The organism is Gottfriedia sp. NPDC056225, assembly GCF_042267765.1.
Classification (GTDB): Bacteria; Bacillota; Bacilli; order Bacillales; family Bacillaceae_G; genus Gottfriedia.
This window is the reverse complement of record NZ_JBHJTJ010000036.1, coordinates 1-49,916: the sequence shown is the minus strand read 5'-3', so window position 1 is coordinate 49,916 and position 49,916 is coordinate 1. Positions and strand designations below refer to the sequence as shown.

The window sequence follows — 49,916 nt, the reverse complement described above, 5'->3', positions numbered from 1 at the left end:
AAATGCCTTAAATATCCATATTTATTTTAATTGTGGATAAACTTTTATTAAACTCATACACTTCATAAGTTCAATCAGGGTATTTTTAATTAGTTAATTGAATGTAAACATTTTTGAACTTCGTGCTACAAAATGTGACAACTAATAGACAGAGTTTTAATTTTAATAGGATAAATAATTTTAATGGGTAAAATATAAAGGATTGTTAGAAAAATGATAAGAAAGGATGGATAGGATGGAAAATTCAAAAGACAATTCCCCAAAAACGAGCAGTAATTGTCCAAACTGTAATACAATGAATGATGGCGAATATTCAAATACTAGCAAGGTAATTCAAGATCATTATGAATATGAGTGCCCAAATTGTGGAAAACCAGATCTTTTTTATAATAAAAAATAAATTAAAACGACTCTTATGAGTCGTTTTTCCTTAATAAACATGAAAAAAGACCTATAAATCGGGTTTATTTTCATTTATGATCGATGTGATAATATGTAGTGAATCCCATTCTCCGTTTGAAAATTTTATAATTGGGTATTTTTTTGGAAATAGCTTATTTCGGATAACTTCAGCTGAATTCCCTTCTTTTTGTAAAGTTAATACTTTATGTTTAATAGATAATAAATAGTCTAGTTTTCGTTCAAGCGCTACGCGACCATCTTCTACAAAGCCTGCATGGTTGCAAAATACATCTTGAAAATCATATGATAATACTCTCTCTAATGAGTGAATAATTGAAGGAATACTTTCTTCTGCTAATACGACTTTTGTCCTGTCACTTACAAATAAATCTCCCGTAAATAATTGACCTGTTTCCTGATTTAATAAAGCTTTATGATCTAATGCATGACCAGGTGTATCAATTACTTTCCATGTTGCATTTCTGGATGCAAAAGTTTCAGGCATAGCCTTAGCACGAAACGGCTTTCTTCTCCCCCAAAAGAGTTGCCTATATAAAGGATAATCTGCCCTACGCGCGCAATAATCAATTGTTTTTTCATTTATATAAATTGGCAGTTTCTTTGTTTTTTCAATATAAGCGGCACAACCTGAATGATCTTCATGAGAATGAGTTATCATTACTTGATCAAAATCTGCTTCGTCAATAAAAGATTCGAAATATCTATGTAAGGACTGCGATCCCGTATCAATTAATACACCATCCACTAAATAACTGTAAACATTTAATGAAACACTTAGAAATTTAACTTCTCCATTCAAGTATGAGACGCCATTTTTCTCTCCTAAGTATGATTTTTTCGTTAAATACATCAGCTTTCATCTCCTAACTATTAAACCAAAAATCATTTTCAACTAGTTATTTATAGTAGCAATTGATAATAAGTATAAAATCCCGATCTCAGTTTACTTCAATATGTTTTATTTTTATAATATTCTGCATTTTTACTTTATCATAAAAATGAATGAATAACCACTCATTCTTTTATTTAAAACTGCCAAATTCTCAAATAAAAAAGCCGCATAAACGATTTTTCATCTTATTGAACTAACACTTCAGGTTAGTGGCATAAGTACATTTTTAATTTATTAATTGAATGAAACCAAATCAGGGCTTAGTGCTATAAAATGTGGTAAGCAATTTCGTGTATTTCTTATTCAATTAACCTTCTAAATTAGTAAAACAAAAAATCAACAATCTCCTTTAACAGCTATCATTTAAATACTAATTCAGAATCTAAACAAATAAAAAAGCAGGAGAGCAAGATCAATACCTGCTTCTCCAGCTTTTATAATTAGTACTAAATCACTTTGGTTGCATACGAATTGCACCATCTAGGCGGATTACTTCACCGTTTAACATTGGATTTTCAACAATGCTTTTCGCTAAATGTGCGTATTCTGATGGCTTACCTAGACGTGATGGGAATGGAACCATGTTTCCTAATGATTCTCTAGCTTTTTCTGGTAATACATCAAACATTGGTGTTTCAAATATACCAGGAGCGATGCTCATTACTCTGATGCCATATCTTGATAAATCCCTAGCAATTGGTAATGTCATACCAGCTACAGCGCTCTTTGATGCACCGTAAGCTGCTTGCCCCATTTGACCATCAAATGCTGCAACTGAAGCAGTGTTAATAATAACACCTCTTTCACCAAATTCATTTGGTTCGTTATTAATCATTTGTTCAGCTGCTAAACGAATAACGTTAAATGTACCAACTAGGTTTACATTTATGATTTTTTGGAATGATTCTAATGAATGAATTCCGTCTCTTTTAATTACTTTTTCAGCTAATACAATACCTGCACAGTTTACTACTGTATTAATTGAACCATATTTAGTCAAAACATTCTTAAGTGAGTTTTTTACGCTCTCTTCTGAAGATACGTCCGTTTTTTCAAAACAAACATTGTCTTCACCTAATTCAGCTATTAAGCTAGTAGCTCTCTCTTCATTTAAGTCGAAAATAGCAGCTTTCCCACCATTTTCTACGATCATTCTAACTGTTCCTGCACCTAAACCTGATGCTCCACCTGTAACGATTGCGATACTTTCACGAATGTTCATTATAAAATCCCCCAATGTTTTGTTAAAATTAATTTAATCTCTCGATAATTGTTGCATTTGCCATACCATGACCTTCACAAATCGCTTGTAATCCATAGCGGCCGCCTGTTTTTTCTAAGGCGTTACACATTGTAACCATAACTCTTGCACCACTAGCACCAAGTGGGTGACCTAATGCGATCGCTCCACCAAAAATATTTAATTTTTCAAATGGTACCCCTAGTTCTTTTTGCCATGCTAAAGGTACAGTTGCAAATGCCTCATTTATTTCAAACAAATCGATTTGATCAATTGTTAAACCACATTTTTGCAGAACTTTTTGTGTAGCTTGAATGGGCCCTGTAAGCATTAATTTAGGGTCTGACCCGACCACAGTTCTCCCTATAATTCTAAACTTTGGCTTAAATCCTAATTGATGAGCTTTTTCTTTACTCATTAAAAGTAGTCCTGCAGCACCGTCACTAATTTGACTTGCATTTCCAGCAGTAACCGAACCAGTTTCGATAAATACTGGTTTTAAAGTTGTTAATTTTTCAATTGATGAGTTTTCTCTTGGTCCTTCATCCTTTGTCACTTTAACAAGTTCACCATCTTGATTATGCACAGAAACCGCAACAATTTCGTCTTCAAAGTAGCCTTGCTTCATCGCTTTTAATGCTTTTTGATGGCTATTATAAGCAAATTCATCTTGCTCTTGTCGAGAGATGTTCCACTTTTCATTAATTCGTTCTGCAGAGATTCCTTGATTAAAGTCACCAAACATACTTGTTAACTTCTCATTCCACTTTGATCCTTTTAAATTTGAAAACATTGGTACTCTTGTCATGCTTTCCACTCCTGCTGCAATGACAATGTCCATATCTCCACTTAAAATTGCTTGCGATGCAAAATGAACAGATTGTTGACTTGAACCACATTGACGGTCTATGGTTACACCGGGCACTTCAATTGGTAGACCCGCTAATAAAGCTGCAATTCTACCAACATCACCTGCCTGTTCTCCAACTTGCGTAACACAGCCCATAATCACATCATCTATTTCTTTCGGATCAAATTCATTTCGACTTACTAATTCCTTTAGTACAATCGCAGCTAAGTCATCAGGTCTTGTTTCGCTAAAGCTGCCACCTCTTTTACCAATAGGTGTTCTTAAAGCATCCACAATAACTACTTCTCTCATAAATATGATCCTCCAATTTTAAGTTAGGATTAATTCAAATCTAATTGTTTCGCAATAATTGTCTTCATGATTTCATTTGTACCTGCATAAATTGACATGATTTGAATATCTCTGAAACGTCTAGCAATTTCGTATTCTTCCATATATCCATATCCACCATGTAATTGAAGACACTCAGAAGCCACTTTTTTACCTAAATCAGTAATCCACCATTTTGCCATCGAAACTTGTTTAACAACATTTATGCCTTCCATATGCTTATAAATTAAATCTTCAATGAAAGTGCGACCAATTTCAATTTCAGTTGCTAATTCTACAAGTTTAAATTGAGTATTTTGGAAACCTGCAATTGATTTTCCAAATGCTTTTCTACTTTTTACATATTCAGTTGTAACTTTTAGCATTGCTTCAGCTGAAACTAATGCTTCTAATGCAACTACTAATCGTTCTTGTTGTAGTTTTTCCATTAAGTAGTAGAAGCCTTTTCCTTCTTCACCTAGCAAATTTTTTATAGGTACTTTTGCATCTTGGAAAATTAATTCAGCCGTATCTTGACTGTGAAGTCCTACTTTATTTAATTTCTTCCCTCTAGAAAACCCAACTGTATCTTTTTCGACAACTAATAAGCTAATTCCTTTATGTGCAGGTTGAATTGTCGAATCTGTTTTCACTGCAATAATAATTAGGTCAGAATGGATTCCATTTGTAATAAACGTTTTTTCACCATTTACAATATAGTAATCTCCTTGTTTTACTGCCGTCGTCTTAATATTAGCTAAGTCTGATCCTGCGCCTGGTTCAGTCATGGCAACTGCTGTAATATACTCACCAGAGATACATTTTGGCAGCCATTCCATTTTTTGCTCTTCATTTCCATATGCAGTCAAATAAGGTACAACGATATCATTGTGTAATGCTACACCTACAAAACTTGATCCAACCTTTTCAAGCTCCTCTATAATAATGACAGAATAGCCGAAATCAACACCTAATCCGCCATATTTCTCATCAACATATGGACATAAAAATCCTTCGTTGCCTAATTTATCCCAAAATTCTCTCGGAATCATTTTATTTTGTTCCCACTCTTCATAGAATGGTACAGCTTCTTTTTGTAAAAATTTTCTAAGAGCCGTGCGGAAAATTTCATGTTCTCTCGTTAAGTAAGAATGTTTCATAATAAGCCCCCCTAAAAAAATATCACACCATTAAAACGCTTACAAAATTCAAAATACTAAATTTTATAAATATTACATTTGTAATAATCATATGATGTTAAATATAATTTATCAAGGAGCAAAATAAAAAAGAACTGGCTAACCAGTTCTTTTGATAGGAGACAAACTTTTAAAAATAAATCGAATTACCCAATTTTAATCGTAATTTTTCCAAAATTATTACCTTCACCCATTTTTTGTAGCGCACTAATTACATCGACAAATTCAAATGATTGATCTAAAATTGGTTTAATTTTATGTTGTTCAAAGAAAGCTAACATTTGTTCAAACTCTCTTGGACTTCCCATCGTCGTCCCTCTAATATCCATATTTTTAAAGAATACTTTAGGTAAAACTGTTTGAGGAACAGGACCATTCGTTGCACCATATGATACAATTCTTCCGCCTTGCCCAGTTAAATCAATTAAACGATTAAATGACTCACCACCAACTCCATCGATCGTTAGATTAACTAAACCGAATTCCTTCCGAAGTTTCTTATACCAATCATTTTCTCGATAATTAAAACCGGCAATTGCACCTAACTCGATTGCTTTTGCAATTTTTTCCTCACTACTTGAAGTCACGATTACTTTTGCTCCAAATGCAACAGCAATTTGTAATGCGTATAACGCGACTCCGCTTCCTATTCCAGGAATTAATACCACGTCATCTTTCTGTAATTGACCACGTGTAATTAATGATCTGTATGCAGTAAGTGCCGCTAATGGAATTGCTGCCGCTTCTTCCCATGATAGATAAGCTGGTTTTTTATAAACATTTTCAACTGGTAGTTTAAGATATTCAGCAAATGTCCCATTTGAAGGCATACCAAGTACAGTAAATTCCTCTGAATTGATATCGTCACGATCCCCCCAGTTTAAGCTCGGGTTCATAATTACTTCATCACCTACAGAAAAACTCTTTACCGCTTCTCCAACGGCCTCAATAACCCCAGCCCCATCTGAACCTAAAATTGCATCTAATTTCATCCCTGGATACATACCATGAGTAATAAAATAGTCACGTCTGTTTAATGATGCTGCTTTTAATTTGACTACTACTTCATTTCGGTCTAATGTACCAATCTCGACATTTTCCATTTTTAATGACTCAGGTCCTTTAGTGTCTCTTAAAATATAAGCTTTCAATCAAATCACTCCTTTTAATAGTTTTAAATAAGTCGTAAAACCCTTTTTATGTAAATTAAATCTTATTCAATTTTTATTTTACCAAAAAAAGTTAGAATTAGTTTAATTAATGAATTGAGTATGAATAATGGTAATATGAAAATGGATTGATATAGAGATAATCGGCTCTTTGCTTGGAAAATTTAATAGTTTTGCTTATTCTTTTTTTGTAATTATGTAGATTGAACTAACTTCGGTACGTGAAATTCGCACAGATAATTGGGCTGTATTTTTCAGTTCTCGACCATAATAGTGAACCTAGATTACTAAATTTAATAAAGAACTGGCTAAAAATTTTGCTAACGGTTTATTTTTTTTTGCTAGATTTAAATTTTTTCGAGGGGATTATCTTATTTTTATGCTTATTTAACTAATTATCCATTGATGTGTTGGGCTTATTGCAGTTTTATTTTTTTAAATTGCAGATTTGCTAGTTTTATTTGCAGTTTTATGATTTTTGTTAGTACTTTTGACGTTTTTATTTGCACCGATTTTATTGCTCCTACTATGTTAATTTTAAACTCCTCAAAATACAGCAAGTTAATCTCTAAAATAAATAGCTGTTATTACCCATCTCTATCCTAATATGTTAACAACCCATATGTATGAAACTCTCTCTTGGATACATTTTCTCTATTAAGAATTAAAATACTGTAAAATATTTCCAATCGTTGATATAATCTAATTGTAGTTAATTATTAGAACTTTCTAATCACTAAGAGTCTTCTCTAGTCAAAGAGGATCTTAACGTTATTTTGTTCTGAGATTAATATCTTAATTGATCAATTGGAGAGTATAGAGTAACAAAATCGAAGGAGTTAGGCGATGAACTGGTAATAGACTAACGTGTTGGTCTATAAAAAAGTCACTAGCATCACAACTATCAAATTAAGGTGTTTCTGAGTAAATGAGTGTAATTAAATTGTATAGTGATTCTAATACTCGTAATCTGGAAGTTGTGACTCTTGATATTTCAACTCCACTTATTAATAATGCTGTAAAATGGTACATTAGCCCTTAAATCCCATCTCAAATTAATAAAAATTATTAAGGAGGTATTTAAATATGATTATGGGGATTATTCTTCTTTTGTTTGGCGGATTACTAATTGCAAATCCTAAAATAATATGGTTTATTACAGAAAGTTGGAAAACAGAAAATTCAACTGATCCATCTAGTTTCTATACTGTTTCTACACGTATCGGAGGAATTTTGTTAGTACTATTCGCAGTATTTACAATCTATGTGTCAACTTGGTGATTAGGGGCATCAGATAAAACAATAAAAGTAAAACAAATCATTTTTTCAATCCGTCAATTCACCCAATTCAATAAATTTTCCACTCTAGTTTTTCACAAGTTCTTACCTATTGAAAGAATAGTACGCTAAACTTCTATCCTACTAAAATTAATTTCCACAGGAATAATCTACTAAATTTAAAATAGCACGTTTAATTTTGTAAATCACTACTATTTTTCTAATAATTAAATAGTTCACGTTGTCAAAACTTGTTACATATTTACTAAACTTGTCTTTTGGTAGGAGTGGAATATCTGTTTGTTATTTCCTATATTTCCTCATAGACTATTTATTGTTATTACGATATACTTTCTAACTCTATTAATTTAAAATAAATAAAAAAACTCTCACCACTTTGAGAGTCGAAATTATTTACTTATTTTGATAGGAAAAAGATGCCAAGTGCGCTAGGACCAGTATGGACACCGACTGCTGCTCCAACTGAATTTTCAATGATATTTTCACTACCTATAATATCCTGTAGCTGTTTAATAAATTGTTCAGTTGAAACATCCTTTACTCCATATACAACTCCGACAGTTCTTTTAAGTTCATCTTTTCTAATTTTCATCAATTCAAGCATGCGATTTATTGCCTTTTTTCGACCCCGTACTTTTTCAAGTGGTTTAAACTTCCCTTCACTTACTTCCATAATCGGATTTATATTTAACATTCCTCCGAGGAATCCAGCAAATTTACCGACCCGCCCTCCCCGTATTAAATATTGGAGATCTTCTATTGTAAAAATATGTTGTATCTTATTTATATTGTTGTTTAATTCATTGAGTAGATTTTCTATTGGTTCTTCATTATTAATGCTTTCGATTAATTCCATAACTAATACTCCAATTCCAAGGGATACTGATCTAGTATCAATTATATGAATTGAAGCATTTGGATTGTTTTCCATAATATCTAGTTTTACTAATTGCGCGAAATTATAAGTTCCAGATAAATCCCCTGAGCATGTGAGATATACACAGTTTTGCTCTGCGCTACTTGCGACTAAAGTCTGATAAATTGCATCGTAAGAAGGTAAAGATGAAGTAAAGTTTTCTCCATTTTTCATTCTTTCCATTAACTCATGGGCTTTTAAATTTACACCATCCAAATATTCCTTATCAAATTGGTCATAAACTCTTAAAGGGATTACTGAAATATCGTATTTCTTCAATATTTCAGTTGGAAGATCAGCTGAGCTATCAACAATTAATTTAAGTTTCAATTTAATCACCTATTCCTAAATTAATCATGTATTTTTAATCTTATTAAATAGTATTCTAAATATTCAATCAATTATTTGTCATTTAAATTTATTTTTATCGACAAATTTAAGTTAAATGAAATTGAATTTAGTTGAGAAAGAATAGTTCATTTTGTTACACGGTAATTTGAGTAAACTCCATCAATTAAAATAAAACATAAGCACTTTAAGTGTCTTATGCTTTATTTTTTTGTTTCTTGAATAAGCTACTTATTTTTCCATAAAAAAGGCTTTTCGCTCAGCAGTAATCCATTTCTCTAAATCGTCCTGACTACGTCGCACAAGCCTATTCACTAATACATCGTGCCATACATAGTCCTCTAATAAGTAAATATGAACAGGGTCATCTGTATAAAAAGCTATGCTTCGCTCCTGGGTTGAAGGTCCATAAATCATCTCCTTAGAATCAATGGACAAGATAAACCAATGTTCTGTGGACTTGGTTTCAGTAAAAGGTGTAATGCGATGGATTTCTAGATTTTCAATTGGATCTTCCACGTGTAATGTAATACCTTGAATGGTTACTGTTTCACTCGCCTCAATTAAGTCCTTTTTCAAAACCTCATACATTTCGTCCCACATCGAAATAACAATACGTTTTTCTGCTTTTTTAATTAATGTCACGCAATAGTTAATAATCGTTTTATAGTCTTTTAAAGAAATAACACGGTTGTCCATTTTTTCACTAGAGTTTTCTAGACTTTTTAAGGAATCGCTTATTACTGTATAAGTTGATTGCCACTCAGATTGAGCCTTTTGCAAAAAGATTTCAACAGGCAGTGGTGAATATCGGGCTGTGTCATTTATTTCTTCCCTCAAGACAATTCCTTTTTCAACAAGATTACTTAACACATCATAAATTCGTGCTCTTGGTATTCCTGAGTCCTTGCTAACTTGGTAAGCTGTAACCGGACCTTGTTTAACAAGAGATAGATAAGATTTAGATTCATACTCGTTAAAACCTAATTTTTTGAGTTGTTGCACTATACTGTCCACTTTCATCGCCCTCCTATTATTTTCTTATTTAATAAATTTACAATAACTATTTACATATAGCAATTAGTTAGTTACTATTTCAGTAGTAACTAAAGTTGAAAGGTTGATAGAAATGCATTTAGATTCATCATTATTAATTATTTTAATTGTTTTTGGATTTTTAGCTTCATTTATTGACTCTGTTGTAGGAGGTGGTGGGCTTATTACACTACCAACATTATTATTTACAGGGTTGAATCCCGCTGTGGCAGTAGCTACTAACAAATTAGCATCGACTATTGGCTCCTTAACAAGTACATTTATGTTTTATCGTTCAGGTAAGCTTGATCTAAAATCAGTGATTAAATTTTTTCCCCTCACGTTTATTGGTTCATTATTAGGTGCATACACCGTTCATTTGCTAAACCCTGAATTGCTTAAGCCATTGATGCTAATAATGTTAGCAGTAGTAGCTATTTTTACTATTTTCAAGAAAGATTGGGGTAGCCTTTCATCCCCAAAAAAGCTGCCCACCTATCAGTTCATTATTTTTCTAGTTACCATATTTGCGATTGGCTTCTATGATGGATTCATTGGCCCTGGAACAGGATCTTTTTTAATTTTTTCTTTTTTACTGATTGGTTTTGACTTTTTAAAGGCTGCTGGGAATGCAAAGTTTTTAAACTTCTGTAGTAATATCGCTGGTTTAATGATGTTTATGTTTTTAGGGCAAGTAAACTACACTTATGGAATAATAATGGGAATTGCCCAAATTGCTGGTGCGATTTGCGGTTCAAAATTTGCGATAAAAAAAGGAAGTGGATACGTTCGTACTCTGTTTATTTCAGTGACATGTTTATTGTTAGCGAAGAATGTTTATGATTATTTTCAATAAAGTTTAAACAATTTTACTACCTGCTATTGTTATACTATTATATTTTGTTTATACATAGGCTACTAAGGCAGAATAATAGAATGATATAAAGGTGATTATTAACTTATAAAAAGGAACTTCTTCTATTCTGTTGAATTTTCTTTTATGAGGTGAAAATGAAATGACAAAAAGCTTATTTCTCAGTGTCTTTGTATTATTATGTTTACTGACCGCTTGTTCAACGAATTCAAATGAACATGTCTTTAGTCGGCAAATTTATCTATCTTTTGTTGGTTCGCCGCATAATACGATTCCTGACACAATTCATGATGGTACAATTCAAGTATCAATGAATCTTGATGGACAGTATTACTCGAAAGGCACTAAAACCATTAAACTGACTATAGTCAATAATGGAGAACAGCTATTTTATGGAACACCATATACGATCGAGCGATTTGATGAAAAATCAGAAACGTGGAAAGAGGTTCCCTTTCAAAAAGATTTCCAGTTTAAGCAAATTGGTCTAGTTATTAACCAATCAGAAATAAAAGATGAACGATTACAATTAGTTCAGCACGTCTTTCAAAACTACTTGAACCAGGTTATTATCGAGTGACTAAGTCGTTTTCACTAAATGCAGACAAATACGTAAAACTATCTTCTATTTTTCAAATACTTTAATAAGTGTTTTAAAGCTTACATATTCTAAACATGCAATCAAAACAAAGACTAAAATTCCGTGACTAATCCATTGATAGTTTTTGAGACACCGCTTGTTACACATTTTTTAAAATAGATTAAATTCTGTTGGATTTGATTCGGATTTAGCTAAAATAATTCGATGTGGAAATAAAAAAAGAAGTGTCTTATAAATTTACTTATAAGACACTTCTTTTATATTTATGCATGTAACTTTTCGTATTTTTCTATCTCATTTTCATATTTCATCGTAATGGCAATATCATCTAAACCATTTAGTAATTTCTCTTTCCAAACTGGATCGATTGAAAATTCATAGTTCCCAAATATTGTTTTTACTACTTGTTTTTCTAAGTCTACTTCAATTTCTTGAGTTCCATTTAATGTGGATAATTGAGCGCGAATCTCATCATTTAAGACAATAGGTAGCATGCCATTTTTTATACAATTATTGTAGAAGATATCTGCGAAGCTACCTGCAATAACAATGGTAAAGCCATAATCATTTAATGCCCAAGGTGCGTGCTCTCTGGATGAGCCGCAACCAAAATTATTTCCACTTATTAATATTGAAGCGTTTTTTCGCTCTTCATAATTTAAAGCGAATGTTTTATTAGGTGAGCGATCGTCATGATATCGCCATTCATCAAATAAGAATTCTCCAAAACCAGTTCGCTCGATTCGTTTTAAATATTGTTTTGGAATAATTTGGTCAGTGTCGATATTGTCTAACATGATTGATACTGTTGTACCTTTATGCGTACGTAACGGTTTCATTTGCTTGCTCCTTTCGAATGTCAATAAAATGACCATGAACTGCAGCAGCCGCTGCCATTACTGGACTTACTAAATGTGTTCGTGCTCCTTTACCTTGTCTTCCTTCAAAGTTTCGATTAGATGTAGATGCGCAATGTTCTCCAGCTGGTACTTGATCCGGATTCATTGCTAGGCACATCGAACAACCGGCTTCTCTCCATTCAAATCCTGCTTCAATAAATATTTTATGTAGTCCTTTTTCCATTGCTAGATTTCGGACTTTTTTAGAGCCTGGAACAACTAATGCTCGCACGTCAGATTTTACTTTCTTCCCTTTAAGATAATTTGCTGCTTCCTCTAAATCTGATAATCTAGAATTTGTACAAGAACCGATAAATACATGTTGGACAGGAATTTCGTTAGGTGTAATTTCAGGTTTTAATCCCATGTATTCATATGCACGTTCGTAGTTTTCATCTTTAGCTTTTGGAAGAACTTCGTCAATTCTTACGCCCATACCAGGATTTGTTCCCCAAGTTACATATGGTGCAAGAGTTGTTACGTCAACTTCGATTGACTTGTCATATACTGCTCCTTCTTCTGTATATAATTTCTTCCATTCTATCAATTTTTGATCATATGAATTTACAGTAAATTTTCGACCTTTTAAATAATCAAATGTTTTTTGGTCAGGTGCAATCAATCCTGCTTTAGCTCCACCTTCAATCGCCATATTGCAAAGTGTCATACGTTCTTCCATTGTCATATTGCTAACTGCCTCACCATAAAACTCAATGACATGACCTGTTCCCATTGATACACCGTAAGTTGCTAATAAATGCAGAATGATATCTTTTGCATATACACCTTTTGGCAGCTTACCATCAAGTTTTACACCCATTGATTTCGGTTTAACTTGCCATAATGTTTGTGTTGCTAATACGTGTTCAACTTCACTTGTTCCTATTCCAAATGCTAATGCTCCAAAAGCACCATGTGTAGATGTATGACTATCTCCACAAACAATTGTTTTTCCGGGTTGTGTTAAACCTAGCTCAGGACCAATTACATGGACAATACCTTGTTCTTCATCAGTTATATCGGCTAAAGGAATATTGAATTCCTGACAATTATTTCTTAACGTATCCATCTGTTGTTTTGCGATTAAATCTGTAATCACTAATTGATTTACGGTAGGGACATTGTGATCCATTGTCGCAAAAGTTAATTCTGGTCTTCTGACATTCCGATTAGATAATCTTAATCCTTCAAATGCTTGTGGTGAAGTTACTTCATGAACTAAATGTAAATCGATATACAAAAGCTGAGGTTTACCTACTTCACCAGTTACGACATGATTTTGCCAAAGCTTATCAAACAATGTTTGCTTCATCGACTTGTACCTCCAACCGTTTGAAATTGTAACTCTTTTAATACTTGCTCAGTAAATTCAGTCGTTGAATTTTTTCCGCCTAAGTCACCTGTTAAGTTGCCGCTATTTATTGTATTAACAATCGCATTTTCAATAGAATTTGCTTCATCGACTAAATTAAAATCACCTAGCATCATCGCAACAGACCTTAACATCGCAATAGGATTCGCTTTATTTTGTCCTGCTATATCTGGAGCAGAGCCATGAATAGGTTCATACAATGAAGGTCCATTTCCTGATTTACTTGTCGAAGGTAGCATGCCTAGTGAACCTGTAATCATGGATGCTTCATCGCTTAAAATATCACCAAATAAATTTTCAGTAACGATTACATCAAATCTTCTTGGGTTTCTAATTAATTCCATTGCAGCTGCATCGACAAGAATATGTTCAACTTCCACTTCTGGGTAATTTGAACTTAATTCATTGACAATTTTTCTCCAAAGTTTACTAGATTCTAATACATTTGCTTTATCAACTGATGTAAGCTTTCCTTTTCTCGTTTTTGCTAATTCAAACCCATAAGTTACAATCCGTTCAATTTCCTCTCTACTATAGTAAAGTGTATCTGTCGCTTCATTTTCATTATGAAAACGTGGTTCTGAGAAATAAATTCCGCCTGTCAATTCACGAACAACAACAAAGCTTACATTTCTAACTTGTTCTGATTTTAAAGGTGAATGATTGACTAGTTGATCGTACACATCGACTGGACGTATGTTTGCGTATAAATTAAGTGACTTTCTTAATCGTAATAAACCACTCTCTGGCCGTTCTACACCTTGATCCCATTTTGGTCCACCAACTGCCGCTAATAACACGGCATCCGAATTTAAACAATTTTCTAATGTTTCTTTCGGTAATGAAGTGCCTGTTTCATCAATAGCATGACCACCAAATAAATTTGTAGAAAAAGTAAAGTTATGTTGATAAGATTGTGCAATCTGTTCTAAAACTTGCATAGCTGAACTCATAATTTCTGGTCCGATTCCGTCTCCTGGAAGACATGCGATATTTAATTTCATTTTAGAACCTCCTTTTCGCTCCACTTACTAATAATGTTTAATAAATCTGCATCTGTAATGTCTTTCTTTGTATCTGTTAAAGTCTTAAATTGACTAAAAGCCTCATTAATAATCTCTTTTGAAAAGTCAAATCCAAGTTCTTTTAGTTTGTCGGAAAAAGCATGACGGCCTGAGTGTTTACCTAATACTAATGAATTAGTAGAAAGCCCAATTAATGATGGCGGAATAATTTCATATGTTGTAGGCTCTTTTAAAACGCCATCTTGATGAATTCCTGATTCATGAGCGAATGCATTTGTACCAACAATCGCTTTATTCTTCTGGACAACCATACCGGTTAGACGACTAACAAGTTCACTTGTCTTTGTAATTTCATGTAATCGTAAATTCGTATTTTTACGATAAACATCTTCTCTAATATGTAGTGCAACTGCAATTTCTTCTAGTGCTGCATTTCCTGCTCTTTCGCCAATTCCATTAACTGTACACTCAACTTGATTTGCTCCAGCCTGTATTGCTGCTAACGAGTTTGCTACTGCCATTCCTAAGTCATCATGACAATGGCAAGAAAAAATAGCTTTATGGTAAGAAGGAACATGTTCTTGTAAATATTTAAATAAATCGTAGTATTCAGTAGGACTTGTATACCCTACTGTATCTGGTATATTGATAACGTCTGCACCTGCTTTAATCGCAGTCTCTGCAAATTCTGCAAGAAATGCCCGATCAGTGCGACATGCATCTTCAGCTGAAATTTGTACTTTTGGAAAAAAAGATTTAGCTAATGAAACACAATGTTTAGCAGTTTCCAATACTTCTAATCTAGTCATATTTAGTTTATATTTCATATGAATGTCACTGGTCGCTAAGAAAATATGAAGTCTCGGTTCTGCTGCATTTTTTAACGCATCCCATGCTGTTTTAATATCTGAATCTTTTGCGCGAGAAAGGCTAGAGACGGAGACAGAACGAATCTGTCTCGCAATCTCTTGAACACCTAAAAAGTCACCTTCTGAGGAAGCGGCAAAACCAGCTTCAATGATATCAACACCTAAAGACTCTAGTTGTCTAGCAATTTCGAGCTTTTCAAATCGATTTAAATTAACCCCTGGAGATTGTTCGCCATCACGTAATGTTGTATCAAGAAACTGAATTTTACTCATTTTTTACTTCACCTCGACCTTTTCTTTTCTTTGGATAAATGGCATCATTGCACGAAGTTTTTCGCCTACTTCTTCTAATTGATGTTGTTTTTCACTTTCATTAATTTTATTGAATACTGGACGACCATTTTTATTTTCGTTAATCCAACCTTTCGCAAATGTACCATCTTGAATTTCTGCTAAAATATCTTTCATCGCTAATTTTGATTCATTTGCAACGACTCTTGGACCAGAAACGAAATCGCCCCACTGCGCTGTATCAGAGATTGAATATCTCATGTAGCTCATACCGCCTTCGTACATTAAATCAACGATGAGTTTTAATTCGTGCAAACATTCGAAATATGCTACTTCTGGTTGATATCCTGCTTCAACTAAAGTTTCAAATCCTGATTTTACTAATGATGTAACTCCACCACATAATACCGCTTGTTCACCAAATAAATCTGTTTCAGTTTCTTCTTTAAATGTTGTTTCAAGTACTCCTGCTCTTGTAGAACCAATTCCTTCAGCGTAAGAAAGAGCTACGTTTTTTGCTTCACCAGTTACATCTTGGTATACAGCAAATAATGCTGGAACTGCTGCACCATCGACAAAAGTACGTCTTACAAGATGACCTGGTCCTTTTGGAGCTACTAAAAATACATCTACATTTGCTGGAGGAACAATTTGATCAAAATGAACATTAAATCCATGTGCAAACGCAAGCGCATTACCATTTTCTAAGTAAGGTTCGATTTCATTTTTATATACATTTGGTTGATGCTCATCTGGTAATAAAATCATTACTACATCTGCCGCCTTTGAAGCCTCAGCAACAGTAGTTACATGTAATCCATCATTCACAGCAGTATCCCATGATTTTCCAGGTCGACAACCAACTACAACTTTATGTCCATTTTCATGTAGATTTAAAGCGTGTGCGTGACCTTGTGATCCATACCCAATTACTGCAATCGTTTTCTCAACTAATACGTTTTCCTTCACATCTGTACCATAATAAACTTTAGCCATTTTTAAATTCCTCCAATTTTTTTGTTTTATGTTTTATATTTTTAATTAATAAGAGAGTAGCTTTTGAGCATGCTCCTTATGTTTAGCAGATCTAGTAAATGCAGTTACACCTGTACGAGCTATTTCTTTTAGTTCGAAAGGTCTTAATAATTCAATCAAAGCCTCAACTTTATCAGAGGTACCTGTTACTTGAACGACAATCTGATCTCGACTTACATCAATAACGGATGCTCGAAATGGTTCAATTAAACTGTAAATTTCATTTCTAGTAGTAGCATTTGTACTTACTTTAATTAATGCTAGTTCTCTAGCAATCACTGAATCTTCAGTTATATCAGCTACTTTTATGACATCAATTTGCTTATGAAGCTGTTTAATCAATTGTTCAACCTGTTGTAGATCATCTACATGAACGACAAAAGTAATTCTTGAAATATGATCTTGTTCTGTATGACCTACAGAAATACTTTCAATATTAAATCGCCTTCTTGAAATAACACCTGTAATTCTATTAAGTACGCCACTGTTATTTAATACAGTCGATGTAATGACTCGTTTCATTATTTCACCCCTTCCATTTCGTGAATCCCTTTACCTGGTGGAACCATTGGTGTAACGATTTCAGCTTGATGTACTCTGCAATCAATTAATACTGGTCCATCAAATTCAATGGCTTCTCTTAATTGATTTTCAACTAAATTTGGATCTGATATCGTCATTCCTTTAATGCCATATGCTTCTGCAAGTTTAGTAAAACTAGGTTGGCAGTCTAATAGAGAACTAGAGAAGCGGTCATTATAAAATGCTGATTGCCACTGTCTTACCATTCCTAGGGCTGCATTGTTTAAAATTAAAATTTTGACTGGTAAATTATGTTCCTTAATCATGCTCATTTCTTGCAATGTCATTTGAAATCCAGCATCACCAACGATGGCGACAACAAGTTCATCTGGTTTTGCAAATTGTGCACCAATTGCTGAAGGTAATCCAAATCCCATTGTTCCAAGTCCACCAGATGTGATCCATTTATGTGGTTCTTTAAATGGATAATACTGAGCAGCCCACATTTGATGTTGACCTACATCTGTAGAAATAGTAGCTCTCCCCTTTGTAATTGAGTGGAGTAAAGTTAAGACCGTTTGTGGTTTAATCACCTCACTACTTGCTTCATACTGTAAAGGAAAGTCTTCTTTACGATTTTTAAGGAGCTCAAGCCATTCGCTATGATTCTGTTTATCTACCTCTTGTTTTAACAAAACCTTTAGTACTTCTTTAGCACATCCAACGATTGGAATATTTGTTGGAATAACCTTGTTTATTTCAGCTGGATCGATATCGATATGTGCTACGACTGCATTTTTAGCAAAGTGTACTAAATTGCCTGTTAATCGATCATCAAATCTTGCTCCGATATTAATGAGCAAATCACTTTCGTACATTGCCATATTTGCTGTATAAGTACCGTGCATCCCACCCATTCCAAGGAATAATTCCTCATTTGCTGGAAATCCCCCTAAGCCTAACAATGTATTAACAACTGGGAGATTAAACTTTTTTATAAATTCAGTAAACTCTTTAGCCGCTTTTGCATGTAAAATGCCTGCACCTGCTAAGACAACTGGTTTTTTTGCTTTTTCAATCGCTGCTACGAGCTTTGTAATTTGAATAAAATTTGGTTCATATGTCGGTTGATAACCTGGTAATTGAACTTCTACTTCGTCCTTTTTCACTCCTTTTTCAGCCATCATATTTTTAGGTAGATCAATTACAACTGGACCTTGTCGGCCGGTTGAAGCAATATGAAATGCTTCTTTTACGATTTGTGGAACATCTTCTACATTTCGAACTTGGTAGTTGTGTTTTGTAACTGGCATTGTTATACCAATAACATCTGCTTCTTGAAAGGCATCAGTACCAATTACATTTGTAGCAACCTGCCCAGTGAAAACAACTAAAGGTAGGGAATCCATCATCGCATCTGCTAGACCCGTTACGACATTTGTTGCCCCTGGACCACTCGTAGCAATTACTACACCTGGTCGACCAGTTACTCTTGCATATCCTTCTGCCGCATGGATTGCACCCTGTTCATGCCTTGATAGAATGTGGGGAATATCAGCATCATAAAGTGCATCATATAATGGTAATACTGCCCCTCCAGGGTAACCAAAAATCATTTCAACATTTTCTTCTTTCAAAGCATCAATTAATAAATTTGCACCTGACTTCTGTTTTGACAGAGTTCTCATCGAATGATGACTCATTTCTAAATTTCCCTCCATTTTCGGATAAAATTTATCCATTTATTCGCAATAAAAAAAGCCATGACTCCACACTTCAGCAGATGCTGAAGGGGCGAAAGACTTTTCGCGGTACCACCCTTCTTCTTAGGTATATAACCTAACTTTGGGATTTTGGATAACCAAAATCTAGCTATAACGTAGCCAACGTTCAGGCCTACAAATAATTTTTCAGCCTGACACTCAAGAGTGAGTTTCATTAATCAAGGCCATCGGTTCACACCATCCACCGACTCTCTGAAGATCCTTTTCATAACTACTTTTCTCTTTCATTGCTTTTTCATATTTTTAAAATTCCACCTGTATTAGCAGAAGTAACTAATTTTGCATATCTTGCTAAATAACCTGTTTTTACTTTCGGTTCATGCAATTCAACCGATTGTTTTCGAGTTTCTAAAACTTCATTTGAAACTGATAATGTAATACTTCTTGATAAAAGATCGATAATGATTTCATCACCGTCTTCAATATATGCGATTGGTCCACCTTCAGCTGCCTCTGGAGAAATATGTCCTATTGCAATTCCTCGGGTAGCACCTGAAAAACGACCATCTGTAATTAAAGCAACCTTTGTTCCTAGTCCTCTACCAACAATAGATGAAGTTGGTGCGAGCATTTCAGGCATTCCAGGTCCTCCTTTTGGACCTTCATATCGAATTACAACGACATGCCCTTCTTTTACGAGCCCTCCATCAATTGCTTCAACCGCTTCATCATGTGAGTTAAAACAAATTGCTTCGCCTATAAATGTTTGAATTGAAGGGTCAACTGCACCTACTTTAATAACTGATCCATCTGGCGCAAGATTACCATGTAATATTGATAATCCTCCTGTCTCAGAATAAGGATTTTCTTTTTTACGAATTACTTCACTATTTGAGATTGTAGCTTCTTGCACATTCTCGAATAAAGTTTTTCCTGTAATCGTAATGCGTTCACTATTAATTGCTCCTGGTATTGTAGTAAGTTCTTTAATAATTGCTGGAACTCCGCCTGCTAAATGCACATCATGCATTGAGTAATGCGAAGCGGGACTAATTTTTGATAAGTAAGGTACTCTTCTCGCTACATCATTAATATCTTTTAAGTCGTATTCAATTCCTGCTTCGTTTGCAATTGCCATTAAGTGTAAAACTGTGTTTGTCGAACCACCCATTGCCATATCTAATGCAAACGCATCATCAATTGCCTCTTTTGTAATAATATCTCTTGGTTTAATATCTTTTTCAATACAGTCCATTAAATGATAGGCTGCATCACGAATTAATTTATGTCTGTCTTTACTGGTTGCAAGGATTGTTCCGTTGTATGGTAGTGCTACACCAAGCATTTCCATAATGCAATTCATTGAATTTGCTGTAAACATTCCTGAACATGATCCACAAGTTGGACATGCCGATTTTTCAATATCGAGTAATTCTTCAACACTCATTTTACCTGATTTAAAAGCTCCAACCCCTTCAAATACTGAAACAAGAGATAAAGCTTTTCCGTCTTTAGAAAGCCCACCAGCCATTGGTCCGCCTGATACGAAAACCGCTGGTACATTTGTACGAACAGATGCCATCAGCATTCCCGGTGTGATCTTATCACAATTTGGCATATAGAATACTCCATCAAACCAATGTGCATTAACGACTGTTTCAGCAGCATCAGCAATAATTTCCCTACTAGGGAGAGAGTACCTCATTCCAATATGCCCCATTGCGATTCCATCATCGACACCAATCGTATTAAACTCAAATGGTACTCCACCAGCATCTCGAATCGCTTGTTTTACTACATCAGCCATTTCTCTTAAATGAATATGACCTGGAACTATATCAATATATGAATTACAAACTGCAATAAACGGTTTATGAAAATCTTCTTCTTTGACGCCTGCCGCTAATAATAAACTACGATGCGGCGCTCGATCGATTCCTTTTTTTATCATGTCACTTCGCACAATTTATCACCCTTGTTTTACGTAAATTTTTTCTCCGTCTTCTACTACTAATTGACGAAATGCTTGTAATAAACGCTGTGTATTTGGACCAGGTTTACCATTACCAATCACTCGGCCATCTACTTTAGATACACCAATTACTTCGGCTGCTGTTCCTGTTAAGAAAACTTCATCTGCAATATAAACATCATGTCTAGTAAATAATTTTTCTTCTACCTCATAACCTAATGTGTCGCCTAGTTCCATAATTGCATTTCTTGTAATTCCTTCTAATGCACCTGCTGAACTTGGTGGAGTAATTAACTTATTTCCTTTTACTAAGAAAACATTATCTCCTGACCCTTCAGCTACGAAACCTTGATCATTTAGCATAAGCGCTTCTTGAACACCTGCTAATTTAGCTTCAATTTTTACTAATATATTATTTAAGTAATTTAAAGACTTAATTTGTGGATTTAATACATCACTTCGATTTCTTCTCGTTGCTACTGTTACAATTTCCATCCCATTGTCATATAGTTCTTGTGGAAAAAGTGCTAGTTGTTCTGCAATGACAACTACATTTGCTCTTAAACATGAAGCTGGATCCAATCCTAAATTTCCTTCACCTCTTGAGACGACGAGTCGAATATAACCACTATGTAAGTTATTACGATTGACTGTTTCAACAACAATTTGAGTTAATTCTTCCAAAGAGTAAGGAATCGTTAATAAAATTGATTTTGCTGATTCGTATAATCGAATTAGATGTTCTTTTAAGCGAAATACATTACCTTCATATACGCGAATTCCTTCGAATACTCCATCTCCATATAGATATCCATGATCATATACAGAAACTTTAGCATCCTGCTTTTGAACGAATTCACCATTTAGAAAAATCTGCTGGGCTGTCACGGTTAATCCTCCTCAAGAGTTAAAATATTTGTACTTACTTTATTCCAATCTCAGAAATTAATCAACAAGTTTTTAGAAAATTTAAAATTCACAATTTATTCAAAAACAGTATAAATATTGATAAATCAACAATGAAAACCTTTACATTTTTTCAAAATAATTTTTCGACAAAATTTTTCTCTTGAAACATTTTTTCAAAAGGATTATCATATGGTTACTTTAAACAGAATTTTCTGTAAATTAAAAATCGGAGGCGAGTAAAATGGCTACTTTACAAATTAATGGGACTGTTAACGAAATCAATGAAGTGTTGAAGGTAATGAGTAATCATTTTGACATTCAGATTAGAGACGAAAAATCCGATCTGGAGTATTCAGTCGATTTCTTAAACGAAGAATGGGAAAATGATTCTTTTGTAAGCGAGATGTTAACTGGAGCTTATAACGATTAAACAGCAATTATTTTATCGTATAATAACAAAATGAGGGATCCCGAAAATTAAGGGAACCCTCTTTTTTATTAGCTTAAAAGAAATGGCAACTAATAGTACATTTGAACTATCCGAATAATACATAACTAACTTACTCCATTCAAAAAAGGGAACCCTCATAGATCAGTTACCTGACTTATGAGAAGCCCCATCTAAAATCATTTTTTCAACAAGCCTTCATCCTTCAAAAACTCCTTGGCAACACTTTCAGCAGACTTTCCTTCAATATTCACTTTGTAATTCATTTCTCTCATTTCATCATCTGTTATTTTATTGTTTAATTTATTTAGTATTTTTTCCACTTTAGGATATTTTTCAAGTGTTTCTTGTCTTAAGAGTGGAGCACATTGATATGGTGGAAATAAGTTTTTATCATCTTCTAACACTTTCATGTTATAACTTTGAAGTTCACTATCAGTAGAATACGCGTCGATTATTGAGAGATCTCCTCTCTGTATGGCTTCATATCTTAATTTTGGCTCCATCGTTTTTAAATTTTGAAACTTCAGACCATATAATTTTTGCAAACCTAAATATCCATCTTCACGATCTGTAAATTCTAAAGTGAACCCTGCCTTTAATTGATTTTCAACACGGGTTGCATCTGAAATCGTTTTAATACCCAATTGTTTTGAAATTTTTTCTGGTACTGCTAATGCATATGTGTCATTAAATTTCATTGGTTCTAAATAAGTTAAATTATACTTTTTTGCTAAACCTTTGGCAGCTTGTTCATACACTGCTTTTGCATCATTACTTACGGCCTTTTCTTTTAAAAATGTAGAAACGACTGTGCCTGTATATTCTGGATAAATATCAATATCACCTTTTTTTAATGCATTAAAAACAAATGTCGTTTTACCAAAATTAGGCTTAACTTCAACATTTAAATTTGTTTCGTTCTCAATCAATAATTTATACATATTCATAATAATTTCTGGTTCAGCACCTAATTTCCCAGCGATGACAAGATCTGTTTTATTCCAAGATTTAATGGTTAATGGGGAAAATAATAATGCTAATAAAATAAAACAAATCGTAATTATTCTCAATGAAAAACTCTTAAAACTCGATTTCTCAATTAATCTTAAAATAAAATCAAATAAAATTGCTAAAAGTGCTGATGGAATTGCCCCTAAAATAATAAGATTCATATCATTTCGGTCAATTCCGAGTAATATTAAGCTTCCTAAGCCCCCTGCTCCGATTAGTGCTGCGATTGTGGCAGTTCCAATAATAATTACCATTGCAGTACGAATTCCAGCCATCATAACTGGTAAAGCTAGCGGTAATTCTACTTTAAAAAGCCTCTGCCTACTATTCATTCCTAATCCGGTAGCTGCTTCTAATAAAATTGGATCAATCTCCTTAATACCGGTATATGTATTTCTCAAAATCGGCAATAATGCATATACACTTAACGCGATTACCGCTGGAATCTTTCCAATACCGACTAATGGAATTAATATGCCTAACAATGCCAACGAAGGGATTGTTTGAATAACAGCTGTAGTTCCTATCACAAACTCAGCGAGAACCTTTTTCTTCGTTAAGTAAATTCCAATTGGTACAGCTAAAAGAATTGCAATGATTAATGCAAATACTGAAATTTGAATATGCTCTAACAATGCTGTTAACAATTGTTCTTTTCGATTTGTAAGAGTCGATGTAAATGAAGAGAGAATCATCTTAAATCCCCTCCTTCAAGACAGCTTTACTACGATAGTTGTCTATAAATTGTTCGACGAATGGGTTAATTGGATTATTTAACACTTCATCCTTCGTACCTACTTGAACTAATTCACCTCCGTGCATGATACCTATCCGATCTCCTAAATAAAATGCTTCATCCAAATCATGTGTAACAAATAGGATTGATTTATTTATCTTAGTTTTTAATAGATTCAAATCTTTTTGTAATTGTAATCTTGTAATTGGATCTAATGCACTAAACGGCTCATCCATTAGCAATAGATTTGGGTTTCCTGCTAAGGCCCTCGCTACACCTACACGCTGTTGTTGCCCACCCGATAATTCCGAAACTGATCTTTTACTAAATTCCTGCGGATTTAATTTTACTAATTCAAGTAATTCTGCGACTCGAGCTTTAATCTGCGCTTTACTCCATTTTTTCAATTCCGGCACGATCGAAATGTTTTCTTCGACATTCAAATGTGGGAATAAAGCAATTTGTTGAAGGACATATCCAAAATCTCGCCTCAACTTGTGTTCATCATAATCTTTAATATTTTTATCATTATAAAAAATTTCTCCATCTGTCGGCTTAATTAATCTATTTATTAATTTAATTGTTGACGTTTTTCCACAACCACTCGGACCAATCAAAACAAAGCATTCACCTGCTTGAATTGAAAATGATAAATCTTGAACCCCATAATTTCCATTTGAAAACTTAAAAGATACATCATGAAATTGAATCATTCTAGTCCTCCCTTTTTAAGATACTTATTAATATATATAGTTAGGGGACAAGTTTTCTTATGCTTTAAGTAGAAAAAATTAGGACATATCAAATTTGTGAGGAATTGTAGTCGTGTAGTTCGATGGTTGGAATTTATAGTTTAATAGTAACTAATTCAAATTTTTCAAATAATGGTCTAGTGATTTACGTCAATCATACCTCTGCAAAGTAAAGGATTTTGCTGGGTAATTCTTGTTTTATAATGGGGGAATATTTTATAACTGATATAAAAGGCGCAACTTAAATTTTATATTCTAAAATAAAGAGCGGCTCAAAAGTTAAAGTACTTTTGAGTACGCTCTTTTTAATTTTTTTAAAACTGTTTAGCTAATATAGACGGTTTCAACTCACTTATATTTTTTTGTCCTGATAAAGCCATCGTTAGATCAAAATCAGCTAAAATATTTTTCATTACTTGCACTACTCCATTTTTACCTGCGAGTGCTAAGCCGTACATATATGGTCTACCAATTAAAACTGCATCAGCACCAATTGCTAATGCTTTATAAATATCTGAGCCTCTTCTAATGCCACTATCCATTAAAATTGGTAATCTACCTTTTAACTCACTACATATACTTTCTAATGCATCTAAAGTACTAATCGTTCCATCAACCTGTCTTCCACCATGGTTCGAAACGACAATGCCATCCATACCATATTCAAGCGCAAGCATCGCATCATCCTTGTGTAAAATTCCCTTTAATAAAATAGGTAATTTCGTTTGACTTCGTAAAAATGATAAATCATCCCACGTTAATGAAGGATTACCAAATAATTTTGTCCATAATAGAATGGCAGATTGAGGATCCTCCTCAGGTGTATTATTTAATCTTGAGCGAAACACAGGATCTTCTAAATAGTTACCAATACCTTGTCTTTGTAAAAATGGTAAATAGGCATTTTCAATATCTTTCTCTCTCCAACCCATGATTGAAGTATCAAGAGTAATAACAATTGCTTCGTACCCATTTGCTTCGGCACGTTTAATCATACTTGCTGCAATTTCCATATCACTACTACAATATAATTGGTACCATTTGGGAGCATCTCCTAATACATTTGACACCTTTTCCAATGAATAAGTTGATGCTGTACTAGTTATATAAGGAATTTGCAATTCAGCTGCTGCTCTACAAGCTTCAAGCTCTCCCTCTGGATGGGCAATAGATTGCACACCAATTGGAGCAAATAAAACCGGCGAATTATATGTTTTACCAAATAAATTTATACTAATATCACGCTCAGCAACATTTCGTAGCATTCTCGGTACAATTTTCCACTTATCGAATGCTAATCGATTATCATTCATCGATCGCTCATTACCCGCGCCACCCGCTATATAATAAAAAGGCTCCTCTGCTAATTTCTCTTTAGCCAGCCTCTCTAAATCTTCAAATCTAACAGGAATCTCACTTTTCTTCCCACTACCATATATTTGCAATTGAATATTATTTCCAAAATTATTCATTCGAAACACATCCTTAAAAAATATTGTAACCGTTTACATATTCTAATTTATATCTGATAAATCCTTTAATTTTCTTAATAAACCATTCGACATTTTATGTAATTTGTAAAATAGCTCTTTCATCGGTTTGTTTAAGATCACTTGAAACACTATTTTTTTTTATATTACAAATCTACAAAACTTGCATTAATCCTTAAATTTACAATTCCAAATAAAATAAGTATACATGCGTCATTTATAATACATTTTTCCGACATAATATACTTACAATTCTGTGAATAATTTAATATTCCATTGTATCTTTATTAATTTAATTTAAAATGACACTCATACTTATTTAGTATGTTGATGTTTTTCGTTAAACTATCTAGTTAAGTAAAAAGTTTAAAAAGAAAAGGAGCGCATTATGAGTAATCTATTAAGAATCACTCTACCTGGATTAGCAATTTTCATCTTTATCTTGATTGATACTATGAATCCAGAAAGCAAAAATATTATAGTAGGAATCTATTTGTTTTTCCCATTAGTTTTTATAGCTCAAGGTATAATTAGTGCAAGTTCAAAAAAAATATTGATTATTGGAATTTTAACATCATCTTTAGCTGTGATCTTGCCAATTTCATATTTGTATAATATGGGCACTATGTTAATTCCAGTGATAATTTATATTTTATTAGGGCTATTATTTTTTTTCATTTCAAGAGTGAATAAAGGTAAAAGCTCTTTGCCATAAAACAGATGTTTTAATTTGTTCTTTAAGCAGTTTAATTACAATCAGCCTATACTCACCTCTCCATCTCTTTGCATAGAAAAAAAATCACAAATTCCATATGATTAAGTAGTAATTTCTTAAACTTGAAAGATTAATTTGTTCTTAAATATTGTAAATTCGTGTACAAATAGAATAAGTTAATTTTTTGAACATATAAGGATCTTGGAGTGATTGTGGTTTATCAATACATTTTATAAGAGATCTTATTTAATAGGAGAGATTGTGGAGAAATTTTAATAAATAACAATCAAACCTTTTTATTTTTTAGGATATAAAAATACTAAGGTGGTGTTAGTTTGAAGCACTCTGATTGGATAAAACTAAGTGTTAGACTAGCTTACGAAAATTTATTAAATAAAAATGGTGGGCCATTTGGGGCAGTAATTGTAAAAGATGGGAAAGTAATTGGTGCCGGTGTTAATGGCGTAACAACTTTAAATGATCCAACTGCACATGCTGAGGTGCAAGCCATTCGAAATGCATGTCAGAATTTAGGTACATCCTCACTAAATGATGCTGTCTTATACACAAGCTGTGAACCATGTCCAATGTGTTTAAGTGCAGCTTATTGGTCTAAAATTTCAAAAATATATTATTTCTTCACAAAAGATGATGCTGCGAATATTGGATTTGATGATGCACATATTTACGACGAATTTTCTCTGCCATATGAGAATCGAACATTACCAAGCGAACAAATTATTATTAATGTAAAAGATTATGAAAACCCTTTCAAAGTATGGTCCAGTAATGAACTACATGCAAATTTTTAATAGAATATAAAAAGGTTGCCTATTACTCAATGGCAACCTTTTTGATTTATAAAATTGTAATAATTAATCTAAATTATTCTCTTCTTCTGTCGGTTCAATTTCCACTAAATTTAAAGAATCAACTTTTTCCTTCTCAATCTCTTTCCAAATTTTATACTTTTCAATATCTTTATTTAATTGTTTAAAAGTATAAGCTAAAATTGTTGCATCATCTAAAAAACCTAAACCTACTATAAAATCAGGTATTAAATCAAACGGACTTACAAAATAGATTAATGCACCTATTACAGTTAAAATTGATTTCGTAGAAATATCTCGATAGCTTCCATTCATATATGCTTTAAATAAATCAATAAACAAATTGACTTTTTCCCAAGCTTCACCAAGTGCTCCTTTTTTAGTAGGTGCTAACTTTGCTGCTTTTTTCAATAAATGAGTAGATTTTTCTTTATTTCCTAAATAGGAAGAAGCCTTCTTTAAGTATTTTTGAAAAAATTTATTTTTATTTAACTCAGACATTCTTTCTCCTCCCTTTTTTCTATTTTATCAAATATGAAAAGAAGATAAAAGTCCGAAAAAAACCACTAATCTAATGATTAGTGGTTTCAGTTATTAAAAATTCGTAATTACATTTTGTATAAAGATTCTACTTGCTTTTGTAAATCTTTATTTTCTAAGAACTCATCATACGTACACTCTTTATCAACTAAACCGTTTGGTGTTACTTCAATGATACGGTTTGCAATTGTTTGAATGAACTGATGGTCATGTGATGTAAATAATGCAGTACCTTTGAATGCAATTAAACCATTATTTAATGCTGTAATTGACTCTAAGTCTAAGTGGTTAGTCGGATCATCTAATACTAATACGTTCGCTCCACTTAACATCATTTTTGAAAGCATACAACGAACTTTTTCTCCCCCAGAAAGTACAGAAGCTTTTTTCATTACTTCTTCTCCTGAGAATAGCATGCGTCCTAAAAATCCTCGTAAGAAGCTTTCAGACTCATCTTGTGGAGAGAATTGACGTAACCATTCGATTAAGTTCATATCACTTTTTTCAAAGAACTCAGAGTTATCTTTAGGGAAGAATGCTTGTGAAGTTGTTACACCCCATTTAAATGAACCAGAATCCGCCTCAATTTCACCCATTAAAATTTTAAATAAAGTTGAAATTGCAACATCGTTTTTACCAACAAAAGCAATTTTATCACCTTTATTTACTGTAAATCGTACATTATCTAATACTTTTTCGCCATCAACTGTTTTTGAAATTCCTTCAACTGTTAATAAATCATTTCCAACTTCTCTCTCAGGCGTAAATCCAACGAATGGATAACGACGAGATGAAGGTCTGATGTCATCAAGAGTAATTTTATCTAAAAGTTTTTTACGTGAAGTAGCTTGTTTTGCTTTTGAAGCATTTGAGCTAAATCGTGCAATGAATCCTTGAAGTTCTTTAATTTTCTCTTCTTTTTTCTTATTAGCATCAGACATTAATCTTTGAGCCAATTGACTTGATTCATACCAGAAATCATAGTTACCAACATAAAGTTGAATTTTACCGAAATCTAAATCAGCCATATGTGTACAAACTTGATTTAAGAAGTGACGGTCATGTGATACTACGATAACTGTGTTTTCAAAGTTAATTAAGAAGTTTTCTAACCATTGAACAGCTTTAAGATCTAAGTTATTCGTAGGCTCATCTAGTAAAAGAATATCTGGTTGACCAAATAATGCTTGAGCAAGTAAAACTTTTACTTTTTCTCCAGCTTGTAATTCGCCCATTTTTTTATAATGTAAGTCTTCAGTAATGCCTAGACCTTTTAATAAAATCGCAGCTTCTGATTCAGCTTCCCAACCATTTAACTCTGCAAACTCACCTTCAAGTTCTGCAGCTTTCATGCCGTCTTCTTCAGTGAAGTCTTCCTTCATATAGATTGCATCTTTTTCTTTCATTACTTCGAATAAACGAGTATGACCCATAATAACAGTTTGAAGAACTTCAAACTCTTCATATTCAAATTGGTTTTGTTTTAATACTGCAAGACGCTCACCTGGTGTTACAATTACATCGCCTGTTGAAGGCTCGATATCACCAGATAAAATTTTAATAAAAGTAGATTTACCTGCACCGTTCGCACCAATTAAACCGTAACAGTTACCTGGCGTAAATTTTATATTAACATCATCAAATAATTTTCTGTCCGCAAAACGCAAACTAACATTAGAAACTGTAATCATATTAATTTTATTCCTCCAACTCTTTTGCTCTACTCTTTACAATACCATATTTTAATAAGAAATTAAATTTTTTCTAAAATAATTTCAAAAACAATATCCTTTTTTTACTAAAAACATACAATTATTAATTTTTCATCTCTTTCTTAAAAGCGATATATGAATAAATTGTCGGGACCCCGACTAATAAAATAATCAATGGAATCACAACCATTCCCTTGTTGCTCACTGGCATCAAATAAAGCAATAAGAAACATAGTCCAATGATCATAAATAATCTTCCACTAACGCGATGTGTTTTTTTCCAAACATTTTCGCTACTTAATGTCCACGGTGTACGAACGCCTATAAAATAATTTGAACGAACATGTGGCATATAATTTCCAAGAAACATAAACAAAAATCCAATAAATAAAAAGCTCATCTGTCCAATATGAATGTTATAACCTAAACCATAAAATAAAACACTCATATTAATTAAAAAGAAAATAAATAATATTCCTGTTGCCATAAAGGATAGGCTTCTTTGGAAAAATTTATAATTCTCTTTTCTAGGATCAATCTTTGGTGTAAAAACTGGTAATAAATAAACAAAAATCATAATGACATGCAACTCAATAAATGTTTGTATTTTCGAATCGTAATTATTAACATGACCTGAAAAATCCCAATGAACAGGAAGTTGACTTGGTAGATCATGAAAGTTAACGATCCATAATACTAGTGAACAAATAAATAGTAAAATTGCTATTATATGCTTTTTCAAGATAGGTCTCCTCCCTTTTATTTTTCTTTAAAACTATACGCCCAACTAATAATTTCTTGAAAAACTGTCATATTTAAAGAATAGATAATAAACTGCCCTTTCTTTTCATCTTGAATTAACTGAGCTGACTTTAATATTTTAAGATGTTGAGAAATACTTGGTTTTGACATATCGAATTGTTCTGAGATTTCTCCGGCAGTTAAATCGTTCTCTTTTAATAAATCTAAAATTTTCCTTCGCGTTGGATCCGAAAGTGCTTTAAATAGTTCATTCACATTTCACACCTCAAATAAGATTTAGTATTTAGTTAATTAACTAAATACTAAAATCTATTTATGCAATTGTCAATTATGCTAAAATTAGAACTATATTATTTTTAGTTTTTAAATAGTTTCTATATAAAATAAGAAATTAAAAGATTAGAGGGTTTAAAATGGCAAATAAACTATATTATGAACAACCATCATTAAAAAATTGGATGACTAAAATTACAGAAATAAAAGAAGTTGATTCATTATTTCATATTAAGCTTGAGGATTCTGCATTTTATCCTGAGGGCGGTGGGCAACCTTCAGACTTCGGTACAATTGATGGAATTGAAATTGTTGAATTATTAGAGGATCATGAGGAAGTTATCCATGTTTTAAAAGAAAAACCAACTAAACTGGAAGTAAATTGTGAAATAAATTGGGACCGCAGAATTGATCATATGCAACATCATAGTGGCCAGCATATACTTTCTGCTACAATTATCAAATTATTTGATATCCCTACAGTTAGTTTTCATTTAGGAAAAGAGACCGTTACGATTGATTTAGATACTCCTTCTCTTTCTGCTGATCAATTAACTAAAATTGAACGAGCAGTTTATGAAAAGATTCTGGCTAACGATGAAATTAAAACCTACTTTGTTAATAAAGATGAATTAAACTCGCTTCAGTTACGCAAATTGCCTAAGGTTGAAGAGAACATAAGAATAGTTGAGATTCTACATACCGATTTATCTGCATGCTGTGGTACTCACGTAAAGCAAACTGGTGAAATTGGCTTAATAAAACTAATTAAGACTGAGAAAGTTAGACAAACAACACGACTTCATTTTAAATGCGGCTTCAGAGCAATAGAAGAAATTCAAAAAACTAGTAAAACAATAACAAATATTAATCAATTATTGAATTCACATTCTGAAATCTTAGTCGATAAAGTTGAGCAAACGATTAACGAATTAAAAGAAGCACAAAAAGAAATCGAAAAAATGAAAGCAACTATTTTTGAGTCAATTTCTAATGAGCTACTATTAAGTGCAACTAATGATATCGTCATTAAATCCTTTACAGAAGAATCGGTAAAAGACTTACAAATACTTGCAAAAGCAATCCAAGCTAAAAAACCTTCATTACTTGTTTTTTCAAGCGAAAAAGAAAATAAATTGTTAGTAATAAATCAGCTTAAAAATGAGATTCATTGTGGAGAGCTAATCAAAAATTTACTAAAACAAGTTGAGGGTAAAGGTGGCGGCAGTGCTCAACAAGCACAAGCAACATTTGAGACTTCAATTCAATTAAATGAAGCAGAAAATTTACTAAAAAGTACTCTTTATCAACAAGTAAAGGCATAAGTGAGATTTAAGTAGAAGTAATCGCTTCTACTTTTTTATTTTTATTTAGATTTTACATAGTCTTTTTATACTATTGATGCGATAATAGATTTTGTCGAATAATATTTAGGGTAGATGGGGAGAAATTTATATGTGGAAAAACCGCAACGTTTGGATCGTGTTGTTCGGTGAATTTGGGGCTGGTATAGGTCTTTGGTTCGGAATTATCGGAAATTTAGAATTTATGCAAAAACATGTACCTTCTGATTTTTTTAAATCGTTAATTTTATTTTTCGGTTTATTAGCAGGAGTATTAGTTGGTCCATTGTCAGGTCGTTTAATTGATCAATTTTCAAAGAAAAAGATTTTATTAATTAGTGGATTAGGTCGCACTTTAAGTGTCATTCTTATGTTTTTTGCATTAAAGTATGAAAGCATTATTTTCATGGTTTTATTTTTAATAATGCTACAAATTTCTGCTGCTTTTTATTTCCCAGCGCTTCAAGCGGTTATTCCAATGATTGTGAAAAACGAACAATTATTGACACTAAATGGGGTTCATATGAATATTTCTACAATTTCTAGAATAGCTGGAACGTCAATTGGTGGGGTTTTAGTTGTATCTACTAGTTTATCAAATATGTACGGAATGAGCATGATCGCCTACGCATTTTTATTTTTAATGACCTTCTTTTTACGAATTGAAGAACCAACTATTAAACCAATAAATGTGAAAAAGCACAAAAAATCGAAAGAAGATAAAGGATTTTCAGAAGTATTTGCACTTATTAGAAAAAGTCCAACAATATTAAATTTATTTATTTTGAATCTGATTCCGGTTTTATTCCTTGGTGGATTTAATTTAATTGTAATTGAAATAAGTGATCTTCAGCATGACCCTTCAATTAAGAGCCTTATCTATACAACTGAAGGTATCTCTTTCATGATTGGTGCATTTGTCATTAAGCGCTTAACAAAAAAATTCACGAATAAACAGCTATTGTACTTTTCAACATTTTTAGTAGCCTTTGCACAACTTACACTATTTTTTGCGAATCACCATTATTTAACACTGATCTCATTTGCAATTTTTGGATTTTCAGTTGGTTGTTTCTTTCCTGTTTGTTCAACAGTATTCCAAACTTCAATTGATAAATCCTATCATGGTCGACTTTTCTCATTTAGGAGTATGTATGACCGAGTAACATTTCAAATTGTACTTTTAGGCACTGGTTTATTTTTAGATACGATTGGTTTACGCTATATGGTTTTAATTTTTGGAACTATTTCGTTAATGATACTTACTAGATTATTATATGTTGAGAAAAAATCTAAAACTGAATTTATTAATAAGGACCAAAAAATATCTGTGTAATTGAAAAAAGTATGAATTCAAGTTGAATTCATACTTTTTTTTAATATCCATATGTGGCTAAAAATTCATTCACGCTTGAATACAAAGTCACTACTTCCCACTTTCGTTCAAATTCATAGGCTGTACAAACTTCCCCTGATTCTTCGTTTATATAAATGACATCATCAGTCTCATCGTCGAAACCGATTATTAACCAATTGTCATTCCATTGTATTTTTTTACTTAAGTCTTTTTTTGCTTCACTTACATCTTCTTCTTTAATAAAATAAATTGTCATATTTTCATTAGAAACTTCATCTATGCCAAGTCCTTTAATTCTTGAATACCATTCGTTTTGCATTTTTACTCCTCTTTTCCAAAAAAGAAAGCCTGTATCAACAAAGTGATAACAGGCTAACTGTTTTACTTTTGTGCTTTTTTTGATTCAGATAAATTTGACTTATCTTCATAGTTCGGTTGTTTTTGACTTGAGTTATTTTTTCTTCCACCATTCCCACGACCCATTTCATTCGCCTCCTTAAATTGTCATAAAAATATTTTATACAAATTAAAGAGGACTATCCCATGAAATTAAAGTAAGAAAAAATAGATAACAAATTGAATAAATAGGATAATCCAATAACCGAAAACAAATTTTGGATGTTTTGTTTTATGCCTAAAATAATACATCCCTAATATTGAACCGATTGAGCCTCCTATAATAGCAAATAAAAATAAAATACGTTCAGGAATTCGCCACGCTTTTCTTTTTGCCCTAGATTTATCGATACCCATGATCGCAAATGAAACGATGCTAACTATTACTAAATAAAAATTAAAATACCCTACCATATGGACCTCTCAAACCCACGTTTATTTTGAAATTTTTGCTGTTTTGCTACGGGTTGTTTGTATTAAATCATTTACATTCAGTTGGAGTTGTATACCTATTTTTCCTCCACTAACAATAATCTCTTCTATATTATTAGCAGATTCCTCAATAAATGTAGGGTATTGCTTCTTCATTCCTATTGGTGAGCAACCACCTCGAACATATCCTGTATTAGGTAAAAGATCCTTAACTGGTAATAATTCTACTTTCTTTTCTCCAGCAGCCTTTGCAGCTAATTTTAAATCCAATTCTTTTTCAACTGGAATGACAAATACATAGATTCCTTTCGATTGACTAATTGAAACAAGTGTTTTATAAACTAATTCTGGATCTTTATTTATTTTATTAGCAACTGAAACACCGTCAATCTTGCCATCATTCGTTTCGTAATTTAACGTTGTATAATTTACTCTTTTGGAATCTAAAATTCTCATTGCATTCGTTTTACTTATTGCCATTTTTACTCCTTTCAAAGCTTCAACATAATTTTAAGCAGATATTGATTGCTTCTTATTTCGTTTTTTAAGCTTTTGTTCAATTGATTTCATAAACGGCGTAGTTGACACAGCAAATACGATACATGCTAGCCAAATAAATGAAAATGATACAAAATCTTTCTTTGAAAAACTTTCATTATATAATAAAACCCCTATAATTAAACTAATCGTTGGCGAGATAAATTGCAAAAATCCAACATAAGTATACGGGATCATTTGTGCAGCTTTCCCGAAAAATAATAATGGAATGATTGTTACTAAACCTGCACCTACTATTAATAATTGCTCGACTGGGGCACTATGAATCAGTCCCGCCTGTCCTTTATATGTTAGATATCCAAAGTAAAATAAGGCAACAGGAAAAACTAATAATGTTTCAATTGTAAGACTTAAAAAAGCATCGATATTAAGGATTTTCTTCAATAATCCATAAAATGCAAAAGTTAAGGATAAAACGATCGCAATGATTGGTAAAGTCCCTGACATAATTGTTAAATACGCAACTCCAATTGTTGCTAAGCAAACTGACACAATTTGCCAAATTGATAATGACTCTTTTAATACGATTACACCAAGTATAATACTAACTAATGGATTAATATAATAGCCTAAACTCGCATCAAGAATATGATTTGAATTGACAGCCCAAATATAAATTAACCAATTTGAACTAATTAATAATGAAATAGCAATCATTGAAACTAATACTTTTTTATTACTTACAACTTGTTTCCAAGTAATTTTAAACTTTTTTAATTTTTTTGTAAGAAGAATGAAAAGTAGTAAAGTTATAAAAGACCATATAATACGATGTGTTAATATTTCAAAAGGTGAAATATCTTGAATTAGTTTCCAATAAATTGGTAATACTCCCCAAACCACGTATGCAAGTACACCGTACAAAATCCCTTTAAGTGTGTTGTTCATTCTCTCCCAGCTTTCTATTCATTATTAATGTGCTATATCAACCTTTTTTTCTTCTGATTGATCAGACGGTAGAAAAAAGACAAAAATAAACGTAATGATACTAAAGACCACCATAAATAAAGTAATGATTTCAAAACCAGCTGTTACTGCTTTAACTGTTGATAAATGATTGATTTGATTTTGAGCACCTAAAACTAATTTATGGCCATTCAATACTTCGGATGTCTTTATCGTAAAAATGGTACCTAAAACAGCAACCGAGATTGTCTGAGAAAAAGTATTTAAAAATGAATTTGCAGCAATTGCAATACCCCTTTGATTCATTTCTACTGCAGAAGAAATAAGAATCATATAGATTGGAAAGGATAATCCAAAGCCTAGGCCTAAAAATGCATTAAATGGATAAAGTAATACTTTTGAATCATGGTAAATGTTCATCCCTAATGCACCAATTATACATAAAAAAGCACCTAATAAGATGATACTCTTTGCTTTCATTTTTTTAATTAAACGACCTGATAAAAATGAACCTAATGTCCAAGCGAATGAAAGTGGAATTAACATTAAACCAGATTCCGTTGCACTTAGTCCAAACACACTTTGATTATAAACGGGTAAATATACTTCGATCGATATTAGAAGTGCGTGTGCAATAAACATTGCTGCATATGTAACGACTAAATTTCGGATTTTGAAAAGAGAAAGTGGTAATAATGGTTCCTTAGCTCTTGTTTCAACAAATAGAAATAATGCAAATAAAATAATGGCAAATACAAATAGAAAAATTAGGTTTGGAGAAGTCCAGTTATGTTGCTCTCCGCCTACTACTAATGCATATAAAGCAGATAAAGTACTTAAGATAAAAAGTATTGATCCTAAATAATCTATCGAAATAGCATTTTTATGCTCAATTTTTTGATGATAATATTTCCAAAATAGAATAGTAGAAATGATACCAAATGGAAAATTAATAAAAAAGATATAACGCCAAGAAATGAAGTCTACGAAAAAGCCTCCTACTAACGGCCCAATTACACTTGAAACTGCCCACACTGCGCTAATATACCCTTGAACTTTAGCTCGTTCCTGATAAGGATACAGATCGCTTATTACTGTCATCGTTAAAGGTAATGCAGCTCCTGCACCTAGCCCTTGAATTGTGCGAAATAAAATTAATTGCCCCATATTTTGCGAAAAACCACATAATACTGAACCAAAAATAAATAGAATAATTCCAAACATTAATAAATTTTTACGACCAAATAAATCCGATAGCTTCCCATAAATCGGTGTCGTAACAGTCATTGCCAACATATAAGCCGCAAAAATCCAACTCATCAGCTTAACACCAGATAATTCTGTCGTAATGGTTGGTGTAGCCGTTGTAATTATTGTCCCTTCAATAGCAGACAAAGTAACAGCTACAAGCAACCCTATTGTTACCAACTTCCGATTGGTTTCCATAATATACCCCCGTTCTAAAGCAGTGATCAGAAAAGCCCTTTCCCAATACTGCCTTAAAAATAATAGAAGCTCTAATGGAGCTTCTATTATTTCTTAGCCTACTTTTTCCAATTTTCTTCTATAAACTCATCTCTACCAGACGTAGCTCTGTCTTCTTTATAGTGTTTTGGATTTTTTTTATGATAGTCTTGATGGTATTCCTCAGCCTCATAAAAAGTAGATGCTTGTAAAATTTCAGTGACGATCGGTTTCTTAAAAATATTACTTTGAATTAATTTTTCTTTTGATTCCATTGCTTCATTAAGCTGAGATTCATTATGAACAAAGATTGCAGCTTTGTACTGTGAACCCCTATCTTGGAATTGACCGTCTGGATCTGTTGGATCAATTTGCGGCCAAAATAATTCTAACAGTCTGTTGTATGAAAATAATTCATCATCAAAAGTAATTTGAACTACTTCATAATGACCTGTAGTTCCCTTTTTAACTTCTTCATACGTTGGGTTTTCTAACTCTCCACCCATATAACCTGAAACAATACCATGTATACCAGGTAAATCCTCAAACGGTGTTACCATACACCAAAAACAACCACCAGCAAATGTAGCTTTTTGAATCATTTTAAATCCTCCTTACAATACCTAGTTTACATAATATTATTATGTAAAACCGACATATTTCTTTAATCCTATCTTATCTCTTTTAAATGAATTTTTAAATATTTTAGCTCAAAATTACCATGCTTTTTCAATATTAATTTAAAGGTTATTAAAAACTTTGATTATTAAAGAGTTTCATTAAAAGGTTAAAGAATTTTGGCTTTGTATTAGTGGATATCACCTTATACTGTTCATTTGTCAGCAAAGTAAAAACCCTAGTCAATAATGTGACTACGGTTTTCATGTTTTTATTTATAGTATTTGTCTTAAAGCACCATTTAATGATCCACCAGTAGGAGGAGTTGCAATTATAGCACTTCCTTTAGGAACATACACATCAAAAAAACAAAAACATTACAAGGAAAAGTAGAATTACTTTTGATTTGACTAATACTCTTTCCACTATCAAATACCTGGTTTCTCATTTTTTCCAATAATTCCTATTTATGGTAATTTATTATTGGTTTATAGAGACGGCTAGCTATTGACAGTTTTGTGATGATTAGATGAATTTTCCTTGAACAAAAATGAAACAATATTCAGCACAAAGAGAATGCTTTACTAAAAAAACGATAAAAAAAACAGACATAAATTGTCGTTACAAATGACAAATATGTCTGTTTTCTCACCAATTTTACGCAGCAATTGATTTATTATGCTTTATAATTCTAGTTCCAACAAACAACCAAATTACAAATAATAATAAAATAAGTTGTGGAATGATGCTTTCTAGAGATGGATAGATCCCTAGTTTAGGCACTGTTGGAAAAATAGTACTCATATGGTCAGGTAAGTAGCCGATTCCTTGTAATGCGTGTATACTTTGACCAATAAATTTAAACGTTAAGTAATAAATACATAAACTTGCAATTGTGAAAAATGGTTTTAATGGAATGAATTTACTACCTTTAAGGATGAATACTCCAATAATGACTAGTAAAATGATTCCGCCAGCAAAACCAGTAATTAATTCTTTCGCTGTAATTGAAGAGCTCATACCGATATAAAATACAACTGTTTCAGCACCTTCTCTAAATACTGCAAAGAATGAAAGTAAGCTTAGTGAAAGTATTCCTCCACCTGCAATAGCTGCCTTTGCTTTTTCTTTCATCTTATTACCATATTCTTGTTGACGAGATTGCTTATGTAGCCATAAGCCAACCGTTAACATAAAAATAATAGCAATAAGTCCAGAAACTCCTTCAATTAATTGATTACTAATACCAGCAGATATTTTAGATAATAAGAATTGGAATAGTAAACCTGCTACTAAACTAGCTAAAATACCAAAAGCACCACCAACAAAAATCCATTTACGTGCAGATTCTTGCTTTCCTTTTGATAATAATGCAAGTAAAGCAGAAATAATAATTAAAGCCTCTAAACCTTCACGAAAGACAATTGTTCCTGCATCAAACATCGTATATGATGTTTTCTTTGTTGCTAAGTTTAAATTGGTCTGAATTTGTTTTAATGTTTTCATCGTTGTAGACGATCTAGGCTTTTCAGTTAACTGAGTTAAAGCAATCGATGTATCATTTTCAATCTGTTTATATAATTCCATTGAATTTGCTTGAACCAATACCTCTACATAAGGCCAGTCTTGAATAAATTGATTAAATGTAGCTTGTGCTTTCTTTACATCATTTGACTCTAAAGAACTGATTGTTTGATTTAATAGATTAATTGCTTTTTCAATGCTAACTTCTTTTGATGATTTGCTACTTGGATTATTCAATACATCAATTAATTTAGTAAAAGAATCGTTTACTTTTGTCATTGATGGTTGATCTGTAAACAAAACCGATCTAGAAGTGATCATATTCGCTTCAATTGAACCATAAAATCCGCTGTTTGCTTTTCTAATATCGTTTTCTACTTTAGACCATTCAATTTCAAAAAGCTTATACTCTGATTGTGCATCAGCCCATTTTGATTCATTTGATAATGTTTTAACATTATTTAAATGAGCGACTAGTTTACTAAGATTAATTTGTGAAAGATCTTTTTTATCATTCGTATTTTCGATCCAATTTTCTGTTTCAAAAGCGATTGAACGTACATCATCTTTTACAGTTGTTAAATCATTTTGGTCAATATCTTTAATCGCCTGATCAACAAGTTTATTTAATTTTGACGTTTTCTTTTCATTTTTAATTAATTCTTTAATTGCTAATAAATCTGTTTTTACTTTATCTTTTTCACCATTTTTAACTTCTGTTAATGAGTTACCAATATGTGAAAGTACTTGTTCTTGTAAATCAGTTTCAGCGAACGCTTTATTAAACGGACTAACGATTAAACTAAAAAATAGTAGGCTTATAATTAAAAATATATTTTTTTTCATGCAATTCACCTAAAGTAATCCTTCGCCAATATAGCTACCATTTTTAATTCCTGGAAAACATGCAAAAACAGCACTACCATTATGTTCAATATACTCATTCAATAAATCCATTTTTGCTAATTTATCTTGTAATGGAATAAATTGTTTTTCTAAGTCTCTTTGGAAACTAACAAATAATAAGCCCGCATCTAGTTTTCCTGTTTGAATATCAAGTCCGTCAGTATATGAATAAGATCTTCTTAAAATTTTAATGTTTCCTTTTCCTCTTGCTAAAGCAACATGTGAATCAGCAGGAATTAATAATTTCCCGTTATCATCTTTTTTCTTTAAATCCATTTTTGAAAACTCATTTTTTTCACCAATTGGTGCACCAGTTGCTCTGTGTCGTCCAAATGTTTGTTCTTGATCTTGTAAAGAACTACGATCCCATTCCTCCACACGAATACGAATTCGTCTTGCAACTAGATACGAACCGCCTGTCAGCCAAGCTGGTCCATCGCCATTTTGTACCCAAATATGAGTATTCATCTCTTTTTCATCTTTTGTGTCTGGATTTCCTGTACCATCCTTGAAACCCATCAAGTTCCTAGGCGTACTACCAGATGGATCAGCACCTGATGAACGTTGGAATCCATGTTGCATCCACTTCAAGGTAACAGTTCCACGACCAACGCGAATCAAGTTTCTTACGCCATGGAAAGCAACTTGTTGATCGTTTGCACAAACTTGAACAACGATGTCACCACCGTTCCATTCCTCTCTTAAGTCATCACCAGGGAAATGAGGTAAATCTTTTAATTGAGATGGTTTTCTTGATTGAATTGATAGTCGATCAAAAAATGAAGGACCTACACCAAATGTAAACGTAAGCTTCATAGGTTGTAGACCTGTTGCTTCACCAGTATCAACTGGTGGAGATGTCGGAAATTCAGAATCACCAAGTTCTTTTCCTTCACTCATTAATGAAGCTGCTTCAGTCCATTTTTTAAACATTGTTTTGACATCTGCTTTTGAAGTAGTCTCTAGGTTGAATGACGCCAAATACATAAAATCTTGAGCAGGAGTTGTAATCCCTTGTTGGTTCTTTCCATATAAAGGAAGAATCTCCTTTGCATCCGCTTTTGCAGGTGAAAAGAAATTAGTTACTTTATCAGTAGCTGCTTCAATTCCTGTAGCACCAATAAGTAAGCCTGCCCCTCCTACTCCAATCAATTTTAATGCATCTCTTCTAGAAACTTTATTCGTTTCTAATTTTTTCATATTATTTTACCCCTAATGTTGACCCAACTTGAGAAATTGGTTCTGCTAATGCATCTACTTGTTGAGCTAATTTTTTCACTTCATCTTCTTTTAACTGTTTGTAATCAACGTACTGATCACCTTTTTTATAAGTATTTAATGTTGTCATTAAATCATTAAAACGATTTTCAATCGTTGAAGCTAAATCAGCATCTTTTGCTTTTAATTTATCTGATAATAATTGAACAATTTTATCTGAACCTTCTACATTTGCAGCAAAGTCAGCTAAATCTGTATGAGAATATCTTTCTTCCTCACCAGTTACTTTTGAAGATGATACTTCATTTAATAGTTCTACTGGACCTGTTACAAATAATACTGGATCAATTTTAGCCGTTTCTACTTTTGCTCTTAAATAGTTAGCATCCGTCATTAACTGCTCTGTATATTTTTCAAGTCCCTTTGTAGTATTTTGAACCCAAAGTACTTGTTCAATTTTATGGAATCCAGTCCACTCATTAGCAGGAACATCACCTTCACGTGCATCGATTTTTGGATCCAAATCACCGAATGATTCTGCTACTGGCTCAATTCTTTCATAATATGAACGACTAATTGGATATAATCGTTTTGCCTCAGCCATGTTTCCTTTATTTACTGCATCTACAAATTTTTGAGTATTCGCAACGAACTCCTCAGTTTGTGATACAACAAAATCTCTATAATTACTAATCTCTTTATCTAAGTTAATTTTTGCTTCTACTTTTGAATCTTTTTTTACATTACTAGCTTCTTCGCTTTTTTGTGCACAGCCTGCCATCATTAAACTTGTAGCAAGTGAAATTGCGATTATTGTAGTTTGCTTCTTCATGAAAATACCCCCGAAAAATCTAAATTAAGTATATGTAACTGATATTGATAACTATTATCAGTTATTATCATAATACAATTGATAAAAATTTTCAATTAGAATTTATAAAAAATACAATTTTAGTTATTTGAGAGTTATATTTTGACCCAAACTAGATTCTTAAATTGATAACTTTTACCTATTTACAAATAGAAAATGACTGAATAATAGTTCAGTCATTTCTCGGTGTTGAAATACAATCTAGTCAATATTGAAAAATGAATTGAAGTCACTCATGCTCCATTCACGCGATAGTAATTTAATGTGAAAATGAAACTTACTCAAGAATGGCTCGTTAGTAATTAAAAAGGTTGAATTATGAAAAAATGTTACTCATAGCGGATTCATGAGTATCTAAAATGGCTGAAATGTAAAAAAATGTTACTCATGGAGGGCTCATCAGTAACTAAAACGGATGAAATATGAAATATAGTTACTCATAGAGAGTTCATGAGTAACTAAAAGAGCTCAAATCCGAAAAATTGTTACTCATAAAGGCTTCATAACGAGTAAGATAATAAGCATTATTAAGAAGGAACCATACTCAAATATAGTCCATAACCCGATCAACTACCCAATCTGAAATAATTTAGTCAAATAAGCATTAGCAAAAATATCATTCTTATCTAGTTGAGAGCGAATACTTAGGAAGTTAGAAAGTAGAGGATATACTTCGTTTAGTTTTTCAAGATTCATTGAGTGCATTTTACCCCAATGAGGTCTGCCGTTATAGCTTTGGAGAATTTCTTCTATTCTATTAAAATATTCTTGATGTGGCATGCCTTTATACATATGGATTGCGATATATGCTGAATCCCGCATTGAAGCTGGACTAATTAAAAAATTGTCTCCTTTTACGAAGCGACATTCTATTGGGAAATGGACGTTAAATTTCTTATTTTGAATTTCTTCTTGAATTTCTAAAATTGCTTCATCCATCTTTTCAGCAGGAATATTATATTCCATTTCGTTAAATTTCACATTGCGTGTTGTTGCAAATAATTTGTGACTAGGACCGATCATATTAGTGTTTGGAACACTACTACCACTTATTTTACTAATTTGAGGACTACTTTTTGGGAAGTTTCTACTAAATTCACTTAACAACCAAAATGCTTTATTTTCAAGTGTTGCTACTTTCCATTTTTCAAACTTAAATGAATGCTTCTTCGTTCTTGTTTCATTCATTAGCTTAATTTGAACATTATTTGAATATGGAAATAAGTAAAACTCAAAATGTTCATTTTCTTTTTTCAAATTTGATAGATTACTATAGATTTCATCAGTATTTACTTTTTTGCTTTCATAACGATATGTTTTAGCAGGTTTTATTCTAATTTTAAATTTAACAACGATTCCTAGTAAACCTAGTGATACACCAATTGCCCTAAAAAGATCTGTATTTTTAGTTTTTGAACAGTCTAGTATGTCCCCAGACGGTAATACTACTGTCATCTCTTCAATTTGTGTTGATAATATTCCGTGATTAACGCCTGTACCGTGCGTGCCAGTTAAAAATGCTCCAGCAATCGATTGAACATTTATATCACCTAAATTTTCTTGTGAGTAACCTGATTCATACAATTCAAATCCAAGTTGCTCTAATTTAGTACCCGCCCAAACTTCAGCAGTTTGTTCTTCTTTATTAATTGAAATAACGCCACTTAAGTTATCTAGTGAAATTAAATAGTCATTTGTAGCTATAAGAGGTGTAAATGAATGACTTGATCCAACTACTCTTATTTTTTTTCTTTCCGAGTTAGCCATGCTAACGATGTTTACAACATCTTCAATCGTTATTGGGTACATTACTTGTTTCGGATTAAATTTGACACTTCCAGACCAGTTTTTCCACAACATACTTTTCATAGGAAGCACCCCCGATCTCCTCGGTATGTTGTGAAACGGTCAATTATTTTATTTTTACTGACAACATAAAGCTCTGAAAATCGTTCAGCAATCTCACCAGCTTTACTTGGTCTAAATAAAATTGCATCGCCTATTTTTAAGTTTTCATGACCTGAGTAATAAACTGGTGTTTGCACTTCACCCGCACCTTCTAATGGCAATAAGGTACAATGTGTTGGTGAATATGGAGTTGGCAATTTCTCTTGCCCTACTGCACCTGATGCTATAAACCCTCCACTTGTACATGTGAAAATTTTATCTGCTGGTTTTCGAATAATTGGTAATGCAAAACCAATTGCTGGTTCGTATTGAAAGCTCCTGTACTCATCAAATAATGTTGGTGAATAAAATCCTGACCCAACCGTAACTTCTGTAACTACTTTTTCATTCGAAGTTGATTGAAGACTTCCTGTCCCACCACCATTTACAAAATCAAGTTGATAACCATCTTTTTCAATATATTTAACAATATCTTTTCTTCTTTTTGCAATTTCACTTAAGGATTTCTTTTTAAGATATTGAATGACTTTATTTTTTATAAACCTATTTTTTGCATCGTCGCCAACCCCAGCAATTTGGGCTTCATATCCCATAATTCCTTCTAAGCGAACATTCAATGATTGCAAAATATGTGTGAGTATTGGTACTAAATCTCTTGTATTTTTTATCGGTGACCTTCTTACTCCAAAATGAAACCCCAAATAAGAAGTGCTCATGTCAACATCAATACAAAGAGGAATGACAACCTCATTTTTTGCTGCAACTTTTTCAATCATGCCGATTTGTTCCGTCTCATCAACCATACAAATAATTTTTTTACCTTTTTTTATTTGTAAGGCAATTTTATTTAAGCCACTTACATCAACTGTTGGATAGCCCATTAACAAATTATCAAAACCATTTTCGGCAAGAAAGTCTGCCTCATGTGGGCTATAACACATTAACCCCTCAAAACATTCATCGCTTTCTAAAATATAATTTAATACTTGTACACTACGAATCGACTTTGTAGCAATCCTTATTTTTTTACCGTTTGATTTTTTTGCAATATCATCAACATTTTTAACAAAAGCATCCCAATCTAAAAAAGCACATGGCATAGACATTTTAGTAAAAACCGATCGATCGACCATTTATTCACCTGTCCCTATCCCTTAGCATTTTTATTATTAATTTATGCAAAACTTGAATTAATAAGAATAAAAAAAATTACATAGAATATGCTCCATGTAATTTTTAAAAATCGATAAACCCTTTTAATACTTGTATAGTTAAAGGACTTTGCAATCTTACTGAACTATTTGATTGATTTAAGCTCACATTTGACATAGGAATACCGTACCAAAGTACCTCATTGTCAATCATAATAAACGGTTGAACTTGATCTTTTTTAATAAATCTTCTATTCTTTTGTTTTTCGAAATGAGCTTCACTTATAAATAAAATTGGAATTTCGATTTCGTTTATGATTTTTCGAATTTCCAATGACATAGTTGATAAATTTGGCATTGAAACAACTATATTTTTATTTGCATTTTTTAAATCATTCACTAATTCAGTTATGCCTTCAGTTGAATCATTAAAAAATAATTTCAACCTCTTAGAAATACTTTTCGTAAATAGTTTATTGAATTCTTCTTTATCCACTTTGTGATCATGATTAACTTGATATTGAACTAATTTATTGATCGCTTTATTTGGTTTTGTTTTATTTTTGACAAAAGGAATATCTGCAATATGAATAAATTTGCCTCTCGCCCTAGTTAGTGCAACATTTATTAATCTCTCACTATTTTGGTCTGTTAGTAATAATCCAGGCGAATATTGTGGATATGTATCAACAGAATCAAAAATGATCACATCGCATTCCGCTCCTTGAAATCGATGGACTGTTGCGATTTGAATTGGTAATTCTCTATATTTTGTTTTACCGATTATTTCTTTATGTAGAGCAGCAAGTAATTTTGCTTGAGCTCTATATGGTGTGACAATACCAATAGACAAAACTCCATCTACTATACTTGTAAGAATGCATTGGATGGCAATAATCGCGCTTCCTAAATTATATCTTGAATTTGTATTTGAATCTTTTAAAGCATATGTTTTTAGAAATTGTGAATTAATTAAACTATTTGCTTTCATAGGAAAAGGTCTATGCTTTGCAATTTCTTGTCTTCTTTTTACTGATGGGTGGTCAAATACTAATGATTGGTAAATTTCTTTATTCGTAAATCCCGATATGGCAGGATGCATTCTTCTTTGTTTATTTAGCAAAACTAAGTTAGGTAATGGTTCACCTTTTTCAATTTTTTGGACAATCCCCGTATGATGAAATAAATCTTCTTGAAGCCATTTCTTTACATAATCATTATGAAAACAAGACGCAATTGGTGGCAATTGTTTAAAATCTCCACATACGACAATTCGTTTTCCTAAAGTTGCAGCGAATGCAATTTGTGGTGTATATGCCATACTGATTTCATCAACAATTACTAAGTCAAACTGTCTTAAATAAATTAATGGATCAATTGAACATTTTGATAATGTAGTTCCAATTACTTTTGCTTGATCGATTAACTCTTTTTCTTTTTCACGGATCTCACTTCGAATTTTATTTAACTTATTTTGAATTCTACTCAGATCATTTAATTCTTGTTTCGAAGCCGCTCCCCTTCTTGCTTTTTTTAACATAGAATGCTTTCGTTCATCCAAATTTTCCAATTCATCATGGTTTATCTCACCACTTACTTCAACAAGCTTTGATGAAAGAATGTCTTCATGCTGTAGCAATACTTCATCTTTTGTATAGCCGTATCGGACGATTTCTCCACTTTTCCATTTTTCTTTCTGCTCTAATTCATGGATAACATTCTTCATTAAAACGTCCACTGCCGCATTTGAATGAGCAATAACTAATACAGATTTATTTTTTTCGTAATGCTTTAAAATAATCTTCGTTAAATTATATGACTTTCCAGTACCAGGCGGTCCCCAAATATAGGTTGTTGCATTATAAAAGGAACGGTAAATTAACTCCTGTATGACTGAAGTATCCTTTTTCATTTTAGTTAAATGCTTAGCAGTCGAATCAGCATTCATTAATTTCAGTATTCTTTTTTGTTTACCTCGATAATCTTTAATCTCCTCAAGTCGATCAATTAACTGATCTAATAACTCCCATGGTTCATTAAAAAGTTCAGCATATGGAATTGTCGTTTGGAAACTTTCATTTATTTTTATTTCGACTTGTGATCCCTTAAATGATAACAACTCGCCTTGAAATTCTTGATTTTCTATTTTGATTCGAACAGGTGTGCCTTCTGGAACAAAAATTTCTGCATAAATCGTAAATAAGATTACCGTACTTTGTCCAATTTGATATAAAGGAGTTCCCTTTGTAAGGGTATAGCTCCTTCCCCCATGAAATTTCAGGTAATTTCGTTCTGCCTCAATTGCTGATTGCCATTCTGTAATTAAATTATTTACGTCACTAAGTTTATTAAGCATATATTTCACCTTACTAGTTTAAAAAATTTGAACTTATACACCGCTTGTCCATTCACTTTAATTAGGTATAGATTTTTTTAATGCTAATTTTAAAAAGTCAATATAAACAAGTGCCTCTGCTGGTAAAAACACATCATTTCTCTTCACCCAGCCGATCTGAACTAGGTTTGCTCCTTCAAGTGGAATTGAGATAATATTTGGATTCATATAGTTGTGAACAATACAGCCTGTTCCTAGATTATAGCTATCTGTATTTGAAAGAAGATTATTCATTGCCCCTCGATCTTGGAGATAAACAAGTTTTCCAATATTGTCTACATCAAGTGCTTCTTCTGCAAAGTGCAATAACATGTCATCATGCTGGTATGTCAAATATGGATAGTTAGTTAACTGATCTAATTTAATCGATTCAAGATGAGCTAATGGATGTTCTTTTCGCAAAAAGACGCGCTGTTTCAAAGTAGCAATAGGATTAAATGTTAGTGATTTTGACGTAAAATATCGTGCAAAAATATGTTTATTTAGCTCAGTTAGCGATAAAATTCCAAGAATACTTTTACAAGAATGAACATCTTCAATTACATCAGTCGTCTTACCTTCTCGAATCGCAAACTCATATTTCTGATCATCAAAATAATTCATTAAATTTGCAAATGCCTCGATTGCAAAACCATAATGTTGGGAAGAAATGGATAGCTTAGTTGAGTCAGTTGTTTTCTCTTTGTGAAAATGATGAACAACAGATTCCATTTGTTCTAAAAGCATTTTAGCGTAAAATAATAGTTCAGTACCATCTTTTGTAAAGACAACACCTTTATTCGTTCTATCTAAAATCATGATTTCTAACTCAGTTTCAAGATCACGCACAGCTTTACTAATACTAGGTTGTGTTACGAAAAGTGCAGTCGCTGCTTTACTAATCGAATTGTGCTTTGCAATCTCCACTATATATCGAAACTGCTGGAGTTTCATGTATTCACCGTCTTTATATATATTTTGTCGATTTTTTTGCTATAACTTTAATCTATAGCAAATGATTAAAAATTTCAATTTTACGGTTTGGGTGAAAAGTTTTAAAATATGTAATAACAAACAATCACATATGAGAGGAAGAAAAAAATGATTAGGGAAGCAACTAAAGAGGATTTACTAGACATTTTAGCGATTTATAATGATGCAATTCTTAATACAACGGCAGTGTATTCTTATAAACCTCAATCACTAGAAGATAGAAAAATTTGGTTTGACCAAAAGATGCAAGAAGGTTTTCCAATCATCGTTTTCGAAATAGATGAAAAAGTGGCTGGATTTGCTACATTCGGCCCATTTAGAGCGTGGCCAGCCTATAAATACTCGATTGAACATTCTATTTATGTAAATAGTGAGTTTAGAAAAAAAGGCATCGGAACTTCTTTAATGAAAGAATTAATTGCCATTGCGACAAAAAGAGAATACATGACATTGATAGCTGGTATAGATGCTGAAAATGAAAAAAGTATTGCTATGCATAAAAACTTTGGATTTGTCCATTCAGGTACTATAAATAAAGCCGGATATAAATTCAATCGATGGCTTGACCTAGCTTTTTATCAATTAGAACTTAATGGGCCTAAAGAACCTGTAGAAGATTAAATAAACATTTAAAAAATATGAAGATAATGAAAGGGCATGTTTTGATTGTATTTTCAAAACATGCCCTTTTAATTTTATTTGAAACAGTTCAATTACTTATCGGTAAAAAAACTATTAATTATATAATAAATTTGCAATTAAAAGGACTAAAGTCGTAATTACAATAAATCCAATAAAAAAATATCCTATAAACCTGATCGCCCTTGGCTG

Annotated in this window: 44 protein-coding genes, 1 pseudogene and 1 other annotated feature; of the genes and pseudogenes, 9 read left to right on the top strand and 36 right to left on the bottom strand. The window is 32.3% G+C overall.

Features of this window, described 5'->3' with window-relative positions:
• Positions 1–451: 451 nt before the first annotated feature.
• The 5 genes from ACFCYN_RS19085 to ACFCYN_RS19065 all read right to left on the bottom strand — a co-directional run bounded on the left by ACFCYN_RS19085 (position 452) and on the right by ACFCYN_RS19065 (position 6,085).
• A complete protein-coding gene (locus ACFCYN_RS19085) occupies positions 452–1,273 on the bottom strand; it encodes an MBL fold metallo-hydrolase (RefSeq protein WP_375951035.1) in 822 nt (273 codons plus the stop codon).
• A 493-nt stretch (positions 1,274–1,766) separates the two neighbouring features.
• Complete coding sequence (locus ACFCYN_RS19080) at positions 1,767–2,537, bottom strand: 3-hydroxyacyl-CoA dehydrogenase (RefSeq protein WP_172444782.1); 771 nt, start codon at positions 2,535–2,537, stop codon at positions 1,767–1,769.
• A 28-nt stretch (positions 2,538–2,565) separates the two neighbouring features.
• The gene (locus ACFCYN_RS19075; protein ID WP_375951033.1) at positions 2,566–3,717 is read right to left on the bottom strand and encodes a thiolase family protein; all 1,152 of its coding nucleotides are present in this window, start codon (positions 3,715–3,717) and stop codon (positions 2,566–2,568) included.
• Between the two features lie 29 nt (positions 3,718–3,746).
• On the bottom strand, positions 3,747–4,895 hold the full coding sequence (locus ACFCYN_RS19070; protein ID WP_172444784.1) for an acyl-CoA dehydrogenase family protein: 1,149 nt from the start codon (positions 4,893–4,895) through the stop codon (positions 3,747–3,749).
• Positions 4,896–5,080: 185 nt separating this feature from the next.
• A complete protein-coding gene (locus tag ACFCYN_RS19065) occupies positions 5,081–6,085 on the bottom strand; it encodes a zinc-dependent alcohol dehydrogenase family protein (protein WP_375951031.1) in 1,005 nt (334 codons plus the stop codon).
• Positions 6,086–7,189: 1,104 nt separating this feature from the next.
• Here ACFCYN_RS19065 and ACFCYN_RS19060 point away from each other — a divergent pair.
• The gene (locus ACFCYN_RS19060; protein WP_172444786.1) at positions 7,190–7,384 is read left to right on the top strand and encodes a DUF6199 family natural product biosynthesis protein; all 195 of its coding nucleotides are present in this window, start codon (positions 7,190–7,192) and stop codon (positions 7,382–7,384) included.
• Positions 7,385–7,799: 415 nt separating this feature from the next.
• On the opposite strand, the gene ACFCYN_RS19055 is transcribed toward ACFCYN_RS19060, so the two are convergent.
• Together ACFCYN_RS19055 and ACFCYN_RS19050 are read right to left on the bottom strand one after the other, a co-directional pair.
• Positions 7,800–8,648, bottom strand: coding sequence for a DegV family protein (locus ACFCYN_RS19055; RefSeq protein WP_375951028.1), 849 nt, complete (start codon positions 8,646–8,648; stop codon positions 7,800–7,802).
• A gap of 249 nt (positions 8,649–8,897) precedes the next feature.
• Positions 8,898–9,683, bottom strand: coding sequence for a TrmB family transcriptional regulator (locus ACFCYN_RS19050; RefSeq protein ID WP_375951027.1), 786 nt, complete (start codon positions 9,681–9,683; stop codon positions 8,898–8,900).
• 112 nt (positions 9,684–9,795) lie between these two features.
• Here ACFCYN_RS19050 and ACFCYN_RS19045 point away from each other — a divergent pair, with 112 nt between their 5' ends.
• Positions 9,796–10,557, top strand: a complete 762-nt coding sequence (locus ACFCYN_RS19045) for a sulfite exporter TauE/SafE family protein (protein ID WP_375951025.1) — start codon at positions 9,796–9,798, stop codon at positions 10,555–10,557.
• A 160-nt stretch (positions 10,558–10,717) separates the two neighbouring features.
• Complete coding sequence (locus ACFCYN_RS19040) at positions 10,718–11,155, top strand: immunoglobulin-like domain-containing protein (protein WP_375951023.1); 438 nt, start codon at positions 10,718–10,720, stop codon at positions 11,153–11,155.
• 284 nt (positions 11,156–11,439) lie between these two features.
• On the opposite strand, the gene leuD is transcribed toward ACFCYN_RS19040, so the two are convergent.
• The 9 genes and pseudogenes from leuD to ilvE form a co-directional block, all read right to left on the bottom strand.
• Positions 11,440–12,015, bottom strand: coding sequence for a 3-isopropylmalate dehydratase small subunit (leuD, locus tag ACFCYN_RS19035; protein WP_375951021.1), 576 nt, complete (start codon positions 12,013–12,015; stop codon positions 11,440–11,442).
• Positions 11,993–13,387, bottom strand: coding sequence for a 3-isopropylmalate dehydratase large subunit (gene leuC, locus ACFCYN_RS19030; protein WP_172444791.1), 1,395 nt, complete (start codon positions 13,385–13,387; stop codon positions 11,993–11,995). The genes leuD and leuC overlap by 23 nt, the downstream gene beginning before the upstream one ends.
• A complete protein-coding gene (gene leuB, locus ACFCYN_RS19025) occupies positions 13,384–14,451 on the bottom strand; it encodes a 3-isopropylmalate dehydrogenase (protein WP_375951018.1) in 1,068 nt (355 codons plus the stop codon). Before leuB ends, leuC begins: the two co-directional genes overlap by 4 nt.
• Positions 14,452–14,492: 41 nt before the next feature.
• Positions 14,493–15,614: pseudogene (locus ACFCYN_RS19020) on the bottom strand (2-isopropylmalate synthase); the annotation flags it as partial.
• 3 nt (positions 15,615–15,617) lie between these two features.
• Complete coding sequence (gene ilvC / locus ACFCYN_RS19015) at positions 15,618–16,628, bottom strand: ketol-acid reductoisomerase (protein WP_375951016.1); 1,011 nt, start codon at positions 16,626–16,628, stop codon at positions 15,618–15,620.
• A gap of 45 nt (positions 16,629–16,673) precedes the next feature.
• Positions 16,674–17,189 carry an acetolactate synthase small subunit gene (ilvN, locus tag ACFCYN_RS19010; RefSeq protein WP_098120822.1) on the bottom strand — a complete coding sequence of 172 codons (516 nt, stop codon included), beginning with the start codon at positions 17,187–17,189 and terminating at the stop codon, positions 16,674–16,676.
• Positions 17,189–18,877: an acetolactate synthase large subunit gene (ilvB, locus tag ACFCYN_RS19005; RefSeq protein WP_375951039.1), complete on the bottom strand. Its 1,689-nt coding sequence runs from the start codon at positions 18,875–18,877 to the stop codon at positions 17,189–17,191. Before ilvB ends, ilvN begins: the two co-directional genes overlap by 1 nt.
• 99 nt (positions 18,878–18,976) lie before the next feature.
• Positions 18,977–19,210: a binding site (T-box leader), on the bottom strand.
• A complete protein-coding gene (gene ilvD, locus ACFCYN_RS19000) occupies positions 19,209–20,876 on the bottom strand; it encodes a dihydroxy-acid dehydratase (protein ID WP_375951014.1) in 1,668 nt (555 codons plus the stop codon). (Overlaps the previous feature by 2 nt.)
• A 6-nt stretch (positions 20,877–20,882) precedes the next feature.
• The gene (gene ilvE, locus ACFCYN_RS18995) at positions 20,883–21,773 is read right to left on the bottom strand and encodes a branched-chain-amino-acid transaminase (RefSeq protein ID WP_172444795.1); all 891 of its coding nucleotides are present in this window, start codon (positions 21,771–21,773) and stop codon (positions 20,883–20,885) included.
• 262 nt (positions 21,774–22,035) lie between these two features.
• Between ilvE and ACFCYN_RS18990 the strand changes: the two genes are divergently transcribed.
• Positions 22,036–22,224, top strand: coding sequence for a hypothetical protein (locus ACFCYN_RS18990; protein ID WP_172444796.1), 189 nt, complete (start codon positions 22,036–22,038; stop codon positions 22,222–22,224).
• 197 nt (positions 22,225–22,421) lie between these two features.
• Here ACFCYN_RS18990 and ACFCYN_RS18985 read toward each other — a convergent pair whose 3' ends face one another.
• From ACFCYN_RS18985 to ACFCYN_RS18975, 3 genes are all read right to left on the bottom strand, one after another.
• On the bottom strand, positions 22,422–23,951 hold the full coding sequence (locus tag ACFCYN_RS18985) for an ABC transporter permease/substrate-binding protein (RefSeq protein ID WP_375951012.1): 1,530 nt from the start codon (positions 23,949–23,951) through the stop codon (positions 22,422–22,424).
• A 1-nt stretch (position 23,952) separates the two neighbouring features.
• Entirely contained in the window at positions 23,953–24,705 is a 753-nt protein-coding gene (locus ACFCYN_RS18980) for an ABC transporter ATP-binding protein (protein ID WP_375951010.1), read from the bottom strand.
• A gap of 353 nt (positions 24,706–25,058) precedes the next feature.
• The gene (locus ACFCYN_RS18975) at positions 25,059–26,216 is read right to left on the bottom strand and encodes a lactate 2-monooxygenase (RefSeq protein ID WP_375951008.1); all 1,158 of its coding nucleotides are present in this window, start codon (positions 26,214–26,216) and stop codon (positions 25,059–25,061) included.
• Positions 26,217–26,622: 406 nt separating this feature from the next.
• On the opposite strand from ACFCYN_RS18975, the gene ACFCYN_RS18970 reads away from it, so the two are divergent.
• Both ACFCYN_RS18970 and ACFCYN_RS18965 read left to right on the top strand, forming a co-directional pair.
• Positions 26,623–26,949 carry a hypothetical protein gene (locus ACFCYN_RS18970; protein WP_172444800.1) on the top strand — a complete coding sequence of 109 codons (327 nt, stop codon included), beginning with the start codon at positions 26,623–26,625 and terminating at the stop codon, positions 26,947–26,949.
• A gap of 335 nt (positions 26,950–27,284) precedes the next feature.
• Complete coding sequence (locus ACFCYN_RS18965; RefSeq protein ID WP_172444801.1) at positions 27,285–27,761, top strand: nucleoside deaminase; 477 nt, start codon at positions 27,285–27,287, stop codon at positions 27,759–27,761.
• 63 nt (positions 27,762–27,824) lie between these two features.
• Here the strand turns inward: ACFCYN_RS18965 and ACFCYN_RS18960 are convergent, their stop codons facing one another.
• The 4 genes from ACFCYN_RS18960 to ACFCYN_RS18945 all read right to left on the bottom strand — a co-directional run bounded on the left by ACFCYN_RS18960 (position 27,825) and on the right by ACFCYN_RS18945 (position 31,048).
• Positions 27,825–28,280 carry a YkvA family protein gene (locus ACFCYN_RS18960; protein WP_172444802.1) on the bottom strand — a complete coding sequence of 152 codons (456 nt, stop codon included), beginning with the start codon at positions 28,278–28,280 and terminating at the stop codon, positions 27,825–27,827.
• A 107-nt stretch (positions 28,281–28,387) separates the two neighbouring features.
• On the bottom strand, positions 28,388–30,010 hold the full coding sequence (locus tag ACFCYN_RS18955; protein WP_172444803.1) for an ABC-F family ATP-binding cassette domain-containing protein: 1,623 nt from the start codon (positions 30,008–30,010) through the stop codon (positions 28,388–28,390).
• Between the two features lie 124 nt (positions 30,011–30,134).
• Positions 30,135–30,773, bottom strand: coding sequence for an SdpI family protein (locus tag ACFCYN_RS18950; RefSeq protein ID WP_172444804.1), 639 nt, complete (start codon positions 30,771–30,773; stop codon positions 30,135–30,137).
• A gap of 17 nt (positions 30,774–30,790) precedes the next feature.
• Positions 30,791–31,048: an autorepressor SdpR family transcription factor gene (locus tag ACFCYN_RS18945; protein ID WP_098120833.1), complete on the bottom strand. Its 258-nt coding sequence runs from the start codon at positions 31,046–31,048 to the stop codon at positions 30,791–30,793.
• Between the two features lie 158 nt (positions 31,049–31,206).
• Between ACFCYN_RS18945 and ACFCYN_RS18940 the strand changes: the two genes are divergently transcribed.
• Together ACFCYN_RS18940 and ACFCYN_RS18935 are read left to right on the top strand one after the other, a co-directional pair.
• Positions 31,207–32,391 (top strand): alanyl-tRNA editing protein, encoded by a 1,185-nt coding sequence (locus ACFCYN_RS18940; RefSeq protein WP_375951005.1) that lies wholly within the window; start codon positions 31,207–31,209, stop codon positions 32,389–32,391.
• A 130-nt stretch (positions 32,392–32,521) separates the two neighbouring features.
• The gene (locus ACFCYN_RS18935) at positions 32,522–33,745 is read left to right on the top strand and encodes an MFS transporter (RefSeq protein WP_375951003.1); all 1,224 of its coding nucleotides are present in this window, start codon (positions 32,522–32,524) and stop codon (positions 33,743–33,745) included.
• A gap of 40 nt (positions 33,746–33,785) precedes the next feature.
• Here ACFCYN_RS18935 and ACFCYN_RS18930 read toward each other — a convergent pair whose 3' ends face one another.
• The 13 genes from ACFCYN_RS18930 to ACFCYN_RS18870 all read right to left on the bottom strand — a co-directional run bounded on the left by ACFCYN_RS18930 (position 33,786) and on the right by ACFCYN_RS18870 (position 49,046).
• Positions 33,786–34,085, bottom strand: a complete 300-nt coding sequence (locus ACFCYN_RS18930) for an SMI1/KNR4 family protein (RefSeq protein ID WP_375951001.1) — start codon at positions 34,083–34,085, stop codon at positions 33,786–33,788.
• 230 nt (positions 34,086–34,315) lie between these two features.
• Positions 34,316–34,576, bottom strand: a complete 261-nt coding sequence (locus ACFCYN_RS18925; RefSeq protein ID WP_098120837.1) for a DUF1294 domain-containing protein — start codon at positions 34,574–34,576, stop codon at positions 34,316–34,318.
• A 21-nt stretch (positions 34,577–34,597) separates the two neighbouring features.
• A complete protein-coding gene (gene ybaK, locus ACFCYN_RS18920) occupies positions 34,598–35,074 on the bottom strand; it encodes a Cys-tRNA(Pro) deacylase (protein ID WP_375950999.1) in 477 nt (158 codons plus the stop codon).
• A 30-nt stretch (positions 35,075–35,104) separates the two neighbouring features.
• Positions 35,105–36,040 (bottom strand): EamA family transporter RarD, encoded by a 936-nt coding sequence (rarD, locus tag ACFCYN_RS18915; RefSeq protein ID WP_375950997.1) that lies wholly within the window; start codon positions 36,038–36,040, stop codon positions 35,105–35,107.
• Between the two features lie 24 nt (positions 36,041–36,064).
• On the bottom strand, positions 36,065–37,504 hold the full coding sequence (locus ACFCYN_RS18910; RefSeq protein ID WP_375950995.1) for an MFS transporter: 1,440 nt from the start codon (positions 37,502–37,504) through the stop codon (positions 36,065–36,067).
• A gap of 98 nt (positions 37,505–37,602) precedes the next feature.
• Entirely contained in the window at positions 37,603–38,121 is a 519-nt protein-coding gene (msrA, locus tag ACFCYN_RS18905) for a peptide-methionine (S)-S-oxide reductase MsrA (protein ID WP_375951037.1), read from the bottom strand.
• A 676-nt stretch (positions 38,122–38,797) separates the two neighbouring features.
• Positions 38,798–40,510 carry an FTR1 family iron permease gene (locus ACFCYN_RS18900; protein ID WP_375950993.1) on the bottom strand — a complete coding sequence of 571 codons (1,713 nt, stop codon included), beginning with the start codon at positions 40,508–40,510 and terminating at the stop codon, positions 38,798–38,800.
• A gap of 9 nt (positions 40,511–40,519) precedes the next feature.
• Positions 40,520–41,770 (bottom strand): iron uptake transporter deferrochelatase/peroxidase subunit, encoded by a 1,251-nt coding sequence (gene efeB / locus ACFCYN_RS18895; RefSeq protein WP_375950991.1) that lies wholly within the window; start codon positions 41,768–41,770, stop codon positions 40,520–40,522.
• 1 nt (position 41,771) lies between these two features.
• A complete protein-coding gene (gene efeO, locus ACFCYN_RS18890) occupies positions 41,772–42,620 on the bottom strand; it encodes an iron uptake system protein EfeO (RefSeq protein WP_172444814.1) in 849 nt (282 codons plus the stop codon).
• Between the two features lie 609 nt (positions 42,621–43,229).
• Entirely contained in the window at positions 43,230–44,537 is a 1,308-nt protein-coding gene (locus tag ACFCYN_RS18885) for a D-arabinono-1,4-lactone oxidase (protein WP_375950989.1), read from the bottom strand.
• A complete protein-coding gene (locus tag ACFCYN_RS18880; RefSeq protein WP_375950987.1) occupies positions 44,525–45,700 on the bottom strand; it encodes an amino acid deaminase/aldolase in 1,176 nt (391 codons plus the stop codon). The genes ACFCYN_RS18885 and ACFCYN_RS18880 overlap by 13 nt, the downstream gene beginning before the upstream one ends.
• A gap of 103 nt (positions 45,701–45,803) precedes the next feature.
• Positions 45,804–48,074 (bottom strand): AAA domain-containing protein, encoded by a 2,271-nt coding sequence (locus tag ACFCYN_RS18875; protein WP_375950985.1) that lies wholly within the window; start codon positions 48,072–48,074, stop codon positions 45,804–45,806.
• 57 nt (positions 48,075–48,131) lie between these two features.
• A complete protein-coding gene (locus tag ACFCYN_RS18870; protein ID WP_172444818.1) occupies positions 48,132–49,046 on the bottom strand; it encodes a LysR family transcriptional regulator in 915 nt (304 codons plus the stop codon).
• Between the two features lie 147 nt (positions 49,047–49,193).
• On the opposite strand from ACFCYN_RS18870, the gene ACFCYN_RS18865 reads away from it, so the two are divergent.
• Positions 49,194–49,706, top strand: a complete 513-nt coding sequence (locus tag ACFCYN_RS18865; protein ID WP_375950983.1) for a GNAT family N-acetyltransferase — start codon at positions 49,194–49,196, stop codon at positions 49,704–49,706.
• Positions 49,707–49,916: the final 210 nt, after the last annotated feature.

What these genes read in the sequence shown, in the direction of transcription:
- ACFCYN_RS19085 (WP_375951035.1), bottom strand. Translation starts at nt 1,273, where the DNA reads ATGTATTTAACGAAAAAATCATACTTAGGAGAGAAAAATGGCGTCTCA.
- ACFCYN_RS19080 (WP_172444782.1), bottom strand. Translation starts at nt 2,537, where the DNA reads ATGAACATTCGTGAAAGTATCGCAATCGTTACAGGTGGAGCATCAGGT.
- ACFCYN_RS19075 (WP_375951033.1), bottom strand. Translation starts at nt 3,717, where the DNA reads ATGAGAGAAGTAGTTATTGTGGATGCTTTAAGAACACCTATTGGTAAA.
- ACFCYN_RS19070 (WP_172444784.1), bottom strand. Translation starts at nt 4,895, where the DNA reads ATGAAACATTCTTACTTAACGAGAGAACATGAAATTTTCCGCACGGCT.
- ACFCYN_RS19060 (WP_172444786.1), top strand. Translation starts at nt 7,190, where the DNA reads ATGATTATGGGGATTATTCTTCTTTTGTTTGGCGGATTACTAATTGCA.
- ACFCYN_RS19045 (WP_375951025.1), top strand. Translation starts at nt 9,796, where the DNA reads ATGCATTTAGATTCATCATTATTAATTATTTTAATTGTTTTTGGATTT.
- ACFCYN_RS19040 (WP_375951023.1), top strand. Translation starts at nt 10,718, where the DNA reads ATGACAAAAAGCTTATTTCTCAGTGTCTTTGTATTATTATGTTTACTG.
- leuD (WP_375951021.1), bottom strand. Translation starts at nt 12,015, where the DNA reads ATGAAACCGTTACGTACGCATAAAGGTACAACAGTATCAATCATGTTA.
- leuC (WP_172444791.1), bottom strand. Translation starts at nt 13,387, where the DNA reads ATGAAGCAAACATTGTTTGATAAGCTTTGGCAAAATCATGTCGTAACT.
- leuB (WP_375951018.1), bottom strand. Translation starts at nt 14,451, where the DNA reads ATGAAATTAAATATCGCATGTCTTCCAGGAGACGGAATCGGACCAGAA.
- ilvC (WP_375951016.1), bottom strand. Translation starts at nt 16,628, where the DNA reads ATGGCTAAAGTTTATTATGGTACAGATGTGAAGGAAAACGTATTAGTT.
- ilvN (WP_098120822.1), bottom strand. Translation starts at nt 17,189, where the DNA reads ATGAAACGAGTCATTACATCGACTGTATTAAATAACAGTGGCGTACTT.
- ilvB (WP_375951039.1), bottom strand. Translation starts at nt 18,877, where the DNA reads ATGAGAACTCTGTCAAAACAGAAGTCAGGTGCAAATTTATTAATTGAT.
- ACFCYN_RS18990 (WP_172444796.1), top strand. Translation starts at nt 22,036, where the DNA reads ATGGCTACTTTACAAATTAATGGGACTGTTAACGAAATCAATGAAGTG.
- ACFCYN_RS18985 (WP_375951012.1), bottom strand. Translation starts at nt 23,951, where the DNA reads ATGATTCTCTCTTCATTTACATCGACTCTTACAAATCGAAAAGAACAA.
- ACFCYN_RS18980 (WP_375951010.1), bottom strand. Translation starts at nt 24,705, where the DNA reads ATGATTCAATTTCATGATGTATCTTTTAAGTTTTCAAATGGAAATTAT.
- ACFCYN_RS18975 (WP_375951008.1), bottom strand. Translation starts at nt 26,216, where the DNA reads ATGAATAATTTTGGAAATAATATTCAATTGCAAATATATGGTAGTGGG.
- ACFCYN_RS18970 (WP_172444800.1), top strand. Translation starts at nt 26,623, where the DNA reads ATGAGTAATCTATTAAGAATCACTCTACCTGGATTAGCAATTTTCATC.
- ACFCYN_RS18960 (WP_172444802.1), bottom strand. Translation starts at nt 28,280, where the DNA reads ATGTCTGAGTTAAATAAAAATAAATTTTTTCAAAAATACTTAAAGAAG.
- ACFCYN_RS18955 (WP_172444803.1), bottom strand. Translation starts at nt 30,010, where the DNA reads ATGATTACAGTTTCTAATGTTAGTTTGCGTTTTGCGGACAGAAAATTA.
- ACFCYN_RS18940 (WP_375951005.1), top strand. Translation starts at nt 31,207, where the DNA reads ATGGCAAATAAACTATATTATGAACAACCATCATTAAAAAATTGGATG.
- ACFCYN_RS18935 (WP_375951003.1), top strand. Translation starts at nt 32,522, where the DNA reads ATGTGGAAAAACCGCAACGTTTGGATCGTGTTGTTCGGTGAATTTGGG.
- ACFCYN_RS18930 (WP_375951001.1), bottom strand. Translation starts at nt 34,085, where the DNA reads ATGCAAAACGAATGGTATTCAAGAATTAAAGGACTTGGCATAGATGAA.
- ACFCYN_RS18925 (WP_098120837.1), bottom strand. Translation starts at nt 34,576, where the DNA reads ATGGTAGGGTATTTTAATTTTTATTTAGTAATAGTTAGCATCGTTTCA.
- ybaK (WP_375950999.1), bottom strand. Translation starts at nt 35,074, where the DNA reads ATGGCAATAAGTAAAACGAATGCAATGAGAATTTTAGATTCCAAAAGA.
- rarD (WP_375950997.1), bottom strand. Translation starts at nt 36,040, where the DNA reads ATGAACAACACACTTAAAGGGATTTTGTACGGTGTACTTGCATACGTG.
- ACFCYN_RS18910 (WP_375950995.1), bottom strand. Translation starts at nt 37,504, where the DNA reads ATGGAAACCAATCGGAAGTTGGTAACAATAGGGTTGCTTGTAGCTGTT.
- ACFCYN_RS18900 (WP_375950993.1), bottom strand. Translation starts at nt 40,510, where the DNA reads ATGAAAAAAAATATATTTTTAATTATAAGCCTACTATTTTTTAGTTTA.
- efeB (WP_375950991.1), bottom strand. Translation starts at nt 41,770, where the DNA reads ATGAAAAAATTAGAAACGAATAAAGTTTCTAGAAGAGATGCATTAAAA.
- efeO (WP_172444814.1), bottom strand. Translation starts at nt 42,620, where the DNA reads ATGAAGAAGCAAACTACAATAATCGCAATTTCACTTGCTACAAGTTTA.
- ACFCYN_RS18880 (WP_375950987.1), bottom strand. Translation starts at nt 45,700, where the DNA reads ATGGTCGATCGATCGGTTTTTACTAAAATGTCTATGCCATGTGCTTTT.
- ACFCYN_RS18875 (WP_375950985.1), bottom strand. Translation starts at nt 48,074, where the DNA reads ATGCTTAATAAACTTAGTGACGTAAATAATTTAATTACAGAATGGCAA.
- ACFCYN_RS18870 (WP_172444818.1), bottom strand. Translation starts at nt 49,046, where the DNA reads ATGAAACTCCAGCAGTTTCGATATATAGTGGAGATTGCAAAGCACAAT.
- ACFCYN_RS18865 (WP_375950983.1), top strand. Translation starts at nt 49,194, where the DNA reads ATGATTAGGGAAGCAACTAAAGAGGATTTACTAGACATTTTAGCGATT.